The organism is Hyella patelloides LEGE 07179 (assembly GCF_900659865.1).
GTDB lineage: Bacteria > Cyanobacteriota > Cyanobacteriia > Cyanobacteriales > Xenococcaceae > Hyella > Hyella patelloides.
In genome coordinates this window covers 2372-50685 of record NZ_LR213785.1, presented here as the reverse complement: position 1 = coordinate 50685, position 48314 = coordinate 2372, and the positions used below count along the sequence as shown (strand labels likewise).

Below are 48314 nucleotides of genomic sequence, written 5' to 3'. Positions count from 1 at the left end.
GAATGTCAGCTGTATCTTTGAAGTTTTCAATCGCTGTTTCGATAGCTTCTTTAACTTTAATAGATTGTTCTAATCCTTATTTTATTTCCAAAATATTTACCCTATATCTTAAAATAGCTAAAAAAAAGGAATAGCTTCTTAAAACTATCCCTTTTCTTGAAGATTAATTAACGAGTTTTATTTATTTAAACTCTCAAGTAAATAAGAACTCTGGAATTAGATTTGAGGTACAAATCTTTCTTTTTCAGGAACTTCAGTGTATTCTGCCACAATCTGACGGAATTTATCGCCACTGATAGTTTCCTTCTCAATTAGTAACTCTACTAAACGATCCACAACTTCTCTATTATCACGAACAATCCTACGAGCAACTTGGTGGGAATGTTCGATGATTTGACGTACTTGGTCATCAATACGAGAAGCTACTTCTTCAGAGTACTCTGAACGAGACATTAAGCCACCACCAAGGAAAACTTCTCCACCTTGTCCTTCTAAAGATAGGGGTCCAAGATCGCTCATTCCAAAACGAGTTACCATCTGACGCGCCATCTCAGTAACTTGCTGTAAGTCACCGCCAGCACCAGTAGTTACTTCATCGTAACCAAAGATTTCTTCTTCTGCTGCACGACCACCCATTGCACCAGCAATCCGTGCCATTAGTTGAGAGCGAGAGATTAAGCCTTGTTCTTCATCGGGGGTAAACCAGGTCAAACCTTGAGCCTGTCCGCGAGGAATTAGAGTTACTTTCTGTACGGGGTCATGGTCTTTTACTAGAGTACCAACGATCGCGTGTCCTACTTCATGGTAGGCAATTAAACGCTTGCTCTTACCATCTACCAAAGGAGTACCTTCCATACCCGCTACTACACGGTCTACTGCATCATCAATTTCTGCCATCGTAACGGCGGTTTTACGTCTTCTAGCAGTGAGAATTGCAGCTTCATTAAGCAAGTTAGCTAAATCAGCACCAGAGAATCCAGGAGTACGACGAGCGATTGTATCTAGAGAAACTTCCTCAGAGATTTTTTTGTCTCTAGCGTGAACTTCTAAAATTTCGAGACGACCTTTAATATCGGGGTTGTCTACCATTACCTGACGGTCAAAACGACCAGGACGCATTAAAGCAGAGTCTAAGACATCAGCACGGTTAGTCGCAGCAATGATAATGATGCCACTATTGCCTTCAAAACCATCCATTTCGGTAAGTAACTGGTTAAGAGTTTGTTCTCTCTCATCGTTACCACCACCAATACCAGCACCTCTTTGACGACCTACTGCGTCAATCTCATCAATGAAGATTAAACAAGGAGCGTTTTCTTTAGCTTTTTTGAAGAGGTCACGGACGCGGGAAGCACCCACACCAACAAACATCTCTACGAATTCAGAACCAGAAATACTGAAGAAAGGGACACCAGCTTCACCAGCGATCGCTTTTGCTAGTAAAGTTTTACCAGTTCCAGGAGGACCGATTAACAAGACACCTTTAGGAATTTGCGCTCCAACTGCGGTAAAGCGTTCGGGTTGTTTTAAGAAAGTAACGACTTCTTGTAATTCTTCTTTAGCTTCTTCGATACCAGCGACATCATCAAACATTACGCCAGTTTTAGCTTCCATCTGGAAACGAGCGCGGGATTTTCCAAAACTCATTGCCTGACCAGGGCCACCAGGCATATTATTGGAACGACGGAATAAGAAGAACAAGGCAGAAATTAGTAAGATCGGGAAAATTAAGTTGCCTAAAAGTCCCCAGATTGCACCATCATTATTTACAGGATGGTAGTCAAAATTAACATCTGCTTCTCTCAACTTAGAAATTAATTCTGGAGAGTTTGCAGGTAAATCTACTCTCAATTTTTGTAGACGTTCATCTATCTCAGGATCCATTGCTTGGACAATAGCTGTTCTGCCATTTTCATATAACTCAACGCTAGCAACTTTTCCTGTATTTAGATAGTCTAGAAAACGACCATAGGTCATGCGAGTGCTAGCAGTATTACTACCTAAACTGTTAGTGTTGGGGGAGACAGTTCCTTGAATGAGAAAAATACCCACTACTAAAAGAGGTAGTGTCCAAAGTAATATAACTCTCCACGAAAATTTTTTCATAAGTTGAATTTTGTTGAATTTGAATATTTTTTATAACGTTTGTTGAGGTGCTTCACCTACCTTCTTGCAATACATGATTTTGATTGTCTTGTCAAGGCAGTAGGTTTTTAGTCGCCTGTTACTTAACTAAATTTAACGTAATTCTCATCTTGAAAGCAAGTTAACTTAAGAAACAAGGATCGAGGAACGAGGAAAGAGGAGTTATCTTGAGGTTTTACAAGAAACTCCAATTGAGGGTGAAATAAAGACCATCTTCTTGTAAAGAATCTCCTTGAGTATCCACATCTACTAGGGGAATACCCCAGTCAAGACGAGCATTGAAGCCATTTCCCGCACTAAAATTCAGTCCAATCCCGATAGATGCTAAAAAATCATTATCTATTTCTAGATCGTCACTATTCCAGATTGTTCCCATATCGATAAAGGGAGTAAGCTGCACAACTCCATCAATTTTTCTGAGATGAAATAAAGGGATTCGTATTTCGGCTGAAGCAAATAACCCATTGTCTCCCAATGCAAAGTCTTGACGATAACCGCGAACACTATCAAAACCACCAACACGGAATTGTTCTAGGGGAACTAATTCGGTACTACTTAATTGGATATCTCCTCGGAGTAAAAACAAAAAATCTTCATCTAAACGACGTACCCACTGGGATTGACCCCGCCAAGAAAAAAAGGTACTATCGGGAATACCATCAACATTTTGAGTTGCACCAAAAACATCTAAACCAACACTAAATTGCGATCGCAAAGCCAATACTTTTGTATCATCACGATTGACATATTCTTGGAAAAAGCGCAAAGCACCGATTTTGGTTTCTCCATCTGCGCTAGCACCATTGGACAAACGAAACGGAGTGTCTAATAGTCTAGTGTTACTTTCTTGGAAAGAGAAAGATAGTCCTAAAGCCAACTCTTCTTCTGGAGTACCAATTAAGGGTTGACGTATCCCTAGTTCGTAATATTCGGACTCTGATTCGATATCTAAAGCTGTAAATGGCTCTTCGATTACTTCATTACTGCTTGTACCGTAAGCTACCCGAAATGTGCCATTACTGGCGTTCAAAGGTAGGGTATAAGAAGTATCAATACTGTCACTACCTTCTGTATTAGTATAGTCAAAGGTTATTCTGTCCCCAAAGCCCAGCAAATTTGAGTGAACAAACCCTACACCACGGCGATTTGTTCCCACACTAGGAGAGCGTTTATTATCAAATCTAGTAGTTATCTTAAAAGGGTCGGCTTCTTCAATGGCTACTTCTAGTAAACTTGTTCCAGGGCTGATACCTGCGGACAATTCAGCAGAAACATTTTTAACTAAAGGATCGATTCGTAACATCTGTAGAGCTTCCAATAGCGATTCTACATTCACTGGTGTTCCTGCATTTTTCTCGATTCGCGCTCGAATATAATCAGAGTCAAGACGCTTGGTTCCTGTAACATTAATAGCTTCTAATTTGCCTTCTAGGATAGAAATAGTAACTTTTCCTCCTTCTAGCTCTTGGGGAGGTATATAAGCACCAGAATTAACATAACCTTTGTCTGTATATAACTTTGTAATGGCAGAACGGGCTTGATATAGTTCTGATAGAGAAAGAGGACGATTTTGATACTCTGCAAGTATCGCAGATAATTCTTCTTCGCTGAAAACACTACTTCCGACTACCTCAAAGCTTTCAACTGTTATTTGTTGGGGTACAGTATCAGCAGAAAGCGGATTAGAGTCAGATTCTTTTTTAGGTGATACTTCAAGTAATACGGGCGGAGAATCTTCATTAGTATCCGAGTCGGAAGGGGTCAACTCTTCGGTAAAAGTATATTCGTGCTGATTAGAAACTTTTTGTTGCTTTGTCTCTTGTGCTTGTAAAGATTGAGTATCCGTAATAATGCCTAATGCAACCAGGGAAGCCAACCAAGTAAAAGAATGATTGCCTTTGATGGTAGTTTTTGCGTGTGACAAGTTCCAAAAAGTTTTATACATCAGAATCAATACTTAAATAAATATAGCCTTAATCAGCGTCGTAAATATAGAATTCCCGAAAAAGACCAATAAATAACACTCCAGAGACATTATTTTGTCTCAATACTGATAGTGTCAACAATGAAAAATACTGATGATTGGCGAATCGCCCGTACGAGGAGTCACTGAGTCAGTTTTCTGGTTCTTTTTTGTCGTTTTTATCGCAATAATTTAATTTGTCAATGATTGAACTACTACAATACTTCAGACAGAGATCGCAGCAGCTTAAGTAATTATCGGGTTATGGTAAAAAAAATATTTTTATAACCTAAAAAATTTAGTTTAATGCCAATTGTTGAATCATCACAAATATTAATTCGTTTAGCTTGCCCTCAAGATAGAAAAGAGATTATTCAACTAGAAAAGCTAGCTATCAAAAATTTATGTCAAGATATTTATAATCAAAAAAAAATTGATAATTTAACTAAGCAAATTAATCATCTTCGCTTTAATGATGAAGTTGTTTTTGTCGCTGAGAAGGACAATAATATTCTTGGGTTTGCTTCTTTATTGAGCTATCGCCAAACTGTAAGAACTCTTTATGTGCAACATAGTTTAATCCATCAAGAAATTGGTACTAAGTTATTAAATGCTATAGAAGTAGAAGCAATTAAGCGAAAAATTCAAATTTTAAAGGTCACTTCTTCTCTAACAGAACGCTCGTTTTACAATTCACAAGGATATCAAGAAGTTGCTGTTTGTCATTTGGGAAAAATGGATATTTTAATACCATGTATTGCCATGCAAAAAAGATTAAGAGCCTCATCTCAGTCTTATTGGAGAATACATTTTTTATTACGGGTAATTATAGCCATGATACCTAATACTTTATTTATTTTATTAGTACTTTAAAAATAAATCGATCTTTTCCTTAATATCACGGTAGCGCAGAACTCTTTTTAATGAGTATGGTTAAAGAAATCTTAAGCCATTGGTATTCTGTGATTCGCCTATGCAACTTCCTAAATTTTTCCTCGGTACAGTAATTATGTTTTGGGGATGGCAAACTGGTTTATGGATGATGGCGTTACCAATGGCGTTAATTTACGAGATATCCTCTGTTCTTGATTGGCGATGGCATTTCACGACTAAGCATTTTCGTCAGGTTTCTAATCTTTGTACAGTGATTTTGGTGATAGTGCTAATCTATCTTTGGAATCAAGATGCTTCTTTGCAATTTATTTTTCTTTTCTTCCAATGGCTACCTGTAATTTGTTTTCCTCTATTGGCAGCACAGGCTTATTCTGATGGTAAAGGGATTGATATCCGCGCCTTGTTATTTCTCAAGGAAAAGCCTCAAATCAAACAACAAAAAGCAACCATACTGAGTTTACATTATCCTTTTTTAGCTATTTGTTTGATTTCAGCTAGTGCAGGAAATACTAGAGATATTGCTTTTTATGTAGGGTTAGTCACATTTTTGGCGATCGCTTTATGGTTCATGCGTTCTCACAGAAATTCGGCGATCGTTTGGATTAGTATTATGTTATTAGCTGCTACTATGGGTTTTTTTGGTCATCTTACTCTACACAATGCCCATTTAGCTCTTGAAAAAAGTACTAGACAATGGATTAGAAATTTTTATCACTATCATAGTAGTAATCCTACTCAAAGAAGTACCGCTATTGGTGATATTGGAGCAGTTAAATTAACCAACAAAATAGTGTTAAGGGTTAAACCTGATGAGGAAAATTTAGAGCCAAAACTATTAAGAAGAGTTACTTATAATAATTATATTTCTGGTATTTGGTTAGCAGTAAAATCAGAATTTGAACCTTTAAAATTAAGTTCTAATATTGTTAGTGTTTTACCAGAGAAACAACTAACTCAGAAAGGTCTTGACCGACGCTCTAGTAAAGCAAAAAATCGAGTAATTATTTATCGTTTTTTAGAAGAAGGTAAGAATTTATTGAACTTACCAGATGGTACACAAAAGATTGAACAACTACCTGTAGAAAAAGTAGAACAAAATCAATACGGGACAGTTCAAGTTCAAGGAGAATCTCGATTAGCAACCTATAAAGTAACCTACGAGCGAGATTTCATTAATGATGGTGTTCCCACAGAAGAAGATTTAGAAGTCCCAAAATCAGAGTTACCAGCTATTAAAAACATAGTCCAAGAATTAAACTTACAAGGAAAGTCAGAACAAGAAATATTAGATACTGTATATAATTTCTTTAATACCAATTTCACTTATTCGTTGCAGTTAGCTCGTCAAGGACATCATAAAACACCTCTTTCTGCCTTTTTACTAGAAAATCGTTCTGGTCATTGTGAATATTTTGCCACTGCTACAGCATTATTATTAAGAGCAGCAGGAATTCCCACTCGTTACGCGATCGGTTATTCTGTTCATGAATACAGTTCTTTAGAGAAGCAATTCATTGTGAGAGGACGTAATGCTCATGCTTGGAATTTAGTTTATATAAATGGTGCTTGGCAACAATTTGATACTACTCCTAGTAATTGGATAGAAGTAGAAGATAATAATGCTTCCAGTTTAGTTATTATTAAAGATTTTTTCTCTTGGTTGGGTTTTAAAATAGCTCAATTTAGTGAATTAGTAAAAGCACTTACAAAAACCAAGTCTTTCTGGTTCATTGTGATTCCCATACTACTAATTTTATTATTATGGTTATTGCGAAAACGTGACTTAAATGGCTTACAGCTTCAAAGAGTAACTACAGCAACTACTGATTATGTTTTAGTTGGTGCAGATTCAGAAATTTATTTAATTGAAAAGGCTTTACAAGAGTCAGGATACATTCGTAATAATTATGAAAGTTGGCAACAATGGCTAATTAGGTTACAGCAAAATAAGCAACTGACTTCTGAATTAATTGCAGACTTAAAAGTAATTATTAAGCTACATTATTGCTATCGTTTCGACCCTCAAGGTATCGATCGCGTTACTAGAGAAAAGTTAAAGTCAGCTACAGAATCTTGGTTAGCTAAATATCAAAATTTTAATAATGAAGCTGCTAATAGCTCACGGGAAAATAATTCAGTTAAAAACTAGATTTACTATCCTAAAAATTATCTCTCAATATTAGTGATAAAAATTGTCCACAGGTAAATACAAATAAACTATTAATAAAGTAGAACTACTTATTCTATTTTTTCCTAACAATTGAAAATATAGGTTAAAAGACCTTTATAAATGTCCCAAAGTATGTGAATATATGTGAAGTTCTTAGGATTCCTGAGAAAATTGGGTACATTCACTGAGGCTTACTGATGGGTAATCATATATTTAGTTGTCTACTAGCTGTTATTACAATACCAATATTTGCGGGCAAAGTGTCTTCTACTTCAATTCTGACAATACCAGGGAACAACGATCCAGAAAATGAAGTTTTTACAAAAAGACCACCTTTAGCAACCACACATCCTAGCTTTTTAGAAACCTTGAGTATTCGTAAATCTCTGGTTAAAGTACCATCTGTAGCTATTACACCCCAAGTCAGTAGTGATTCTTTGTTAGTTAGTAAAATCAATCACGCTATTGATTTTGTCTCACCCATCTCTGGGAATATTCAGATAAATACAACCGTTTCAGTCAACGAAAATCTTCAGCAAGAAATTAACATAGAATCTCCTGTTACACCTCAGTTTCCTAAGTTTTCTCGCAGCAGCATCTTATCTGAGACATTGAATAACTCTAATCTAGTAAATCCCGCACCAGAGAAGGAAAGAATTGCTAGCGTGTTTGGCTGGCGTGTTAGACCTTTTAGTGGTAGTTTGCAGATGCACAATGGTATTGATTATGGTGCGCCTCTAGGCACTCCTGTAGTAGCTGCAAGGGATGGTATTGTTACTAAGGTGGTATCTGGTTGTTTAGATTTTAGTCAGCGTTTATGTGGCGATCAATTTGGTAATTGGATTGAAATCGATCATGGTAATGGAATGGTTGCCACCTATGCCCATTTGTTAAATAATTCTATTACTGTAGAAGAAGGCACTAAAGTTTGGCAAAATCAAGAAATTGCTCAGGTTGGTAGTTCTGGATGGTCAACAGGAGCGCATTTAGACTTTAGAATTAAGGTCAATGGAGAGTTTAAAAATCCCGCTCATTACGTTAAGAATTGACGGGAGGAAATGCCGACGGTCAGTCGGCATATTCCACTCCCGTGTTGACCATGAACAATAGACAATCAACAATTATTGATTACTCAACTCAATAAGTAGACTAAATCTTTCTGACTTCTGATATTATTGCCTGATGGTACTTCTGAGTTGGTGACTCTTGAATTGTAATCCCTTGACATTACAGTTAATCCCAATTCTTAAAAGTAATGAGAGACTTGGTAAGTTGGATTAAACTAAGCGTGCAAACCAACCTACAGTTTAATTCGATCTCTCCCACTATTTTTGATAAATGGGATGACTTTGATTCTCCTCAACTACTTAATAATGAAGCATTAATTAATAATGAAGCATAAAGCTATTTTGGTAAATTGGACAACAGTTTTTACTATTGTTGTTTTATTGTTAGGAGTTTATCTCAGGTTTAGCAATCTCGATCGCAAAATTTATTGGATTGATGAAGTACACACTTCTCTAAGAGCTTCTGGTTACAGTCGGACAGAATTTGTTGAGCAAGCTCCTAGAGGTAAAATTGTTAGTATTGAAGAGATACATAAGTTTCAAAAGCTAACTCCAGAACGCAATTTTGTAGCAGGAATTAAAGCAATTAGTTCTTCAGAACATTCTCCTTTATACTATGGATTGGCTAGAGTGGGAATGGAGTTTTTTGGTAGCTCTATTAATGTTACTAGAGGGGTAGCAGCTAGTCTTAGTTTGTTATTATTTCCTAGTATTTATTGGTTAGCACAAGAGTTATTTAATTCTCGTTTTATCTCTTTAACTGTAACTACTTTGGTCGCGGTTTCTCCTTTACAAATTATTTATGCTCAAGAAGCAAGAGAGTATAGTTTATTTGCAGTTACTATTGCTTTGGCTAGTGCAGCTTTCCTGCGATTTATTAATCATAAAAATAATTTTAGTTGGCAATGGTATGGTTTAACTATTACTTTAGGACTTTATACCCAACCTTTATTTGTTTTAGTGATGATGGCCCATGGTATTTATCTTATGGTAGTTAATAATTTTAGATGGGGTAAGTTACTCAAGCAATATTTTTTTGCTACGGCGTTAGGTATATTTTTATTTATTCCTTGGATTTTAGTTTTTATTTTTAATGATGATGGGGTAGGAATGTGGGTCGAACGAGATCTTCCCTTGAATTTTTGGTTACAAAGATGGTTTTTAAATATTAGTTCTACTTTTTTTGATTGGCAGGTAGTTTATCAAGAACGCTTTTTTGATGTGGAACAAGTTCAAGATTTTACTTTTAGTTTTAATAGTGTATTTTCTTGGTTAGTTATTCCTATATTTGGCTTAATTATTTATAGTACCTACTACTTTGTTACTCATACTTCTCGTCATAGTAGTTTCTTTATTACGGTTTTAATGGGAGTAACTGCCGTAGCTTTGGGTTTTCCCGATCTTATTTGGGGGGGACAACGTTCTACTGTTGCTAGATATATTCTGGCTATACCTTTAGGAATTCAATTAATAGTTGGTTATTGTCTGGCTGTCAATATGAGTAATTTAAAATATTCTCATTGGCACAAACAAATATGGCGGTTAATATTTGCACTAACAATTACTTTAAGTCTAGTTTGTTCTTGGCAAATGCTACAATCTCCTACTTGGTGGAATAAGTATAGTAGTTATTATAATGCTGAGGTAGCAAAGATTATTAACTTAACAGAAAAACCTTTAATTATTAGTAATGCCAAAAGAATTAGTCGTTCTACTTCTTTAAGTTATCAGCTTCAAGATAATGCCAAGTTTTTATTATTAGACGAGAGTGATAATTTACCCTCAATTCCTTCTGAGTTTAGTAATATCTTTTTATTTCGCCCATTTCCTGACTTTCTGCAAAAATTACAGCAAAATAATTTATACACTATAGAGCCTGTTTTTATTGAAGGACATCTTTATAAAATAACCTATAACAAATAACTCTATTAAGATATCTATTAATTGTCTAATTTATCTATGTTGAACTGTGGATTAATATCAAAATAACTTTTTAAAAGAATCTTGTTTTTCAAAAAAATATTTCTAATGTTAATTAATGAAGTTTTATTTACACCAGAAAAAAGGCTAAAAAGTCAAGCATCTCTTTTCTGGTTAACTGTAAGTTTATTATTTTCTTTATTTTATAGTTATTTAGCATTACAAAAAGCATTTGGCGGTGAATATATCATTCAAGATGATGCCAGACAGCACGTTTTTTGGATGTTACGCGTTACAGATATTGATTTATTTCCTAATGATTTAATCGCAGATTACTTCCAATCTGTTGCTCCTGCTGGTTATAAATTTTTATATTGGATATTCAATAAAATTGGGATTAATCCTGTTGTACTTAGTAAATTATTACCGAGTATTTTGGGGTTAATTATGACTGGGTATTGTTTTGCATTAGCTGTAGAAATATTACCTTTACCCTTGACGGGATTTGTTGCTAGCTTGTTATTTAATCAAAACCTTTGGTTACAGGATGGTATAGTTTCAGGAACACCCAAAGCTTTTGCTCCTCCTTTATTAGTTGCTTTTCTGTATTATTTTCTCAAACGCTCTATTTTGGGAGTTAGTATTACTATTATTTTATTTGGCTTATTTTACCCTTCTCTGGTTTTTATCTGTTGTGGATTATTAGTGATATCTTTATTTAGTTTAAAAAACTGGCGGGTAAAGATATCAAATAAGAAACAAGACTATATTTTTGCTTTCACGGGATTAATAGTAGCTTTTTTGATCTTATTACCCTATGCTATTGCGACTTCTGATTATAGCCCCACAATTACTGTTGCTCAAGCTAAAAACTTACCTGAATTTATGGCTGGAGAAAGAAGTGGTTTTTTTAACGATAATCCTTGGGATTTTTGGTTTAACGATAGTCGTAGTAGCTTACGAATTCCTTCTGCTTTGATGCCTCTATTGGCTTATTTAGGGCTTTTTTTTCCTATTATTAGAAAAAGAAATAAGGTTATAAATCAAAAAGTAAAATGGTTGAAAACTAATCCTCAAATTGGGATGTTATCAAGATTATTATTGGTTTCTATAGTAATGTTTTTTGTAGCCCATGCTTTATTATTTGCTCTGCATCTTCCGAGCCGTTATACCCAACATACTATAAGAATAATTATTATTTTAGTTGCTAGTATTGTTTTAACTTTTACCTGGGAGTTTTTACTAAAGAGAGTTTCCTCAAGAAATCAATTGCAAAAAATAAGTTATCAGATATTAGCCTTACTGTTAGCAATCATTTTAATCTTTTATCCTCATACAACGAAACGTTTTGTATGGACTCGATATGTCATAGGGAATGAACTAAGTTTATACGAGTTTTTTCAACAACAACCCAAAGATATTGTAATTGCATCCTTAACAGCAGAAACCGATAATTTACCTACCTTTACTCAACGCTCCATTTTAGTCAGTAGAGAATATGCCATACCATATCATTGGGGCTATTATGAGCCATTTCGCCAACGAGCAACAGATTTAATTGAGGCGCAATACAGCACAGATATAGAGGTAGTGAAAAACTTTATTGCTCAATATAATATTACCCACTGGTTAATTGAAAATTCTAGTTTTACCCCAGACTATATTGCTAAAAATAAATGGATTAGACAACATAAACCTGTGGCACAACAAGCTATTGATACCCTGCATCAAGAAAAAATTTCAGTAATAGCTCAATCTAAAAATAATTGTAGCGTTTATAAAAGCGATCGCTATACTGTTATAGATAGTAAATGTATTTTACAAGATTATAATTAATCAGTAACTCTAAGCTCTTAAAATACTCTATGTGGTTAACTTTATAATATGGTAGAAAGACTATTGACTAACTTTTCTAAATGCTCTAATTGATGGGTTGCCATTACAGAAAAACGCAGGCGAGAAGTAGGCACTGTAGGAGGGCGAATTGCAGGGGCAAAAATACCAGCTTGTTGTAACTTATCTGCAATTGTTAAAGCAGTTTCAGGAGCATCTAAAACAAGGCAAATGATCGGAGATTCCGAAGGTAAGAGATTGTCTTGGGGTAATTTGTCTTTGAGATAATTGATATTATTCCAGAGTTTGTCTTTTCTTTCGGGTTCGCTTTTTATTATTTCGATTGCAGCTAAAGCAGCAGCCGTATCCGCAGGAGATAAGCCTGTAGTGTAAATCCAGGTAGCAGCACGATTTCGGAGAAAATCAATTAAATGAGCATTTCCCGCTACATAACCCCCTAAACTCCCCAATGCTTTACTTAAAGTTCCAATTTGAATTAATTCTGCACCAGTACAGTTAAAATGCTCCACACAACCCGCACCCGTAGTACCCATAACCCCTGTTGCATGAGCTTCATCTAACAACAACATACAATTCATCTCTGATGCTAATGCAATTAAATCTGGTAAAGGACATAAATCACCATCCATACTAAATACACTATCGGTAGTAATTAAACAACGGCGATATTGCGAACGATGTTGCAATAGCTTTTGCTCTAAATCATTAACATCACAGTGTAAGTAATCAATAACTGTAGCACCGCTTAATTTCGCGCCTTTTTTTAAGCTGGAATGATTATAAAGATCGCCTAAGATTAAGTCTTTTTGCCCTACGATAGCGGAAATTGTGCCTAAATTAGCTAAATAACCAGAGCTAAATACTATAGAATCTTCTGTCTGCTTCAAAGATGCAATTTCTTGTTCTAGCTCTCGATGTAATTGGCGATGTCCACTGAGTAATCGCGAGCCTGTACTTCCCGTACCATATTCTTGTATGGCTGCGACTGCTGCTTGGATTAACCGCTCATCCCCTGCTAGTCCTAAGTAATTGTTACTAGCAAAATTGATTGCCGTTAGCCCTGATAATTCAACCACTGTTCCATCAAGACCAGAAATTGCTGTCACTGAACGATACCAATTAGCATTATGAATAGTCAATAGAGATTTTTCGAGCCAACTGTAGGGTGATTGGTTACTAGACACAATTGTTGGTTAATTTTTTGGTTGATTATAAAGTATCAATCCAAGTTTAAAGCAAAGATAGTAGAATTTTAACTTAGTTATGTTGGTCAAAATGAAAGCACAATAAATTAATAAATTAATAATTAATATTCGCTTATTATGCTTTCATTATTCTAGGTTTTCTATCCTCAGCCAAAGTTTATTGGATTGATCGCAAGAGTTTTCTGCTCTCTACAATTCATATCAATATCTGAAAAATTTTAAATGGAGATGCATTGATTAAAGAATGGTTAGATACAGGTTCGTATACTGCATACTTCAATATGAATAGAGAAACAGAAACTGTCGAGACCAAAAAATCTGATTTTGAAGAGGTAAAGAAATTAAATCAGCCTTCTACTAAAAAAGATCCCATATTAAACGAGCAAATATTATTAGAAAAGAAAAAATTCAAGCAGACAATCTCTGAGATTGATAATGAAATGAACAGATTAGGTTGGACTGTAGAAGACGGGAAAAACTACCTTTCCCAAAATTATGGTGTTACCAGAAGAAGATCGCTGTCTAAGAACCAACTTGCGGAATTTTTACAATATTTGAAACAGCTATAGCAACATCGCGCCAGGGTCTCCTCATCTAATTTTGTATAAAATGTACTTGACAAAAATCATCTAATACAGTTTCTTGTTGACAGCAATTTTCAGTTTTACTTGTCCTCATCTAATTTATCTAATTCGGTATGGCTGTAGTTAATCGCAAAGCAGTTTAATAATAATTTTGCTCTTTTCACTCTATCTTGTAAATTAAACTAATTATGAGTCATTGATTTTTAGTTTAGGTAGTTTAGGTTAGGTATTAATTCTGGTGGATATCGCTCGTATACTTGCTCAAGAATTTTCTGTTTCACATTCTCAGATCGATAATGTTTTAGAGTTGTTGTCAGAAGGGGCTACCATTCCTTTTATGGCTCGCTATCGTAAAGAAAGAACTGGTTCGTTAGATGAAGTTCAGTTAAGAGCTATAGTCGATCGCTTTACCTATCTGACAGAATTAGAAAAACGTAAGGAAACTGTTTTAGAATCGATCGCTTCTCAAGGTAAACTAACAGACAATTTAAAGAAGCAAATTGCTAGTTGTCTGGATAAGACAGTTTTAGAGGATATTTACGCACCATACAAGCCCAAACGACGCACTAGAGCTACCATAGCAAAAGAGAAGGGATTAGAGCCTTTAGCGCAGTGGATACAGTCTCTCAATCAACCCCAATCCGCTAAAGTATCTTCATTAGAAACAGAAGCTCAAAAATATCTCAATACTGAAAAAGAAGTTAATTCCGTAGAAGATGCATTAGGTGGTGCTGCGGACATTATCGCCGAACAAATAGCCGATAAAGCAGAGATTAGAGCTTATTTACGGGATTATTTGTTTAAAAATGGGGTGTTTGTTTCCAAAATAAAAAAAGCTCATCCTGAAGGTAGCACTAAGTATGAAATGTATCGTAACTATTACTATGCAGTAAGCAAGATACCACCTCATAATATTTTGGCACTGTATCGCGGAGAAGCAGAGAAAATTTTAACGGTAGATATTGAATTTGATACCGCAGCAGTTTTATCAGAATTAGAGTATCAAGAAGTAAATAGTAAATCCGCAGTAGTGAGGCAATTTTATCGCACTACCATTGCTGATGGTTTTAATCGTCTACTAAAGCCATCTTTGATTAGAGAAATTAGAAACGATCTCAAACAATATGCCGATCTTGAATCTATTAAAACCTTTGAAGCCAATTTACGCAACCTCCTCTTAGCTCCTCCCGCAGGAATGAAAGCAACAATGGCAATGGACCCTGGTTTTCGTACTGGTTGCAAAGTGGCAATTTTAGATGAAACGGGCAAATTTCTGGAATATCAAGCAATATTTCCCCATTCAGGAGCAAGCAAACAGGAACAAGCAGCCAAAACTGTCCAGCAACTTATTAAAAAGTATAGTATTGAATTAATTGCGATCGGTAATGGTACAGCTTCTAGAGAAACCGATCGTTTTATTAGCGATATTCTTAAAAATTTAGATTCTAAAGCGATCAACGTAATGGTTAATGAATCTGGTGCTTCTATCTATTCTGCCAGTGACTTAGCGCGTCAAGAATTTCCCGATTTAGATATTACTGTTAGAGGAGCTATTAGTATTGGTAGAAGATTACAAGATCCTCTAGCGGAGTTGGTAAAAATCGATCCTAAATCTATTGGTGTGGGTCAATATCAACATGATGTCGAACAAAAATTATTACAGCAAAAATTAGCTGAAACCGTAGAAAGCTGTGTTAACTATGTGGGTGTAGACTTAAATACTGCTTCGGCGGAATTACTCAAATTTGTTTCGGGAATTAGCTCTACAGTCGCCAATAATATTGTCAGTTATCGCAATGAAAAAGGTAAATTTAAAAATCGCCAAGAACTACTTAAAGTTACAAAACTAGGAGCAAAAACCTTTGAACAATGTGCGGGATTTTTACGCATTCGTAACGGAAATAACCCTTTAGATAATACAGCAGTCCATCCTGAAAGCTATTCAGTAGTCAAAAAAATTGCTCAACAATCAACAATTAATCTCGCTAATCTTAATCAAAATACAGATAATAACCCAATCTCGAAATTAGACTCACTAAACTTACAACAATTCGTTACCGACACTATTGGTATACCTACCCTCAAAGACTTAATTGAAGAATTAAAAAAACCAGGACGCGATCCTAGAAAACAATTTCAATATGCAGAGTTTCAAGAAGGAATTAACGAAATTAGCGATCTCAAAGAAGGGATGAAATTAGAAGGAGTAGTAACTAATGTAGTTAACTTTGGTGCTTTTGTAGATGTGGGAGTACACCAAGACGGTTTAGTACACATTTCCAAATTAGCAAATCGTTTTGTTTCCGACCCTAATGAAATACTTAAAGTAGGGGAAATTGTTAAGGTTACAGTACTAGAAGTTAATGAAAAATTACGCCGAATTGGACTGTCAATGGTTGACTGATTTAAAGTATATTCATTCTAAGTAGGATTTACTGAAAAAGTTATTTGTTGAACTCATATTCCGCAGAAAAATTTTATTTCTCCGTAATTTTTTGAGCAATTTATTCTACACGCTTTAAGAGATTGAGAATACAGTGATTTTAGAAACAGAATAAGAACTAATATATTATTTGGTGTTTTTGAACATGGCTATCGCTATCAATAGCTATAATCAAGCAAATTCATTTAATTATTTTCTTGAGGAAATTATTTGCGGAATGTCAGGTTGAAGGAAGGCAATAGGTACTTTAACAAATAAAATAAATATCATTATGTTGAACTATTAAAGTATTTTGGCTAAAAATTGTTGGGCGCGAGGAGATTCAGGATTAGAAAAGAACACATCAGGGGGTGCATCTTCGGCAATTTTGCCACGATCTAAAAAGAAGATACGATCTGCTACTTCTTTGGCAAAACCCATTTCGTGAGTAACAACTGCCATTGTCATACCTGATTCTGATACTGCTTGCATTACATCCAGCACCTCTTTAACCATTTCAGGATCGAGAGCAGAAGTCGGTTCGTCAAACAACATAATATCAGGTTCCATTGCCAAAGAGCGAGCAATTGCTACTCTTTGCTTTTGTCCTCCTGATAGTTTGGCGGGAAATACATCTGCTTTATCGACTAAATCTACTTTTTTGAGTAGAGCCATCGCTTTTTCCTGGGCTTCTTGCTTAGGCAGATTATTAACCGTTACTGGCGCATACATGATATTTTTTAGCACGCTCATGTGGGGAAAGAGATGAAAATGCTGAAACACCATACCCACATTTTGTCTTATTTTATTGACATTTATTTTAGGGTCGGTAATCTCCTGTCCATTAATCTCAATTTTGCCTGAAGTCGGCTTTTCTAAAAGGTTGAGACAGCGCAAAAAGGTTGATTTCCCACAGCCAGATGGCCCAATTAAAGCCACAACTTCACCTTTGGCAATTTCCGCAGAAATTGCTTTTAAAACCTGAAGACTCCCAAAAGATTTATAGAGACGGTCAATCTTGATGGCGATGTTGCCATTTTTCCCTTGCATATTCTTTTTGTCCTAGCTACTTTTTCTCAACCTTTGCTCAAGCAAGTTAGCTGAAAGCGTTAAACTCATCACCATTAGATAATAAACAACAGCAACAATCAATAGTGGTTCAAAGTAAACATATTTTTCTGCACCAACAATTTGGGCGCGTCGTAGCAAATCAGTTGCACCAATCGTTGATACCAAAGCTGAATCCTTGAGTAAAGCAATACTTTCATTTACCAGTGCTGGCAAAATATTTTTAATCGCCTGGGGCAAAATAACGTCCAGCATCATTGGTTTGTAGGATACCCCCAAAGACATCGCTGCTTCGGTTTGTCCTTTATCTACCGCGAGAATTCCTGCACGGATAACCTCAGAAATATAAGCACCAGAATTCAGAGAAAAGGTAATTACACCAGCTTGGAAACCAGAGATGTTATAGCCAGTAAGTTGGGGTGTGGCAAAGTAGATCAGAGATAGAGTTACCAGCAAAGGAGTACCTCGGAAGATCGAAGTATAAGCCATGCCAAACCAATACAGAGGTTTAATGCTGGATATTTTCAATAAAGAAAGGATAGTTCCCCAAATAAAGCCAAAAATAGCCGATAAAAGAGTAAATTGTAAAGTGACCCAAATACCTCCAAAAATGTAGGGAATACTAGGAGTAATACGACTAAAATCAAGATTAAGTTGAGCAAACAGACAGCTATGAAGATCGATCATTCGGACAAAATTTAAGTTCATCGCAGTTTAGTTCGACCAATTACTGTTGCCCTTGTTGTTCATAATATTCCTCAAACCACTTTTGAATCAGCTTTTCCATTTCGCCATTGGCTTTCATTTCCTCTAGTACTTGGTTAAATTCGGCTGTTAATTCTGAACCTTGAGGAAAAGCGATCGCACTTCCTGCTGCTTCTGCGTTTTCAACTGTGGTAAACTCCAGATCGGGATTGTTTTGGATATATCCTTTGGCTACAGTATCTTCAACCACTGCTGCATCAATACGTCCTGCTTTGACTTCCTGAATTAATTCACTAATTCTGTTTCGTGGTTCGATATTAAAACCGCCAATTTCTTCTGATGCTTTTTGGGCTGCTTCTTGTTGTGTCGCTCCTAGTTGCACTCCCACACTTTTGCCTTTTAAAGCCTTAAAACCATCGAAACCAGCACCTTTTTTGGTAACAATGGTATTTTTGGCTTCGTAGTAAATATCGCTAAAATCTACATTCTGCTTTCGCTCTTCAGTGGGAGTCATTCCCGCCATAGCAAAATCAGCCCTTTCTGACTGCAAAGCTGGAATAATACCATTAAAGTCCATACCACTAACTTCTAGTTCGTAACCTAGCTGCTCGGTAATATACTTGGCAATATCAATATCAAAGCCGATTGGTTCTCCTTCTCCACCAGCAGTTTCAAAAAACTCGTAAGGAGGATAGTCTGGAGAGGTTGCCATTACTAAAGTTTTGCTCGCTCCTGCACTATCGCCCTCATCAGTGGCAGTAGTTTCTTGATTACTACATCCAGCGATCGCTGTAATTGCTAAAGTGGTTGAAAATGTCAAGGCAAATAGCAATCTTCTGCGTTTCATTTCCACTTACCTTTTGTAAATTAGTTAATTAAGCACAATATTACAGCTTGATTGAGCCTTGATTACAAACTATTGTCATTAGATTTTGACATCTTCTAGTTTTAAATGTCCTACCTTACTTTACTCAATAGCTAATACTAGACTTAATCTCATCTAATCTTATTAAGGGCTTGGCAATGCCAAGCCCCTACGTTGAACTTTATGCGTCACAACTATTTGTTGATTTGGTACTAGAAGCTAAAAATAGTACGAACCGTTCCAACATAAATCGTGTCATTATCTGAATTCCCATTGGGATTAAATAAGACATAAGCTCCAGGGGTCAACTGAATAAAATCATTTAATTGGTACTGATATTCTACATTTAAAAGAAATGGTGTATCTTCATCATCAGCCAACGCATCACCCTCAGAATCAATTAAGCTAGGAGGCTGTCCAAAACTAACAAGAGCTGTGGAGCCTTCTTTCAACAAATCGGTATAGGTTAGGTAAGCATTCCAGGTTAGAATATCGGCATTGGTATCATCATCACCAACCAGCGAAGCAGTAGCGTAGCCAAAGTAACCGCCAACTGTCAACTGCTCAAAAACTTGGAAGCTAGTAGCAACACCAAAATTATTAGAGGAGTTTGCTTGGTCGTCAAAAGGGTCAGTAGCTCCATCCGTTCCTGTAAAACCACCCAAATCATAGCCACTACCTTGACCCTGATAGCCTCTTAAGTAAGCCACAGCTACATTGAGACGTTCATCTAAAAAGGAAAGATTTAAATTAGCCCCAGCAGTGTAATTACCATTGAACAAGCCATTTCCTTCATCAGGATCGGCGGGATTGGGTGCCCAATAACCTATCTGTAAATCTGCCCATTCTACAAATTCGAGAGATGCGCCAATACCAGCACCACCGCCATTACCGTTGGAATAAATCAGATTGTTGTAAGCACTGTAAAGACTAAGAGCGTCGTAAGCTATTCCCATAGTGGGAACAACATCAAAAATTTCGTCAACGTCAACCCCATTTGTCCCCACTGTAGCAGTAACCTGCTCGGTAACGGGAAAAATGTAGTATAGGTCATCAAGTTCGACGTTGTTCTCACTGTCACCTTCCATATTGAGGGCTAGGGAGTTAGTACCACCAGACTCAGCAGGACTGGTAATATTTCTTGCTTGTATACGAACTCTTAAGAAATCTTCTCCTGTAAAGCTGCTGTCAAAGTTAAGGCGAACTCGACTACTGAAGGTAATTTGATCGTCAACATCAGTACCATCTGGTCTTTCATCGCCAAAAGTTCCCAATACATAACTCACAACTTGGGCGTTCAGCTTGGTGGTTGTCGAAAATTGATTATCTTCTAAAAAGGCAGTTCGACTTTCTAGGCTATCAATACGCCCACCAATAGTAGCTAGTTCAGACTCGAACTCTTGGGTTAATCGGTTAATAGTGTCGATATCTTCTCTAACAACAGCCTCACTAGATGCAATTAAACGTTCGATCTGATTTAAACAGCTATTGAGACCAGCAGCGAATTCATAACGACTTAAAGCTTGAGAACCACGATAGGCTTGATTGGGAAAACCTGCAATACAGCCATAGCGGTCTACTAAACTTCTGAGAGCTTCGTAAGACCAATCAGCAGGAGAAACATCCCTTAGCTGGTTGACATTGGTAACTTGTCCCATCTCGTCTTGATAGTCTGTTGACGGCACTTCCAAAGTGTTTTGGGCTTTAGCTTCACCAACATGACAGATTACAAAAAAGCTACTCAAAGCGATCGCTTTAAAAGAAAGCGAATTAAATACACGATTCAACATAATCCTCACACTTAAATTAATTATGATTTTTTGATTGCAACACAAACCAATAAACATTGGTTATTGTTTCCTAGACTTATGAGACTTTCTGCGAAAGCAAAAATAAAATCAAGTTCAACACTCCTAATTTGAATTCACGTTCCCTTACCCACCCCTACCCGCCTACTTTTTAAGCTTTAAACTTAATGACTGACCAACTGTTCTTCTTTTTGAGTAACTGTTGTTGCTTCTTGTGTACTAGCACGCCTTACTGGGTTTAAGCGTTTTTCTAGCCAACTAAAGACTCTAGAAGCCACAAAGGTTAACAATAAATAGATCAATGCTACGGCAGCATAGATTTCAAAAGCACGATAGGTAGTTGCTACCATTAGCTGTCCTTGACGGAATAGTTCTTCAAAACCAATAATTGCTACCAAGCTAGTATCTTTAATCATGGTGATAAACTCATTACCCAATGGGGGCAGCATACGGCGCAAAGCTTGGGGAAAAATAACGTAGCGCATGGTTTGTAACCAACTCATGCCCATTGATTGAGAAGCTTCCCACTGTCCTCGATCGATAGATTGAATACCACCTCTAATAATTTCGGCTAAATATGCAGCAGAGTTAAAACTCAAAGCCGTAACCGCAGCAGCAAAACGATTAAAGGTAAAGTCTAAACCTATTTGCTGTAGCAAAGAAGGTAAGCCGAAATAAATCATGAAAATCTGGACTAGCAAGGGCGTACCGCGAAAGAAATCTATATAGATACGGCTCAACCAACCCAGAGGCTTAAAGTCAGATATTGAAGCAGTTGCTAGTAATGCGCCACCAATTGAGCCAAAGAAGACGGAAAAAGCGGTTAACATAACTGTTATTAACGCTCCCCATAACAAGTTACGGAACGTTATACCCCAGTCAAAAGCATTACCTTCTCCTTGCAGTTCAGGAGCAACTAAAGGTAATTCGGCGGGTTCTCCCGCAAACCATTTTTGATACAGTTCGCGATATCTTCCACTTTGCAGAAGTCGATCTAAGCCATCATTAACCTTTTCCAGGTTGGGAGAGTTTTTAGGTAAAGCAATTCCGTAATATTCTTCAGTGAGCAATTCCCCAACTACTTCTACGTTATTGAGATTACTAATTTTAATGGCATAAAGAGTTACGGGTGCATCGTTAACCACTGCATCCGCATTACCGTTACTTAGTTCTTGCAGAGCGATCGCCGAATTATCAAAAGTAGATATTTTTGCTCCTGCTATAGTTTCGGCTTGTTTTGCTCCTGTTGTTCCAATGGCAACGGCAATCCTTTTGTTTTCTAAATCCTCAAAACTACTAATCTCACCCTTATTCTCTTTATTAATAGCGATCGCTAAACCCGATTGAAAGTAGGGACGGCTAAAATCAACTGTTTGAGCGCGTTCGGCAGTAATCGTCATCCCACTAATCGCTGCATCAATAGTTTTAGATTGCAATGCAGGAATCAATCCATCAAAGGGCATACTTTGAAATTGAATCTCCAGACCAACTTCTTCACCAATTGCCCTGAATAGATCTATATCAAATCCAGTTAATTCGTTACTGTCTGGTGCTTGCATTTCAAAAGGCGGAAAAGCTGGCTCTGTTCCTACCTTTAAAACTTCTTGAGCATTGATTGCTAAAGGATTATAAAAATGAAAGCTAATTACTATAAATAAACCAATAAAGCCTAAAGCTATTTTTTTGAACCAAGATACTATAATATTTTTAGACATTTTTTTATCAATTTTTTGAACCCTTACAACGAGATAATTCTCTAATTATTCACTTTTTTGATTACTTTTACTCACCAAAAATACAAATTGAAACATTTTAATTTAATCTCAATCAAAATTATTTTATTGAAGACAAAGACTGTCTTGTCGAACCAGCATTTTTAAATATATCAGATATATATTTAATCTCTAAAAGCAACTCAAACTATAAAAGTACTAAAAAATTTGAGTACCCCATAGACTAGATAAACTACTAAAGATAGACTTTATCTAGTAATTTGGCCCTAAGTACTAAAAATGTAGTTTGATAATTTTCGACCGTGTTTTCCATTCAACAAAGTATGGCTTTTAACTGACAAAAAAAGTAATAAATATCACAATTGTCAAAAATTTCCGTATAGCTATCTATTTAATTCATGACATTTGCTGTTCCCTAGTGCTTAATATAAGCAGTTGAGATTTTGGGACAATTCTTGACTCATAGAGAATTTATTGTTGCGATAAAAATGAATCTATCTCAAGATATATTATTTATTAATCAATAAAAATGGTAATATGTCAAGCCATTGAACCATAAATTAATTGAGTTGTTAATTTTTACCAAAAAAGTAATGAATATAACAATTTATTTTCAGGTATTGAGATAATTTACATTACAAAAATATCTACAAAGTAAATTATTATGTCTACTGCTACTCCTGTTATTTCCTTCGATAATTTAAGGAAAAGCTATGGTTCATTAGAAGTGCTGCGGGGTATCACTGCTTCTTTTCATAAAGGTGATGTTGCTTCTATCATTGGGACTTCTGGCTGTGGGAAAAGCACTCTGCTGCGTTGCTGTAACGGTCTGGAGACAATTAATGGTGGCAAACTTGAAGTAATCGGTATCGATCTATCTCAATCAAAAATTAGTTCCCAGAAATTACGGCAACTGAGAACCAAAGTAGGCATGGTTTTCCAACAATTCAATTTATTTCCTCATCTCAGCGTGTTACAAAACCTGATGTTAGCTCCATCTCAAGTATTAAAAGAATCAGAAGCAGAATGCCGCGATCGAGCATTACATTATTTAGAGAAAGTCGGGTTGAGTAGTAAAGCAGGTGCTTATCCCGAACAGCTATCTGGAGGACAAAAACAACGGGTAGCGATCGCTCGCAGCTTATGCATGAAACCCGAAATACTACTTTTTGATGAACCTACCAGCGCACTCGATCCAGAGTTAGTCGGAGAAGTACTAACAGTTATGAAGCAGCTAGCTCAAGAAGGAATGACTATGGTGGTAGTTACCCATGAGATGAACTTTGCTCGCGATGTTGCCAACCGAGTTATCTTTCTCAATCAAGGAGTAGTAGAAGAACAAGGAGATGCCCAAGAAGTCTTAAATAATCCCCAATGCGATCGTTTAAAAGCCTTTCTCAGTCGCATGAACAATTAATAACTGGGATTTACCATCTAGTGAACATTGAGTTTCTTAATTCGCACGAGAATTTTGACTTCTGAATTCTGCGGACTGACATTATGACTCCTGACTTGGTGAAGCTTTCTGATAAAAAGTTAAAACAGTGTTGCCATAAACCTTTTGCCGACAAATTTCTAACGTTTCTATAGGTTTAGCTTCCCATTGTTGGGGATTATGTTCTACAGCAATTTCCCCTTCAGAAGACAATAAATTCCCAGCAGAGATCTCGTTCAAAACAGATTCATACAGTTTGCCAGCATAAGGAGGATCGAAATAGATGCGATCAAATTGCTGAGATTGTAGCTTTTTGAGCTTAACTCGTATATCTCCCCGAATTACTCGAAAATATTGTTCTTTGGTGGCTACTTGTTGCCAATTCTGCTTAATAATCTGACAAGCCTTGCCATTCTGCTCAATAGCAACTGCTTCTATTGCGCCACGACATAACGCCTCTGCACCCATTGAACCATTCCCTGCACATAAATCTAACCAACGACAATCAGTAATCGCACCTTGCCAAATATTAAACAAAGCTTCTCGTACTCTTGCAGAGGTAGGACGAGTATTCTGCCCTGGTAAAGTTTTTAATTGTCGATTTCCGTAAATTCTCACTAGAAATAGCTTGGATAAGGGATGAAATTTCAAAGATACTTTTTAATTAAATATCGTCTCTAGTATAAATCCAGAAAAGAGAAGAATTAATGAGCAACAACAAATAAGGAAAAGAAGAGAAAAAATAAATATATAGCTAAAGTTAGATGTAATTTTTATTAAATTAATGTGATCTCAAAGCTATTAATTATTGAAGCTGGAGATATAATTTACAAAAATTCAAAATATTAATTTTTATTATTAGTCATTAGTTTTTGTCATTGCATTATTACTTCAGATCGTTAACTTAATCTGGGATAGGTAGGCTTATGGCTAAAGTACACCTACGCAAAGTGACGCGAGAAAATTTCCGAGAATGTTTAAGTGTTCAGGTTGCGGAGTCACAGAAAGACTGGGTTGCAACTACTACACAGTCTCTCGCAGAAGCCTATGTCGATCGTAATCTTTTTCCATTGGCTATTTACGATGCTACTGTGTGTGGTTATGAACAACCCGAAGCACCAATGATTGGATTTGCAATGTATGAAATTGCTGCTGGTGTAGGATTTATAATGCGATTGACGATCGATCGAAAATATCAGAAGCAAGGGTATGGACGAGCTACTATAATTGAGTTAATTCGTCGTCTCAAGTTGTATCCCGATGTAGAGATAATTGCCACTAGCTATCGAAAAGAAAATAAGATAGCTGCCAAGTTATATCAGAGTTTAGGGTTTCGGCGATGGAATATTTCTTACGCTGTTTCTCATCCTACAGAGGTATATATAAAACTGGAAGAGTGATGTTGTTCTCATTTTTCAAAATAGAGCATTACGTTTTAAAGTTAGGACATTTTATAAATCGCTACTTACAAGCCAACAGCTTTCTTGTCCTAACCCAATCTTGTACGGCTATAGTTAGGGTAGGCTAAATAATTGATTTTGAAATGTTATTTTTTCAATACCAATAAATTTTGTCCACCCTATAATCAAAATTTCATTAAATCAGCACAACAACTACAATCTCACATCTAAGTTCACCTGTGGACAACAATCTTACTATTAACTAAAGAAACAAAGTTAGAAAGTATTTGTAAGCCATTATCAGAAGACTTTTCAGGGTGGAATTGTACCGCCATTAGGTTGTCTTTTGCGATCGCTGCTGTAACTATTTGTGTACCGTGGGTTACTGTTGCAGCACAGACTGAACTATCTGCCAGTTCAGCATAATAAGAATGAACAAAATAAACGTAAGAATTGTGGCTTAAGTGTTCCCACAGAGGATGGTTCGATTGTTTTAAATCGAGACGATTCCAACCCATATGAGGAATTGTGATACCAGGTTCGGAACGAAAATGCTTTACCTTCCCAGGGATAACACCTAAACCAGGTTGTGTACCTTCTTCTGAGCTATCAAATAACATTTGGAAACCGACACAAATACCTAAAAAAGGCTTACCAGAAGCGATCGCCTCTTTGACAGGATGCTCTAAATTGCGTTCTCTCAGATGTTCCATTGCAGGATCGAATGCTCCTACTCCTGGTAAGACTACTGCATCAGCTTGGGCAATCTCTAAAGGAGATTCTGTTATGTGGGGGGTTGCTCCTGCTTTTTCTAAACCCTTACAAGCAGAGTGCAAATTACCCATCCCGTAGTCAACCACTGCAATTTTTACCACACCAACCTCTCTTATTATTTACTACTTCCTAATTTATCTTACTTTTCATATGTCAGAAAAAATCCCGATGACCATCATCTAGTAGTTAGGAAACAATAGATACATATAGTTACTTTTTAAAATACTTATTTATAAAAAATGCTAGATGGTTTTGTTCTCGAAGCTATTCAAAGTTTATCCCGCACTACAGATATTGAATCGGTAGCATCATTATTGCTTAAAATTATCTATCAAAATTTTTTATTACAAAAAAGCATCTTAATTTTAGATCGACAATGGTTTAATCAAAAACCAAGCAAAAGCGAAAATTATTTTTTTACTGTAGTAGCTAATGATCCTTGTTCGGATAATGATGGGAATCGAAAACAAAAGCATCGAGAGCCAACAATTACTTTTGATTTAGAATCTCTAGTCAACCAAAATCATGGGAGTAATGCTCCTTTTTCTTTATTTAAGCATTGTCGTCAACAGCGAAAATCCCAGGTTATTACCAATACTGCTACCATTAAATTTCAAGATGATGCCTATTTAAGTCAGCAAAGACCAAGCAATTTTAGTTATTTTCCGCTTACAGATGAAGCCGAATTTTTAGGTATTCTCTATCTGGAAAATTTACGCAATCCCCTGACAGCAGAAACAGAGCAGCTAATTAAGATTTTAGTAACGCAAGCAGCGATCTCTTTTAGAAACGCCCAAAAATACCAAGCTCAAATTGTTCAGATCAAAACCCTCGAAACTCAACAAGAGAAACAAAACTGGGAATTAAAACAGGATTTACTCCAGCAAAAACGAGCTAAAGAAGCTCTCGAAGCAAAAATACAGCAAAGCTCATTATTAGAAATAATCATTCAAAAGATTCGCTCTACTATCGATCTCAAAGAGATATTGGAAGTTGCGGTACAAGAAATCGGTGCTGCATTTGATGTTACTCGTTGTCAAATCCATAGCTATCATCAAGCTTCTGAGACTCCAATTGCTGTTTTTGCAGTTTATCAAGCATCTGGAGAAAAAACTGAAAGCCATTATTCCACAGTTGAATCACCTGTAATGGGTAATTTTCAGAGAACGCAAATTCTCAATCAAGATCGTGCGGTTGCTATAGATAACGTTTATGAAAATTCTGAATTAAAGTGGGCTGATTCAATTTTTAAGCATCTTCAAGTTAAATCAGTTTTAGCCATTAGAACATCCCACCAAAAACAAGTCAATGGCTTAATTATGCTCCATCAGAGCGATCGCTTTCGACAATGGACAAAACAAGAAATAGAAACTATTGAAACTGTAGCAGCCCAAGTCGGATCGGCGATCGCAACGCGCCTCGCCAACGGCGAGATCGCTTTAGCAACGGTTCTAGAACAAGAAAAACGTCAGCGTTTAAAACTAGCTCGACAAAATCACCTGTTACAACAAGAAATTGTTGTTAAAAGACAAGCAGAAACAGCGCTTCAGTATAGTGAGGAACTATATCGTACTATTTTTGACCAAGTAGCCATTGGCATTGTCGAACAAAACTATGAAACTGGGCAAATAAAACGTGTTAACGATAAGTTTTGTGAAATTACTGGTTATTCAGAATCAGAATTAATTGATAAAACCGTTGCAGACATTACTTATCCTGAAGATATGATTCAAACAAAAACATCAATTAAACAGCTAAAAACAGGTCAACTAAATCACTTTTCGATAGAAAAACGCTATCTCTGTAAAGATGGTTCTTTTGTTTGGGCAAAGACTACAGTATGTCCTGTAAAGAGAAAGTCAGGGAAAATAATTTCTAGTGTGGCGGTAATCGAAGATATTACGGCACAGAAACAAGATCGAGAAAAACTCAAACAACAGTCTGTTGCGATGGACGCTGCTATCGATGGAATTGCTATTTTAAAAAAAGGACGTTTTATCTATCTCAATATTGCCCATGCAAAAATCTTTGGTTATGACAACCCCTTAGAATTGTTAGGTCAAAGTTGGGAAATTCTTTATCCACCTGAAGAAGTTACTAAATTACAGCAGCAAGTTTTTCCTGTTTTTGCCCAACAAGGTTATTGGCGAGGAGAATATCAAGCAAAAAAACGAGACGGTACGCTTTTCTATCAGGAGGTGGCTTTAATAAAGTTAGATGATGATAAGATGGTTTGCATTTGTCGAGATATTAACGATCGCAAACAACAAGAAAAAAAATTACAAGAAAGCCAAAAACGTTATCAAACCTTAGCTACAGCTGCACCTGTTGGTATTTTTCGTACTGATACTGCGGGGAACTTTACTTATGTTAATGACCGTTGGTGTCTAATTACTGGACTAAAACCAGAAACCTCTATGGATCGAGGATGGCTCACCGCAGTTCACAATCAAGATCGACAAAAAATTACTCAACAATGGCAAGAAGCAGTAGATAACCATCTATCTTTCTCTGCTGAATATCGTTTTGCTATAAATCGGGAAGTAGAAGTTTGGGTCTTTGGAAAAGCGATCGCTGAATATGACACAAACGGTCAATTGCTTGGTTATGTAGGCACAATCACTGATATCAGTCAACTCAAAAAATCTCAGAAATATCTAACCAGACAACTACAGAGAGAACAACTACTAGGACAAATAACCCAAGAAATTCGTCGCAATTTGGATATTTCTACTATCTTTCAAACCGCAGCTAACCAAATCGGTAAAGTCTTTCAAGTCAGTAGATGTTCTATTCACAACCACGTAGTAATTAATTCAGAACCAGAAATTCCTTTGGTAGCCCAATATTTAAGCCACGATAATATCAGTTCTCTCAGTCTTGCTGTTCCTGTTGTGGGAAATCCCCATGTAGAAAAACTTTTAAGTCAAGATTTAGCTGTCGTTTCTCCTGATGTCTATGCAGAACCTTTACTTGTAGAAGCGCGGGAAATATGCAGAGCATTGAATATCAAATCAATGTTGGCAGTGAGAACTTCTTATCAGGGAATACCCAATGGCGTAATTGGTCTTCATCAATGCGATCGCTTTAGACAATGGACAATTGATGAGATTGAACTCTTAGAAGCGGTAGCCGTCCAAATGGGGATTGCGTTCGCTCAAGCTCGGCTATTAGCAAAAGAACAGCAACAAAGTCAAGAACTTTATTTAAACAACTTAGCTTTAACCAAAGCCAAACAAGATGCAGAAGTAGCAAACCAAGCAAAAAGCCGATTTTTAGCACACATGAGCCATGAATTAAGAACCCCTCTCAATGCTATTTTGGGTTTCAGTCAAGTTATGGCAAGAGATACATCTTTAGATACTTCTCAACAAGAACATCTGAAAATTATCAATCGCAGTGGTCAACATCTGCTTAATCTTATTAATAGTATTCTAGATCTCTCCAAAATTGAAGCAGGAAAAATCATAGTAAACAAAGATCATATCGATCTTCATGAGCTTCTCTTGGAAATTGAAAAAATGTTTCAACTACAAGCTCAAGCCAAAAGTCTCCAATTAACTTTCGATATTAATTCTGAAGTACCCCAATTTATCACTACTGATGGAGTGAGACTACGACAAATCATTATTAATTTGCTCAGTAACGCTATTAAATTTACGGCACAAGGAGAAGTAAATTTACAGGTAAAATCTCAAAATCAACAATCCCTTATTTTTAAAATTACCGATAGTGGTGCAGGGATAGCTCAAGAAGAATTAGAACGTATCTTCGAGCCTTTTGAACAGACTAATATAGGTATGCAGTCAGGACAAGGGACGGGATTAGGATTGTCTATTTGTCGTAGTTTAATCAAATTATTAGGAGGAATGCTAGAGGTAGAAAGTTTTGTGGGTAAGGGAACAACCTTTTTGTTTCAAATTCCCGTAGCAATTCCCGATCTTGATTCTTTGAATCTTTTGGATCTCAGAGAACCCATAAAGGCGATCGCAACGCGCCTCGCCAACGGCGATCTCGCTTTTCCTCAAACCCAAAATCGCATCCTGATTGTCGATGACAATTTAGACAATTGCAAATTACTAAACGATCTCTTAAGTAAAGTTGGTTTCGTGGTTCAAGAAGCTCACAATGGTAAAGAAGCAGTAGCTATGTTTACAGATTGGATTCCCGACTTGATTCTTATGGATATTTATATGCCTATCATGGATGGTTATCAAGCTATCGCTAAAATCAAAAATCAAGATAAATCAAATAAAACTAAAATTATTGCCATTACTGCTAGCATGATTGAGTCAGAAAAAGCACAAATTTTAGCAGTGGGTTGTGTGGATGTAATTAGTAAACCCTTTGACTCAGAAAAGCTGTTAATGGCGATCGCTAAACATTTAGACCTATCCTATACCTACGGTCATAATTACGTACAGCAAGACCTTGTTATTAATAATTCCCTAGATATCAAAGAATTAAGCTCTATGCCAACCGAATGGCTCGAAAAACTTCACTATGCAGCTATTTCCGCTAGCGATCTTAAAATACACCATTTAATCGCTCAAATTCCCGACCGTTATTCCACCTTGGCAAATAATTTAACTGAAATGGTTAATAATTTTGCTTTAGAGGGAATAATAGACCAGACAGAAGATTTACTTCAAATTCATAATTAACTAGTTATTTCTAATAACTTATATTTTTCAACCAATTAAATTTTTTAGTGAGGATTAATTATTTATTTTCTGTAATGACTAAGAGAAGTAATGAATGAGCAAACCACTGTTTACAAAGCAGATATTTTAATTGTCGATGACAAACCAGCAAATTTGCGACTCTTGGCAACGATGCTAAGCGATCGAAGATACGAAGTACGTACAGCTATTAGTGGGCAGCTTTGTATTCGGGCAGCTTTGACCATTGTACCAGACCTAATCTTACTGGATATTAATATGCCAGAAATGAATGGCTATCAAGTTTGCCAGCATCTGAGAAAAAACGCCCAAACCCATGATGTCCCAATCATCTTTCTCAGCGCACTCAGCGAACCCCTAGATAAAGTGCAAGCCTTTCATAGTGGGGGGAATGACTACATTACTAAACCCTTCCAACTAGAAGAAGTCTGTATAAGAATCGAAAATCAACTAAAAATTACTACCTTACAGAAACAGTTAACAGCCCAAAAACAAGAATTAGAATTTCAAAATAAACGCCTTGAAAAAGAAATAAAATATCGTCACGAAGCAGAAAATAAACTCTTACAAATCAATCAACAACTACAAATTTTAGCTAATTCAGATAGCTTAACCCAACTAGCAAATCGTCATGCATTCGATCGATTTTTACAGCAAGAATGGCGCAGAATGACTAGAGAAAGACTACCCATAGGAATTATTTTATGTGATGTCGATCATTTCAAACTCTATAACGATCGCTTTGGTCATCCAGCAGGAGATAAATGTCTCCAACAGGTAGCAAAAGCGATCGCTGAAGTAGTCAAACGCCCCGCAGACTTAGTGGCTCGCTATGGTGGAGAAGAATTTGCTGTTATTCTCCCTAACACACACACCCAAGGTGTACTAGCTGTAGCTGAAATGATTCGTCAGCAAGTAGAAAACCTCCAAATACAACATCCCCAATCTTCGGTTAGCAATTGTGTCACTCTTAGTTTAGGTGTCGCCTGCATCATCCCCGACCAACACAGTCGTCCCGAACAATTAATCCAAATCTCAGATCGCGCCCTCTACCAAGCAAAACAGAAAGGACGCAATCAATCAGTTATTTACAATTGACGATCAATGAGCAATTATCAGTACTATGATTGATGTCATACTTCCAATCAGCAACGTCGTTTGATGAAACCCCAATTTAAAACGAGACTCGCCTGGGAAAAAGCACAATTGCTGATGCAACCAGCCCTAATTAGAGTTCTCGATAATATTCGTAAAAACCTTGATACTTCTTCCTGGCGGGGTACTTACAAAGAAGTTACCGAACCCATACCAGGATATCTTCTTCGCTTAACCAAAGACAATCGAACCATTGAAGTCGATATTTGGCAACTCTGCTACCAGGTATGTTTTCAAGACTATACTCCCGCAACTCAGCATATCTTTAGTGAACTAGAACAACGTAGTGTAGATGTTGAAATAGACGATCGCTTATTAGACGAAACAGGAGAAATCGATTGGCATCTCATAGAAGCTAAAGCCCAACAAGCAGTAAGACAAGTTTTTGATAAGCTTTCAGAATAGGTTTCCAATTAAATCATGAATTATCAATCAGATAAGGTATCTTTTTGCGATCGCTCTACCTGGGGAATTTTGCAATTTACAGGAAGCGATCGTCTACGCTACCTTCATAACCAAAGCACCAACGACTTCAATAGTTTAAAACCAGGACAAGGCTGTCAAACCGTCTTTGTTACCTCCACCGCCCGTACCCTCGATTTAGCCACCGCTTACCTGACAGAAGATGCCGTTTTAGCGATCGTTTTCCCCAATCGCCGTCAGCAACTACTAAAGTGGTTGGATGGTTTTATTTTTCCCTTCGATAAAGTCAAATTAGCTGATGTTTCCGAACAATATGCTCTAATTACTTTAATTGGAGCAGAAAGCCCTGACTTAATTCAAAAATTATTTGATATCGACTTAAAAGAATCACCAGAAGGCAATCACCAACTAGCAATCATCAACGATATAACCCTCAGAATTGCAGTAGGAAGCGATTTAGGTTTACCAGGCTATAACCTGATTATTCCTCAAGAAAACGCAGCCACTATTCGTTCTCTACTAGTAGATAATAACGTCTCCGAAATGGATAGTGACAGTTGGGAACAACTGAGAATTTTACAAGGAAGACCAGCCCCAGACAAAGAACTTACCGAAGACTACAATCCTTTAGAAGCAGGACTTTGGCATACCATTTCCTTTGACAAAGGCTGCTACATTGGACAAGAAACCATTGCCCGCCTTGATACCTACAATGGTGTCAAACAAAAACTCTGGGGAGTCAAACTAGATAACCCTGTTTCCCCAGAAACTCCCGTTATGGTAGAAGATAAAAAAGTTGGTGTTCTCACCAGTTGCACAAAAAGTGATACAGGCTTGTTTGGTCTTGCTTATGTTCGGACAAAGGCAGGTGGTGCAGGATTAACCGTTAAAATTGGTGAAGCCACAGGGGAATTAGTCCCTGTTCCTTTCATCAGTGACCACTAATCACTAACCCTAAATAAGAGACAATAAAAACAATTCAATTTTTAGGTATCAAAATCATGGCAGGAAAACTCAAAAAAGGCTCATTAGTTAAAGTGATCGCAGAAAAATTAGTCAATAGCCTTGAAGCGAAAGCTAGCGATACTCGTTTTCCTTCCTATCTCTTTGAAAGCAAAGGAGAAATTTTAGACATGGAAGGAGACTACGCTTTAGTACAGTTTTATGTTGCCACTCCCAATATTTGGTTGAAAATCGATTCTCTAGAAGCAGCAACTTAAGTAATCAAGAGTAAAAATCAGATTGGTCTGAAAATAAGAACCTATATTCGCCAAAATAATGGTACAGACTAAATCTTGCTTTCTTATCTGTTACAAAACCTAAAAACTTTTTTTCTTATTCGGTTTCCTGACTCCTCGTTCTTCAATATCTGTTTACTGAGCTACGCGAACTCTGGTAGATTAATGCTAAACCCATATATTTTAATTTTTCTTTTATATTTGGGGACGTGCTTAGCTGCACCGTGATTTAACAATCGATTAATCTATCAGGCTCAATTAGGAGGAATATTTCCGTGTCGAAGAAAACTGTAGCCAGCTTAACCAAAGCTGATGTAGAAGGCAAAAAAGTTTTAGTCAGAGCCGATTTTAACGTACCTTTAGACGATAACGGCAAGATCACTGATGATACTCGTATTCGTGCTGCTTTACCCACTATCAACGATTTAACTGGTAAAGGAGCTAAAGTAATCCTCTGTAGCCACATGGGTCGTCCCAAAGGTGAAGTAAAAGAAGAATTGCGCTTAACTCCCGTAGCAAAACGTCTTTCTGAATTGCTTGGAAAAGAAGTCACTAAATGTGATGACTGTATAGGAGATGAGGTAGCAGCTACTGTTGGCGCGATGACTAATGGTCAGGTTGTACTCTTGGAAAACCTCCGTTTCCACGGTGAAGAAACCAAAAATGACCCTGAGTTTGCCAAAGCTTTAGCTGCTAATGCGGATCTTTATGTAAACGAAGCTTTTGGTACAGCACACCGCGCCCATGCTTCTACTGAAGGAGTAACTAAATATCTCAGTCCTTCTGTTGCTGGTTTCTTAATCGAAAAAGAATTAGAATTCTTGCAAAATGCAGTAGATAACCCTAAACGTCCTTTAGCTGCGATTATTGGTGGCTCTAAAGTATCTAGTAAAATCGGTGTTATCGAAACTTTACTGGAAAAATGCGATAAGTTATTGATTGGTGGCGGTATGATCTTTACTTTCTACAAAGCTCGTGGCTTGAGCGTTGGTAAATCTTTGGTAGAAGAAGACAAACTAGAATTAGCGAAAACTTTAGAAGCCAAAGCCCAAGAATTAGGTGTTGAGCTACTATTACCCACTGATGTGATCGTTGCTGATAACTTTGCTCCTGATGCTAATGCCAAAACGGTTAGTATCGAAGAAATTCCCGATGGCTGGATGGGTTTAGATATTGGCCCTGATGCGGTAAAAGTATTCCAAGATGCCCTAGCTGATTGTAATGCGGTAATCTGGAATGGCCCTATGGGAGTATTTGAATTTGATAAATTTGCCGTTGGCACAGAAGCGATCGCTAATACTTTAGCAGGAAAACCCGACGCAATCACAATTATCGGCGGTGGTGACTCCGTAGCAGCAGTGGAAAAAGTTGGTGTTGCAGATAAGATGAGCCATATTTCTACTGGTGGTGGTGCAAGTTTAGAATTACTTGAAGGCAAAAAATTACCTGGTATTATCGCTCTTGATGATGCTTAAATAACAAGTTGTATAAAGCTTTTTAACTAATAGCTATTGGCTTTTATCTAGTGGGTAAAATATTTTAATTGAAGCGTTATTGTTTCAAGTTAAATCAAATTGCCCACCTTCTCTTTTGCTCATTTTATTGACGGACGTTTGCCAAGGAAACCCCGAAAGAAGCGGACTTACCGAACGCCCTAAAGGACTCGCTCCGCATCGCGCGTCGCGCGAGTGTTGACAAAAATCAGATAATGCGATCGCTATAAACAAGTAAGCATTTTAGCTCTCATTTTTATAATGCAAGATACAACAGCCAACACATAACAACTTCAAAATCCCCATTTAGGAAAATTTAATAATTGTTACACTACCGTGATAAGATCGCTGATGGTCTGAGTTTGATATGTTAGCTACAAAAATATGTAGTTGGCTTGCAAGCTCATAACTAATAAACACGTCCAGAATGAGTTCAGTCCCCGAGTGCTTTGTCTAACCAATCTGAACACACCACACCAAAACAAACAGAAGAAGAGAAATTGACTCAAGAGAGTGCTTTCTCTCATGAGCAGAAAGACCCCATGGCAGAGTATTATCAGTTGCAACGCACGTTGTATACCTATACTCTAGTTCTGATAGGAATTGTCTTTCCGACCGTTTGGTACTTCTACTCTCTAAACACTGCTCTTAACTATTTGATAGGAGCAATAGTAAGTGTGGTTTACTTAAGATTTTTAGCCAAGGATGTTGAACGCCTAGGTCAACAACAACAAAAGCGTCTCGGAGGAAAAGGGCTAGGAATTTTCGTAATTCTCATGCTTGTTGCTAGTAAATGGCAGCAACTCGGTATTCTGCCTGTGTTTCTGGGATTTCTTACCTTCAAAGGTGCGATCATTATATACACATTGCAATCTGTCTTTCTGCTATCTCAGCAGTCTGATGAAGAAGCAGCAAGTATTGGTGATTAATTAAAGTAGTCCAAAATCAAATTTAAATTAATCTTTTCTCAGTCTAGGCGCATGGAACTTCTAGGTAGTCTAACTATTTTGAATACTTTTACCCTAGCAGAATTGGAAGTTGGCGAACATTTCTTATGGAAAATCGGCAACTATACGGTTCACGGACAGGTTTTTATTGTCTCTTGGATAGTAATAGGTGTTTTATTAATAGCTTCTTTGGCTGCAACTCGGAATGTGCAAACTGTTCCTGGTGGTGTCCAAAACTTTATGGAATATGCCCTGGAGTTTATCCGAGACTTAGTCAAAAACCAGCTAGGAGAAAAAGAGTATCGTCCCTGGGTACCCTTTATTGGTACTTTGTTTTTGTTCATTTTTGTGTCAAATTGGGGAGGAGCTTTAATTCCTTGGAAACTCATTGAGTTACCTTCTGGCGAATTAGCAGCCCCCACGAACGACATTAATACAACAGTGGCTTTGGCGTTATTAACGTCCTTAGCTTATTTTTATGCTGGCTTTAAGAAGAAAGGCTTAGGTTACTTTAAAAAGTATATCGAACCTACACCGATCTTATTACCTATTGCAGTCTTAGAGGATTTTACTAAACCTCTTTCCCTAAGTTTCCGTCTTTTTGGTAACATTTTGGCTGATGAATTGGTAGTTGCGGTATTAGTACTACTAGTTCCTCTGTTTGTGCCTTTACCAGTAATGGCGTTAGGGTTATTCACCAGTGCTATTCAAGCTTTAGTATTTGCCACTCTTGCTGGTGCATACATTCATGAAGCTTTAGAAGGTCACGGCGAAGAAGAATAAAGCTGCTATTTTAGTAGTTTTAGAAACATATTCAAGATGAGTTTTGCAGTATCTCTAAAAACTTGCTCACAACAGCTTTGAAACTAACTATTTAGTTTCACTCCTTTTTGTCAACTCTTGGTACTTCAATTTTAAGGTAAGAAAATTATCATGGATATTCAATCTGCTTCCGTCATCGCTGCTGCTTTAGCAATTGGTTTAGCTTCCATCGGTCCTGGTCTTGGTCAAGGTAATGCTTCTGGTCAAGCTGTAGCAGGTATTGCTCGTCAGCCTGAAGCTGAAGGCAAAATCCGTGGAACTTTGCTTTTAACTCTAGCTTTCATGGAATCCTTGACTATCTATGGTCTAGTAGTAGCTTTAGTATTACTATTTGCTAACCCTTACGTATAGATTCTCAGAACTTTTAGAGACGCTCTTTATCAGTGAACAGTGAGTCGCTAACGGTTTACCTAGGGTGGGCAAACCGAGAAAGTTATCCATTCCTGTATGGATTTAAAATGACATCTCTATAATCTATATATAGGTAAAGTACTTTGATAGTTAATAACTAATAACTAATTCGGTGCGCGTTCCTTGACGGATTATGGTCGTCTCACAACATCCTAATTCATTTAGGATGACGCGACCTCAAAAATTCCGCAGGGTCGCACCTCTGTTTACTGATAACTGAGATACTTTGGCTATTTAATCTAAATATGTCTAATAAAAATGTTTGATTTTGACTTAACCACGCCTTTAATGGCAGTGCAATTTTTGATTTTAACGGCATTACTCAATGCATTGTTTTATAAGCCTTTAACTAAAGTTTTAGATGAGCGAGATTCTTTAATTCGCAACAGTAAAACTGGAGCTAAAGAAAAATTAGCGAAAGCAGAAAGCCTAGTTAAAGAATACGAATCAAAAATAGCAGCAGCGCGGAAAGAATCTCAATCTATTGTCGAAAAAGCTCAAACAGAAGCTAGAGAAGTAGTTGCTCAAAAAACAGCAGAAGCTCAAAAAGAAGTAATTGCTAAAAGAGAGCAAGCGACTTTAGAGATACAGCAACAAAAAGAAACTGCTTTAGCTACTTTAGAACAACAGGTAGATTCTCTCAGCCGTCAAATCTTAGAAAAAATTCTAGGACCAGAACTGGTTAAATAATCCAGTCTCAACCGCAAAAAAATCATAAAAATAACAGTCTGGGCATGATAGACAATTTTTTATATTTAGCAGAAACGCATTCAGAGGTTGAAGGTGGTTTCGGTCTAAACCTAGACATTTTAGACACTAACCTAATCAATCTCTTAATTTTAATTGGAATTATTTATTTCTACGGAAGTAAAATAGTTGGCAATATTTTAAGCGAAAGACGCGCCAAAATTGCCGAACAAATTGAAGAAGCAGAACAAAGACGAAAAGAAGCAGTAGTTACTTTAGCCGAAGAAGAGAAAAAACTGTCTGAAGCAAAGGAAACTGCATCCAAGATTATTTCTGATGCTCAAGCTAACGCTCAAAAGGCGAAAGAGACAATTTTAGCTCAAGGCACCAAAGAAGTAGAACGCCTTAAAGCTAGTGCAGAAGCCGATTTGAGTTCAGAAGAAGCAAGAGCGATCGCCGAACTCAAACAGCGCGTCTCCACTTTAGCATTAGAAAAAGTAGAATCTCAGTTACCAGGAATGCTTGATGATTCTGCTCAAACAACACTAATCGACCGTAGTATTGCTCAGTTAGGAGGTGCTTAATGAGTGGAACTTTAATTAGTTCGGAAGTAGCCGAACCCTATGCTCAAGCTTTGATGTCTGTTGCTCAACAGAACAATTTAACAGAGCCATTTGGTAGTGTTTGTCGCGATCTCGAAAGCCTAATGGAAGAGTCCACAGAATTTAGTGATTTTGTGGCAAACCCTGTAGTTAATCCTGAAGCGAAAAAAGAAGTATTAAGACAGGTAATGGGTAATGAAGCGAACCCTTACTTTGTTAACTTTTTAATGTTGTTGGTAGACAAGCGACGCATCATCTTTTTGAAAGAGATTGCTGCTCAGTTTTCTGCTTTATTGAGAAAGTTAAACAACGTAGTACTAGCAGAAGTCACCTCTGCTACAGAATTAAATGATGGACAAAAGCAAGCTTTAGTCGATCGCGTTAAAGGAATTACTGACGCTAGTGATGTAGAACTAAAAATTACTATTGACCCCGAATTAATTGGTGGTGTCATCATTAAAGTTGGTTCTAAAGTCATCGATGCTAGTGTTCAAGGTCAATTAAGACGTATCGGTATGAGTCTTGGTAGTGTTGCTTAAACTGCTTCGCAGTTGGCTGTAAGCAACAAGTTATAAGTCAATTTATTAGTAAATTAAAACTATAGATAAATTGAGTATTCTTTAATCAACGATTACAAGAAGATACTTAGAGCTTAGAGCTTAGAGCATTTATCGAAAAAGCGATCGCCAAAACTCAAACCTCAATTAATCTTTCCCTACTCAAAATTTACTAACAACTGATTAAGTAATTATGGTAAGCATCAGACCAGACGAAATTAGTTCGATTATTCGTCAGCAAATTGAATCTTATAGTCAAGAGGTTCAAGTATCCAACGTTGGTACAGTTCTCCAAGTAGGTGACGGGATTGCTCGTATCTACGGTTTAGAACAAGCAATGGCTGGAGAATTATTAGAATTTGAAGATGGCACTATTGGTATCGCTCTTAACCTAGAAGAAGATAACGTCGGTGCAGTATTAATGGGTAACGGTTTCGGTATCCAAGAAGGTAGTACGGTTAAAGCTACTGGGAAAATTGCTTCTATTCCCGTAGGTGAAGCGCAAGTTGGTCGTGTAGTAGACTCTCTAGCTAACCCTATCGACGGTAAAGGTGATATTAATTGTAGCGACTCTCGCCTCATTGAATCTATGGCACCAGGTATTATCGATCGTAAATCCGTTTGCGAACCGATGCAAACTGGGATTACAGCAATTGATGCGATGATTCCTGTTGGTCGTGGTCAACGTGAGTTGATTATCGGCGATCGCCAAACTGGAAAAACCGCAGTTGCAGTAGATACGATCATTAACCAAAAAGGCGAAGATGTTATCTGTGTTTACGTAGCAGTTGGTCAAAAAGCTTCTACTGTTGCTCAAGTAGTCGATGTTCTTGAAGAAAAAGGTGCAATGGACTACACAGTAGTTGTTGCTGCTAACGCTAATGACCCTGCAACTCTTCAATATCTTGCTCCTTACACTGGTGCAACGATCGCAGAATACTTCATGTACAAAGGAAAAGCAACTCTGATCATTTATGATGACTTGACTAAACAAGCTCAAGCATATCGTCAGATGTCTCTCTTACTTCGCCGTCCACCAGGACGTGAAGCATATCCTGGAGACGTATTTTACTTACACTCTCGTTTATTAGAGCGTGCTGCAAAACTCAACGATGAGTTGGGTGGTGGTAGTATGACAGCGTTACCCATTATTGAAACTCAAGCTGGTGACGTATCAGCTTACATTCCTACTAACGTAATTTCGATTACTGACGGTCAAATCTTCCTTTCTTCTGACCTATTTAACGCAGGTTTCCGTCCCGCAATCAACGCAGGTATCTCCGTATCTCGTGTAGGTTCGGCTGCTCAAACCAAAGCAATGAAACAAGTAGCTGGTAAATTGAAATTAGAACTCGCTCAGTTTGCCGAACTAGAAGCATTCGCTCAGTTTGCTTCTGACTTAGACGCAGCTACTCAAAATCAACTAGCTCGTGGTCAGCGTTTACGCCAAGTCCTCAAACAACCTCAGAATTCTCCTCTTTCTGTAGCAGAACAGGTTGCAGTAGTTTATGCTGGCTTAAATGGTTATATTGACGAAATTGCCACAGATCGAGCTACTGAATTTGCTCAAGGACTTCGTGATTATCTCGGTACTAGCAAGCCTAAATTTGCTGAAATCATTGCTTCTGAGAAAAAGCTAACTGATGAAGCAGAAAGTCTCCTTAAAGAAGCCATCAATGAATACAAACAAACATTCATGGCTGCTTAAACAGTTAACAGTTATCAGTTATCAGTGAACAGTTATCACTGGTGACTGAGGGCTGGTGATAGAGAACTGAAGAGTGGGAAAAACAGGAAATAATTAAGTAAATAGTATTTTCTCTATTACCTATTACCTATTACCTATTACCTATTACCCGTTCCTCATCCCTCATCCTTCATCATTATAAGAAAAAATGCCTAATTTAAAAGCTATACGCGATCGTATTAAATCGGTCAAAAATACCAAAAAAATTACGGAAGCAATGCGCTTGGTAGCAGCAGCTAAAGTGCGTCGCGCCCAAGAGCAAGTAACCTCAACTCGCCCTTTTGCTGATAGTTTGGCAGAAGTTATTTACAATCTTCAAGGAAAGTTACAGTTTGAAGATGTCGATCTACCTCTATTTGAACAAAGAGAAGTCAACTCAGTAGCTATTGTTGTTGTTTCCGCAGATCGTGGTTTGTGTGGTGGTTACAATGCTAATATAATCCGTCGTGCAGAAATTCGCGCTCAAGAATTAGCAGCAGAAGGTGTAGACTACAAATTTGTCTTAGTCGGGCGCAAAGCGGTTAAATATTTTCAAAATCGTAACGCCCCCATCGACAAAACCTATACTGGTTTAGAACAAATTCCTAATGCTTCAGAAGCTTCCTCTATTGGTGATGAGATTTTATCTCTTTTTCTTTCAGAAACTGTAGATCGTGTAGAGGTCATCTATACTAAGTTTGTTTCTTTAATTAGTTCTCGTCCCGTAGTTCAAACACTACTTCCTTTATCTCCTCAAGGTTTAGAACCAAAAGATGATGAAATTTTCCGCTTAACTACTCGCGGTGGTAATTTCAACGTCGAGAGAGAAAAAGTCGAAACTACAGACGAATTAAAGCTGCTTCCTTCCGATACTATTTTTGAGCAAGACCCCGTACAAATTCTAGATGCTCTGTTACCTCTATATCTCAATAACCAACTCTTAAGAGCCTTACAAGAATCCGCAGCTAGTGAATTAGCAGCCCGCATGACTGCGATGAACAACGCTAGTGATAACGCTTCTGAGTTGATGAAGACTCTAACTCTTTCTTACAACAAAGCCAGACAAGCTGCCATTACTCAAGAACTTCTTGAGGTAGTTGCTGGTGCGAATGCTTTATAGTTTGTTTAATTTATTTAATTTATTTTTTTTCGATAACGCCTAGATGAATTTCTGGGCGTTTTTTGCTTTGAAAACATGATGATTTGTTTTGAAGTTTCTATAAAGTATTAAGTCTTTTACGATCTTAGTAACTAATAGCAACCTAATTTGAGTATTTTTGATTCAGTATTACTACTAATTTTTTTTACTTTAAATATTATTTAATTTAGAAAATATGTATTTATAACTATTTATTTAGTTAATTTTTAGTAAATAAAAAACATTTAAAATAAAAGTTATTTATTTAGAAGAAAAGGTAAAGATAATTGCTTTTTTTGATAATTAAAAATATTATTAGATTAATAAAAATATATTTTAATCCGAATATAATGAACCAACTAAAATACATTTGGTCTAAAAAATCTCTACTAGCAACTTCTTTGATTTCTTTGTATTTGGTGTGTATGAGTCCCCTAGCAATTCAAGCTCAAGAAGCTACCACAAAGAATGCTAATACATACAATATTACTTTCGATCCTCCCAATGAAAATCAACCACAAGCAACTAGAGGAGGAGCTTCTCGTGGAGCTCAATGTGCTATCAACTCTCAAGAAATTTCTGAGTCCTTTGCGCCTCTGATTCCTGCGAGTAATTATGGTTTGACTACCACATCTCATCCCACTCTTTTAGTACATATTCCTGCTACTTCAGCAGAATCAGTCTTTTTTACAATACAAGACGAAAACGAGGAAGAAGTTTACCAAACAATCTTACCCATCGGGACTAAATCGGGAATTGTTAGCTTAGATGTGCCAAAAGAAGCCCCTGCTTTAGAAACTGGGAAAAACTACAAATGGTCTTTGGTCTTGATGTGCGACAACAAACTCAGACCAGATAGTCCAGTAATTCAAGGTCATATCAAAAGAGTACAACCAGAATTACAACTAGCAACTCAATTAGAAAGTGCAACACCCTTAGAAATGGCTGCTTTATACGGTAAAGCTGGTATTTGGTATGAAACAGTAGCTACTCTGGCTCAATTAAGACAAGCGCAACCTCAAAATCAGGAGCTACTAAATACTTGGAATAGCATTCTTAATTCCGTAGGTTTAGAACAGATCGCCAAAGCAGAACTTATGGAGTAGAGTAGAGAAAATCTACTGAACTATTGAATGGAGTTTTAGTTCTCTCGTAGTTTTTTTAGTTAGTAAAAAAACGAATTTAAAGGCGAAAGGAGTTGTTCTGGTCAGGAATAAAAGAAAAAGCTTGGCAATTTAAAGGATTACTAATTATTGCTTCTAGCATAGCGGGATTAGTAATTGCAGGTAGCTTTACCAGTGCATATCAAGCCCTGGAGTGGTCTACTCTAGATTTGTGGTTTCGCCTTCGTCCTCAAGAAGATAGGGATTCACGTATTGTAGTAGTTGATATCAGTGAGTCTGATATTCGAGAGCTAGGAGAATGGCCGATTTCTGATAGAACACTGGCTAACTTATTGAATAATATTGCTCAACAACAGCCAAGAGTAATTGGTCTAGACCTTTATCGAGATCTACCTCAAGGAGATATTGTAGGACAACAAAAATTATCAGAGTTTTTTCGCACAACCCCCAATATTATTGGCGTGGCAAAAGTAGTAGGAGATAGTGTGTTTGCGCCTCCTATTCTTGAAGAATCTGGTCAAACTGCTATGGCAGATTTGGTTATCGACCAAGATGCAAAAGTACGTCGAGGATTAATTTCTATCAAAACAGCAGAAGATGGGGTTATTTTAGGTTTGGCTGCCAAATTAGCTTTAATATATTTGGCGCAAGAAGACATAACTCTTCAAGCTGTGGAAAATAGTAAAGATAGAATTTTAGGTCAAGCAGCCTTTTCCCCCTTGGGTAAGAATGAAGGTGCTTACAGAGGAGCAGATGTTGGCGGTTTTCAAATTCTGTTAAATTTTCGGGGTACAGAAGACCAATTTGCTCGTACTTCTCTGACGGAGGTTCTCAATAAGCAAGTTGCATCCGATCTGTTTAAAGACAAAATTGTTCTAATTGGTTCTACTGCTCCTAGTCTGAATGACTCATTCTACACTCCGTACAGTAGTAGCGATCTTAAATTTCAACAAATGCCTGGGGTTTACATCCATGCCAATTTAACTAGCCAGATAGTAAGTGCTGCTTTGGACAATCGCTTGATGATCGAGGGTATTTCAGAGATAGGCGAATGGTTATGGATAATATGGTGGTCTTTTGTGGGAGCGACTATTAGTCTAGTTTTACTGGATATAGATTTATTACAAAAATTTTTTCTTCTGTAAGGTGGACTGTTGTGGGAATTATAATTCCCGCAGGGATCCTATTTGGTAGTAGCTATACTCTATTTATCTTTGGTTATTGGTTGCCAACGGTTTCTCCTTTGTTAGCTTTAAGCTTATCAACAGTTACCATTGCAGGATACTATAATCAGGGTCAAAAGAATTTAGCATTTACCGATGGTTTAACTCAGATTGCCAATCGTCGTTTTTTTGATCGCTATTTAGAGCAACAGTGGGGGCGCAGTCAAAAAGAGAATAAGGATATTTCTTTAATTTTGTGTGATGTCGATTTTTTCAAACTCTACAATGATACTTATGGACATCAAGCAGGAGATGAATGTTTAAAAAAGGTAGCCCAGGCTATTAAAGAGTCAGTACGATCTAACGATCTGCCAGCCCGCTATGGTGGAGAAGAGTTTGTCATTGTTTTACCGAATACTGAACCTCAAGCAGCAATTTCAGTTGCGAACAGAATCCGCTTGAGGCTCAAAAAAATGGAGATTCCACACATTAGTTCTCAGGCAAGCTCTCATGTTAGTATTAGTTGCGGAGTTTCTAGCATTAAAACAAGTAATGCGGTATCTTACAAAGAGCTAATTGAAAATGCCGATCGTGGTTTGTATCAGGCTAAAAAACAAGGTCGAGATCGCGCGGTAATAGCAGAATCTTAATTGATTACTGTTTGACCAACGGTCACGTGCCGTCTCCGTCGTTTTACGGCGGAGTCCCGTCAAGCGGGATCGAGATAATCTGTGACTTTTAATTGTTAAGAATTAGGTAATACTCCTACTTCAACACCTAAATCTATTGTTTGATTTTGACGAATTATTGCCAAATCAAGATTTTCTCCTGCTCTGGTTTTTTCAACTATTTTTTGCACTTCTTTGGGCAAGCTAACATCTTGTTCTTCGATAGCAGATATAATATCGCCTTGTTTTAATCCTGCTTTCGCTGCGGGAGAATTGGGTAAAACATCTACAATTAATACTCCTCTATCGGCATCCACTTCCAAGTTGTATTGAGTTTTTAATTGTTCTTTGAGTTCAGGAGTAATGTTAGTCATTCTAACTCCTAAGAAAGAATGTTCTACCTTACCATTAGCGATTAATTGTTCTGCAACATCCCTAGCAGCATTAATGGGAATGGCAAAACCAAGTCCTTGAGCGTTTCTAATGATTGCGGTATTGATCCCAATAACTTCTCCTTGAGAATTGAGTAAAGGACCTCCAGAATTACCAGGGTTAATGGCTGCATCAGTTTGGATAAAGTCAATTCTTTTATCGCCAACACCAATTTGCATACTATTACGTCCTGTCGCGCTAACGATGCCTGTAGTGACCGTATTATCCAAACCAAGAGGATTGCCAATTGCGATCGCCCATTCTCCAATTTGTAAGGCTTCAGAGTCGCCAAATTCTACTATAGGTAGGTCTTCTGCTTCAATTTTGACTACCGCCATGTCTGTCAGATTATCTTTCCCCATTACTTCACCATCGATAGTGCGACCATCTTTGAGAGTCACTGTTACGCTCTCAGCACCATCTACTACATGAGCATTGGTCAAGATTAACCCATCAGAACTGACAATAAAGCCTGAACCTGCACCTCTTTGGATTTGTCTATCAGGCATAGAGGGAATTTGTGAACCAAAAAAGTTACGGAACAAGGGGTCTTGAAAAGCTTCTGGTATTTGGGTTTCTACCGTACGAGAAGCGTTAATTCTGACTACCGCAGGTCCTACATTGTTAACTACTTGAGTAACAAAGTTTTGGGGAACAATTGCAACCTCAGATGAGGTTTGTTGCCGTTTATTTTGAGTGATTTCTTTAATAGGAGTGCTGGCGACGATCCTTTGAGGGCTATTTATTATGTAATGACCACCTAAAGCGATTCCTCCTCCCAGCAACATTAGGGAAAAGGAAGCAGTAGCCTTTTGCCAAAGTGTAGAGCTTTGTTGTGGTTGAGATTCTGAAGGAAAAGTTTTTTTCATTTAACGGTTAAATAACTTTTAATACTCAATCAATAAAATTAAAGAGAGAAAAGTGGGTCTAGAGAAGAAAGAAAGTCTGAAGGAGCTTTGAGTGAAGCATGATCTAGACCCGACACTATTGAATATAAATTTGAGTTATGACTTTCCTGTGACAACACTATGAACTTTTTGTGACAAATTTTGGCTCGAAAAACCTCAGAGTGCAAAATGATGAGAAACTGAAGTTGTTATGAGGAAAAAGACTGAAGCAGATGTTAATAGTAGACCAATACCATCTTAATAGTTGGTCAGATGAATTGTGTTAATGCGATCGCCTTAACTAAACGGGACAGTGAGCAAAGCGGACTACTCTCAATACTATTCGATCAAAAATTATTGCTCGAAGAAGTAGAAAATTGGGGAATTGAGAAATAATTATCTCCCCATACCCCTACCAATAAATAAAAAGGCTTATCCGAACAGCATTGACTAATGACTAATCAGACTTAAATTTTACCGAGAAATTACTTCTTCTGGTTGGGAACTACCGCGAGCTACTTTATCCTCATAGGTAAGCATTTCTCCCGAACTAAGACGCTGCATATAGTCTTTTAATTCAGAAGCTATTGTTCCCGATAATAAATAACAGCCAATTAGGTTAGGGATTGACATCGATAACAGCATCATGTCACTAAAGTCAAGCACAGCACCCAAGTTAACTACTGCGCCAAGAAAGACACAAAAGACAAACATAGCCTTATAAACCAGAATGCTACTGTTGCCAAATAAATACTCCCAAGCTCTTTCGCCATAGTAGCTCCAGGAAATCATAGTTGAAAAAGCAAATAAAGCTACAGCGATCGCTAAAATTGAGGGAAACCAGTCAACAACAGTATCAAAAGATCTGCTGGTCAACAATACCCCATCTCCAATAGAACTATCTTGATAAGTCCCTGTAATGACAATTACCAGGGCAGTCATGTTACAGATAATAATTGTATCGATTAAAGGCTCTAATAAAGCGACAATGCCTTCTCTGAGGGGTTCATTAGTACGGGCAGCCGAGTGAGCAATCGCAGCAGAACCAACTCCTGCTTCATTGGAAAAAGCACTACGTCTAATTCCCTGTATCAATACCCCAAGAAAGCCACCTCCAACAGCTTGAGGGGAAAAAGCTCCTGTAAAAATAGTAGCGATCGCATTAGGAATTTCTGCAAAGTTAATTAAAATAATCCACAGACAAGCAAGTACATAAACTACTGCCATCAAAGGAACTATCTTACCTGTGACTGAAGCAATGCGACTGATACCACCAATAATTACGATTCCTACTATCACAGCGATAACTATCCCAAAAATCCAGCTTGGTATACCAGGAAGAACATTGGATACGGCTGCATAGGATTGATTGGCTTGGAACATATTCCCGCCTCCGAAAGAGGCACCGATACAGAGAATGGCAAACAACCCCGCCAAAGCTTTACCCGCAGGACGCATCCCCATATCCGATAACGGACGAGAAATATAATACATAGGTCCGCCAGCTACCGAGCCATCAGGCTTTACTCGTCGATATTTCTGAGCTAGGGTACATTCAGTAAATTTACTAGACATACCAAAAAAGCCCCCCAGAGTCATCCACAACACGGCACCAGGTCCTCCAGTTTGCACGGCGATCGCAACTCCTGCAATATTACCTAATCCTACTGTTCCCGATAGTGCCGTTGCTAATGCCTGAAAGTGAGATACTTCGCCATCATCGTCAGGATCGTCATATTTACCCCGCACTATATCAAAAGCGTGTTTCAAACCGCGAATGTTAATAAATCCCATCCGCAAAGAAAAAAAGATCGACCCACAAATCAGCCACAGCACGATCAAAGGGAAACCAGCAATTTCAAAAAAGAGAATTTCATCTAAAACAGCAACCAACCCCGAAAAAACGCTGTCAAGCGTCCCAATAAAACCGCCCGAAGCTTTTTCTTCCGCAGCCAGAGCTATTTGGGGAATAGCAATACTAACAATCACTATTGCCAGGAAAAATTGCCAGTTTTTCCTTGTAAGTGACTGTAATAAATTAACTAGATGTATATATTTTGCTTGTCTTATGGTGTTTGGTATTTTATTGATAATTTTCATGTTTTTTTAGTACGGATACGCTCCAATATGTGCTTAATTTTTTTTTC

40 protein-coding genes are annotated in these 48314 nt (G+C 37.3%); 28 read left to right on the top strand and 12 right to left on the bottom strand.

The genetic code is table 11. The features are described 5' to 3' along the window. Positions 1 to 216 precede the first annotated feature (216 nt). Together ftsH2 and H1P_RS05390 are read right to left on the bottom strand one after the other, a co-directional pair. Positions 217 to 2106: an ATP-dependent zinc metalloprotease FtsH2 gene (ftsH2, locus tag H1P_RS05395; protein WP_144864899.1), complete on the bottom strand. Its 1890-nt coding sequence runs from the start codon at positions 2104 to 2106 to the stop codon at positions 217 to 219. 214 nt (positions 2107 to 2320) lie between these two features. Then, positions 2321 to 4090 carry a ShlB/FhaC/HecB family hemolysin secretion/activation protein gene (locus H1P_RS05390; protein ID WP_144864897.1) on the bottom strand — a complete coding sequence of 590 codons (1770 nt, stop codon included), beginning with the start codon at positions 4088 to 4090 and terminating at the stop codon, positions 2321 to 2323. 324 nt (positions 4091 to 4414) lie between these two features. On the opposite strand from H1P_RS05390, the gene H1P_RS05385 reads away from it, so the two are divergent. The 6 genes from H1P_RS05385 (at position 4415) to H1P_RS05365 (ending at position 11995) form a co-directional block, all read left to right on the top strand. Continuing rightward, positions 4415 to 4981, top strand: coding sequence for a GNAT family N-acetyltransferase (locus tag H1P_RS05385; protein ID WP_144864895.1), 567 nt, complete (start codon positions 4415 to 4417; stop codon positions 4979 to 4981). Between the two features lie 100 nt (positions 4982 to 5081). Next, complete coding sequence (locus H1P_RS05380; RefSeq protein ID WP_144864893.1) at positions 5082 to 7151, top strand: transglutaminase-like domain-containing protein; 2070 nt, start codon at positions 5082 to 5084, stop codon at positions 7149 to 7151. Between the two features lie 281 nt (positions 7152 to 7432). After that, positions 7433 to 8221, top strand: a complete 789-nt coding sequence (locus H1P_RS05375) for a M23 family metallopeptidase (protein ID WP_222426942.1) — start codon at positions 7433 to 7435, stop codon at positions 8219 to 8221. Positions 8222 to 8427: 206 nt separating this feature from the next. Next, complete coding sequence (locus H1P_RS35780) at positions 8428 to 8574, top strand: hypothetical protein (protein ID WP_186375847.1); 147 nt, start codon at positions 8428 to 8430, stop codon at positions 8572 to 8574. Next, positions 8564 to 10162, top strand: coding sequence for a glycosyltransferase family 39 protein (locus tag H1P_RS05370; protein ID WP_144864889.1), 1599 nt, complete (start codon positions 8564 to 8566; stop codon positions 10160 to 10162). The genes H1P_RS35780 and H1P_RS05370 overlap by 11 nt, the downstream gene beginning before the upstream one ends. Positions 10163 to 10267: 105 nt before the next feature. Continuing rightward, positions 10268 to 11995: a hypothetical protein gene (locus tag H1P_RS05365; RefSeq protein ID WP_144864887.1), complete on the top strand. Its 1728-nt coding sequence runs from the start codon at positions 10268 to 10270 to the stop codon at positions 11993 to 11995. Between the two features lie 41 nt (positions 11996 to 12036). Here the strand turns inward: H1P_RS05365 and bioF are convergent, their stop codons facing one another. Next, positions 12037 to 13197 (bottom strand): 8-amino-7-oxononanoate synthase, encoded by a 1161-nt coding sequence (bioF, locus tag H1P_RS05360; protein ID WP_144864885.1) that lies wholly within the window; start codon positions 13195 to 13197, stop codon positions 12037 to 12039. Between the two features lie 302 nt (positions 13198 to 13499). On the opposite strand from bioF, the gene H1P_RS05355 reads away from it, so the two are divergent. Both H1P_RS05355 and H1P_RS05350 read left to right on the top strand, forming a co-directional pair. Further along, positions 13500 to 13787, top strand: a complete 288-nt coding sequence (locus tag H1P_RS05355) for a hypothetical protein (RefSeq protein WP_144864883.1) — start codon at positions 13500 to 13502, stop codon at positions 13785 to 13787. Between the two features lie 250 nt (positions 13788 to 14037). After that, complete coding sequence (locus H1P_RS05350) at positions 14038 to 16206, top strand: Tex family protein (RefSeq protein ID WP_186375848.1); 2169 nt, start codon at positions 14038 to 14040, stop codon at positions 16204 to 16206. A 321-nt stretch (positions 16207 to 16527) separates the two neighbouring features. On the opposite strand, the gene H1P_RS05345 is transcribed toward H1P_RS05350, so the two are convergent. The 5 genes from H1P_RS05345 to H1P_RS05325 form a co-directional block, all read right to left on the bottom strand. Next, a complete protein-coding gene (locus tag H1P_RS05345) occupies positions 16528 to 17274 on the bottom strand; it encodes an amino acid ABC transporter ATP-binding protein (protein WP_144864879.1) in 747 nt (248 codons plus the stop codon). 12 nt (positions 17275 to 17286) lie between these two features. Next, on the bottom strand, positions 17287 to 18000 hold the full coding sequence (locus H1P_RS05340) for an amino acid ABC transporter permease (RefSeq protein ID WP_246141477.1): 714 nt from the start codon (positions 17998 to 18000) through the stop codon (positions 17287 to 17289). Between the two features lie 19 nt (positions 18001 to 18019). Further along, positions 18020 to 18844 (bottom strand): transporter substrate-binding domain-containing protein, encoded by an 825-nt coding sequence (locus H1P_RS05335; protein ID WP_144864877.1) that lies wholly within the window; start codon positions 18842 to 18844, stop codon positions 18020 to 18022. A gap of 230 nt (positions 18845 to 19074) precedes the next feature. Further along, positions 19075 to 20652 (bottom strand): iron uptake porin, encoded by a 1578-nt coding sequence (locus H1P_RS05330; protein WP_186375846.1) that lies wholly within the window; start codon positions 20650 to 20652, stop codon positions 19075 to 19077. A gap of 182 nt (positions 20653 to 20834) precedes the next feature. Beyond that, positions 20835 to 22385 carry an ABC transporter permease subunit gene (locus H1P_RS05325; RefSeq protein ID WP_144864874.1) on the bottom strand — a complete coding sequence of 517 codons (1551 nt, stop codon included), beginning with the start codon at positions 22383 to 22385 and terminating at the stop codon, positions 20835 to 20837. A 682-nt stretch (positions 22386 to 23067) separates the two neighbouring features. Here H1P_RS05325 and H1P_RS05320 point away from each other — a divergent pair. Continuing rightward, positions 23068 to 23820, top strand: coding sequence for an amino acid ABC transporter ATP-binding protein (locus tag H1P_RS05320; protein ID WP_144864872.1), 753 nt, complete (start codon positions 23068 to 23070; stop codon positions 23818 to 23820). A gap of 81 nt (positions 23821 to 23901) precedes the next feature. Here the strand turns inward: H1P_RS05320 and rsmD are convergent, their stop codons facing one another. Next, on the bottom strand, positions 23902 to 24456 hold the full coding sequence (gene rsmD / locus H1P_RS05315) for a 16S rRNA (guanine(966)-N(2))-methyltransferase RsmD (protein ID WP_144864902.1): 555 nt from the start codon (positions 24454 to 24456) through the stop codon (positions 23902 to 23904). 308 nt (positions 24457 to 24764) lie between these two features. Between rsmD and H1P_RS05310 the strand changes: the two genes are divergently transcribed. Further along, positions 24765 to 25238: a GNAT family N-acetyltransferase gene (locus H1P_RS05310; RefSeq protein WP_144864870.1), complete on the top strand. Its 474-nt coding sequence runs from the start codon at positions 24765 to 24767 to the stop codon at positions 25236 to 25238. A 233-nt stretch (positions 25239 to 25471) separates the two neighbouring features. On the opposite strand, the gene hisH is transcribed toward H1P_RS05310, so the two are convergent. Beyond that, positions 25472 to 26113, bottom strand: coding sequence for an imidazole glycerol phosphate synthase subunit HisH (gene hisH / locus H1P_RS05305; RefSeq protein ID WP_144864868.1), 642 nt, complete (start codon positions 26111 to 26113; stop codon positions 25472 to 25474). 138 nt (positions 26114 to 26251) lie between these two features. Between hisH and H1P_RS05300 the strand changes: the two genes are divergently transcribed. The 17 genes from H1P_RS05300 (at position 26252) to H1P_RS05220 (ending at position 44830) form a co-directional block, all read left to right on the top strand. Then, a complete protein-coding gene (locus tag H1P_RS05300; protein ID WP_144864866.1) occupies positions 26252 to 30676 on the top strand; it encodes a PAS domain S-box protein in 4425 nt (1474 codons plus the stop codon). Between the two features lie 90 nt (positions 30677 to 30766). Then, positions 30767 to 31792, top strand: a complete 1026-nt coding sequence (locus H1P_RS05295) for a GGDEF domain-containing response regulator (RefSeq protein WP_144864864.1) — start codon at positions 30767 to 30769, stop codon at positions 31790 to 31792. A gap of 63 nt (positions 31793 to 31855) precedes the next feature. Beyond that, positions 31856 to 32254 (top strand): hypothetical protein, encoded by a 399-nt coding sequence (locus H1P_RS05290; protein WP_144864862.1) that lies wholly within the window; start codon positions 31856 to 31858, stop codon positions 32252 to 32254. A 15-nt stretch (positions 32255 to 32269) separates the two neighbouring features. Further along, positions 32270 to 33217 (top strand): CAF17-like 4Fe-4S cluster assembly/insertion protein YgfZ, encoded by a 948-nt coding sequence (gene ygfZ / locus H1P_RS05285; protein ID WP_144864860.1) that lies wholly within the window; start codon positions 32270 to 32272, stop codon positions 33215 to 33217. A gap of 56 nt (positions 33218 to 33273) precedes the next feature. After that, on the top strand, positions 33274 to 33492 hold the full coding sequence (ndhO, locus tag H1P_RS05280) for an NAD(P)H-quinone oxidoreductase subunit O (RefSeq protein ID WP_144864858.1): 219 nt from the start codon (positions 33274 to 33276) through the stop codon (positions 33490 to 33492). Between the two features lie 293 nt (positions 33493 to 33785). Further along, positions 33786 to 34985 (top strand): phosphoglycerate kinase, encoded by a 1200-nt coding sequence (locus H1P_RS05275; RefSeq protein WP_144864856.1) that lies wholly within the window; start codon positions 33786 to 33788, stop codon positions 34983 to 34985. A gap of 560 nt (positions 34986 to 35545) precedes the next feature. Continuing rightward, the gene (locus tag H1P_RS05270) at positions 35546 to 35932 is read left to right on the top strand and encodes an ATP synthase subunit I (protein ID WP_144864900.1); all 387 of its coding nucleotides are present in this window, start codon (positions 35546 to 35548) and stop codon (positions 35930 to 35932) included. A 51-nt stretch (positions 35933 to 35983) separates the two neighbouring features. Beyond that, positions 35984 to 36733 (top strand): F0F1 ATP synthase subunit A, encoded by a 750-nt coding sequence (gene atpB / locus H1P_RS05265; RefSeq protein ID WP_144864854.1) that lies wholly within the window; start codon positions 35984 to 35986, stop codon positions 36731 to 36733. Between the two features lie 150 nt (positions 36734 to 36883). Next, positions 36884 to 37123 (top strand): ATP synthase F0 subunit C, encoded by a 240-nt coding sequence (atpE, locus tag H1P_RS05260; protein WP_144864852.1) that lies wholly within the window; start codon positions 36884 to 36886, stop codon positions 37121 to 37123. Positions 37124 to 37441: 318 nt separating this feature from the next. After that, positions 37442 to 37873 (top strand): F0F1 ATP synthase subunit B', encoded by a 432-nt coding sequence (locus H1P_RS05255; RefSeq protein WP_144864851.1) that lies wholly within the window; start codon positions 37442 to 37444, stop codon positions 37871 to 37873. Between the two features lie 44 nt (positions 37874 to 37917). Next, a complete protein-coding gene (locus tag H1P_RS05250; protein WP_144864848.1) occupies positions 37918 to 38454 on the top strand; it encodes a F0F1 ATP synthase subunit B in 537 nt (178 codons plus the stop codon). Beyond that, positions 38454 to 39011 carry an ATP synthase F1 subunit delta gene (atpH, locus tag H1P_RS05245; protein WP_144864846.1) on the top strand — a complete coding sequence of 186 codons (558 nt, stop codon included), beginning with the start codon at positions 38454 to 38456 and terminating at the stop codon, positions 39009 to 39011. Before H1P_RS05250 ends, atpH begins: the two co-directional genes overlap by 1 nt. Positions 39012 to 39222: 211 nt before the next feature. After that, positions 39223 to 40737 (top strand): F0F1 ATP synthase subunit alpha, encoded by a 1515-nt coding sequence (gene atpA, locus H1P_RS05240; RefSeq protein WP_144864844.1) that lies wholly within the window; start codon positions 39223 to 39225, stop codon positions 40735 to 40737. A gap of 187 nt (positions 40738 to 40924) precedes the next feature. Continuing rightward, positions 40925 to 41875 (top strand): F0F1 ATP synthase subunit gamma, encoded by a 951-nt coding sequence (locus H1P_RS05235; RefSeq protein ID WP_144864842.1) that lies wholly within the window; start codon positions 40925 to 40927, stop codon positions 41873 to 41875. A gap of 368 nt (positions 41876 to 42243) precedes the next feature. Then, positions 42244 to 42999, top strand: a complete 756-nt coding sequence (locus H1P_RS05230; protein ID WP_144864840.1) for a DUF928 domain-containing protein — start codon at positions 42244 to 42246, stop codon at positions 42997 to 42999. A gap of 92 nt (positions 43000 to 43091) precedes the next feature. Continuing rightward, positions 43092 to 44162: a CHASE2 domain-containing protein gene (locus tag H1P_RS05225; RefSeq protein ID WP_144864838.1), complete on the top strand. Its 1071-nt coding sequence runs from the start codon at positions 43092 to 43094 to the stop codon at positions 44160 to 44162. A gap of 11 nt (positions 44163 to 44173) precedes the next feature. After that, complete coding sequence (locus tag H1P_RS05220) at positions 44174 to 44830, top strand: diguanylate cyclase (protein ID WP_186375845.1); 657 nt, start codon at positions 44174 to 44176, stop codon at positions 44828 to 44830. Positions 44831 to 44925: 95 nt separating this feature from the next. On the opposite strand, the gene H1P_RS05215 is transcribed toward H1P_RS05220, so the two are convergent. After that, the gene (locus H1P_RS05215; protein WP_144864834.1) at positions 44926 to 46149 is read right to left on the bottom strand and encodes an HhoA/HhoB/HtrA family serine endopeptidase; all 1224 of its coding nucleotides are present in this window, start codon (positions 46147 to 46149) and stop codon (positions 44926 to 44928) included. Positions 46150 to 46440: 291 nt separating this feature from the next. Here H1P_RS05215 and H1P_RS38795 point away from each other — a divergent pair, with 291 nt between their 5' ends. Then, positions 46441 to 46563: a hypothetical protein gene (locus tag H1P_RS38795; RefSeq protein WP_281291092.1), complete on the top strand. Its 123-nt coding sequence runs from the start codon at positions 46441 to 46443 to the stop codon at positions 46561 to 46563. 78 nt (positions 46564 to 46641) lie between these two features. Here the strand turns inward: H1P_RS38795 and H1P_RS05210 are convergent, their stop codons facing one another. Beyond that, on the bottom strand, positions 46642 to 48267 hold the full coding sequence (locus tag H1P_RS05210; RefSeq protein ID WP_144864832.1) for an alanine/glycine:cation symporter family protein: 1626 nt from the start codon (positions 48265 to 48267) through the stop codon (positions 46642 to 46644). Positions 48268 to 48314: the final 47 nt, after the last annotated feature.

Coding starts and splice junctions, on each gene's coding strand:
- H1P_RS05320 (WP_144864872.1), top strand. CDS start 23,068: ATGTCTACTGCTACTCCTGTTATTTCCTTCGATAATTTAAGGAAAAGC.
- H1P_RS05255 (WP_144864851.1), top strand. CDS start 37,442: ATGTTTGATTTTGACTTAACCACGCCTTTAATGGCAGTGCAATTTTTG.
- H1P_RS05270 (WP_144864900.1), top strand. CDS start 35,546: ATGGCAGAGTATTATCAGTTGCAACGCACGTTGTATACCTATACTCTA.
- ygfZ (WP_144864860.1), top strand. CDS start 32,270: ATGAATTATCAATCAGATAAGGTATCTTTTTGCGATCGCTCTACCTGG.
- H1P_RS38795 (WP_281291092.1), top strand. CDS start 46,441: ATGAATTGTGTTAATGCGATCGCCTTAACTAAACGGGACAGTGAGCAA.
- H1P_RS05295 (WP_144864864.1), top strand. CDS start 30,767: ATGAATGAGCAAACCACTGTTTACAAAGCAGATATTTTAATTGTCGAT.
- H1P_RS05345 (WP_144864879.1), bottom strand. CDS start 17,274: ATGCAAGGGAAAAATGGCAACATCGCCATCAAGATTGACCGTCTCTAT.
- H1P_RS35780 (WP_186375847.1), top strand. CDS start 8,428: ATGAGAGACTTGGTAAGTTGGATTAAACTAAGCGTGCAAACCAACCTA.
- H1P_RS05370 (WP_144864889.1), top strand. CDS start 8,564: ATGAAGCATAAAGCTATTTTGGTAAATTGGACAACAGTTTTTACTATT.
- H1P_RS05380 (WP_144864893.1), top strand. CDS start 5,082: ATGCAACTTCCTAAATTTTTCCTCGGTACAGTAATTATGTTTTGGGGA.
- H1P_RS05300 (WP_144864866.1), top strand. CDS start 26,252: ATGCTAGATGGTTTTGTTCTCGAAGCTATTCAAAGTTTATCCCGCACT.
- H1P_RS05365 (WP_144864887.1), top strand. CDS start 10,268: ATGTTAATTAATGAAGTTTTATTTACACCAGAAAAAAGGCTAAAAAGT.
- ftsH2 (WP_144864899.1), bottom strand. CDS start 2,106: ATGAAAAAATTTTCGTGGAGAGTTATATTACTTTGGACACTACCTCTT.
- atpH (WP_144864846.1), top strand. CDS start 38,454: ATGAGTGGAACTTTAATTAGTTCGGAAGTAGCCGAACCCTATGCTCAA.
- H1P_RS05210 (WP_144864832.1), bottom strand. CDS start 48,267: ATGAAAATTATCAATAAAATACCAAACACCATAAGACAAGCAAAATAT.
- H1P_RS05230 (WP_144864840.1), top strand. CDS start 42,244: ATGAACCAACTAAAATACATTTGGTCTAAAAAATCTCTACTAGCAACT.
- H1P_RS05215 (WP_144864834.1), bottom strand. CDS start 46,149: ATGAAAAAAACTTTTCCTTCAGAATCTCAACCACAACAAAGCTCTACA.
- H1P_RS05385 (WP_144864895.1), top strand. CDS start 4,415: ATGCCAATTGTTGAATCATCACAAATATTAATTCGTTTAGCTTGCCCT.
- atpB (WP_144864854.1), top strand. CDS start 35,984: ATGGAACTTCTAGGTAGTCTAACTATTTTGAATACTTTTACCCTAGCA.
- H1P_RS05235 (WP_144864842.1), top strand. CDS start 40,925: ATGCCTAATTTAAAAGCTATACGCGATCGTATTAAATCGGTCAAAAAT.
- H1P_RS05330 (WP_186375846.1), bottom strand. CDS start 20,652: ATGTTGAATCGTGTATTTAATTCGCTTTCTTTTAAAGCGATCGCTTTG.
- H1P_RS05355 (WP_144864883.1), top strand. CDS start 13,500: ATGAATAGAGAAACAGAAACTGTCGAGACCAAAAAATCTGATTTTGAA.
- H1P_RS05325 (WP_144864874.1), bottom strand. CDS start 22,385: ATGTCTAAAAATATTATAGTATCTTGGTTCAAAAAAATAGCTTTAGGC.
- H1P_RS05310 (WP_144864870.1), top strand. CDS start 24,765: ATGGCTAAAGTACACCTACGCAAAGTGACGCGAGAAAATTTCCGAGAA.
- H1P_RS05340 (WP_246141477.1), bottom strand. CDS start 18,000: ATGAACTTAAATTTTGTCCGAATGATCGATCTTCATAGCTGTCTGTTT.
- H1P_RS05335 (WP_144864877.1), bottom strand. CDS start 18,844: ATGAAACGCAGAAGATTGCTATTTGCCTTGACATTTTCAACCACTTTA.
- ndhO (WP_144864858.1), top strand. CDS start 33,274: ATGGCAGGAAAACTCAAAAAAGGCTCATTAGTTAAAGTGATCGCAGAA.
- atpA (WP_144864844.1), top strand. CDS start 39,223: ATGGTAAGCATCAGACCAGACGAAATTAGTTCGATTATTCGTCAGCAA.
- H1P_RS05290 (WP_144864862.1), top strand. CDS start 31,856: ATGAAACCCCAATTTAAAACGAGACTCGCCTGGGAAAAAGCACAATTG.
- H1P_RS05390 (WP_144864897.1), bottom strand. CDS start 4,090: ATGTATAAAACTTTTTGGAACTTGTCACACGCAAAAACTACCATCAAA.
- H1P_RS05250 (WP_144864848.1), top strand. CDS start 37,918: ATGATAGACAATTTTTTATATTTAGCAGAAACGCATTCAGAGGTTGAA.
- atpE (WP_144864852.1), top strand. CDS start 36,884: ATGGATATTCAATCTGCTTCCGTCATCGCTGCTGCTTTAGCAATTGGT.